The sequence below is a fragment of the Planctomonas sp. JC2975 genome, assembly GCF_012985205.1.
Lineage (GTDB): Bacteria > Actinomycetota > Actinomycetes > Actinomycetales > Microbacteriaceae > Humibacter.
Window position 1 is genome coordinate 917,993 of sequence record NZ_JABEKS010000001.1, and the last position, 56,124, is coordinate 974,116.

General features: G+C 67.2%; 56 protein-coding genes, 2 tRNA genes and 1 other RNA gene (2 of these 59 only partly in view). 24 read left to right on the forward strand and 35 right to left on the reverse strand.

Going from position 1 to position 56,124, the window contains the following annotated elements:
* Positions 1–1,406, reverse strand: the 5' portion of a protein-coding gene (locus HII28_RS04275; RefSeq protein WP_170024276.1) for an NAD(P)/FAD-dependent oxidoreductase. The gene continues 37 nt to the left of window position 1, outside the view; only the first 1,406 of its 1,443 coding nucleotides appear in the window; it begins with the start codon at positions 1,404–1,406; its stop codon lies beyond the left edge, outside the window.
* Between the two features lie 165 nt (positions 1,407–1,571).
* Entirely contained in the window at positions 1,572–1,979 is a 408-nt protein-coding gene (locus HII28_RS04280; protein WP_170024277.1) for a hypothetical protein, read from the reverse strand.
* A 378-nt stretch (positions 1,980–2,357) separates the two neighbouring features.
* Here HII28_RS04280 and HII28_RS04285 point away from each other — a divergent pair, with 378 nt between their 5' ends.
* Together HII28_RS04285 and HII28_RS04290 are read left to right on the forward strand one after the other, a co-directional pair.
* A complete protein-coding gene (locus HII28_RS04285) occupies positions 2,358–2,810 on the forward strand; it encodes a MarR family transcriptional regulator (protein WP_170024278.1) in 453 nt (150 codons plus the stop codon).
* Positions 2,810–3,874 carry an alpha/beta hydrolase gene (locus HII28_RS04290; protein ID WP_170024279.1) on the forward strand — a complete coding sequence of 355 codons (1,065 nt, stop codon included), beginning with the start codon at positions 2,810–2,812 and terminating at the stop codon, positions 3,872–3,874. Before HII28_RS04285 ends, HII28_RS04290 begins: the two co-directional genes overlap by 1 nt.
* A gap of 39 nt (positions 3,875–3,913) precedes the next feature.
* Here the strand turns inward: HII28_RS04290 and HII28_RS04295 are convergent, their stop codons facing one another.
* A complete protein-coding gene (locus HII28_RS04295; protein WP_170024280.1) occupies positions 3,914–4,183 on the reverse strand; it encodes a helix-turn-helix domain-containing protein in 270 nt (89 codons plus the stop codon).
* A gap of 149 nt (positions 4,184–4,332) precedes the next feature.
* On the opposite strand from HII28_RS04295, the gene HII28_RS04300 reads away from it, so the two are divergent.
* Positions 4,333–5,070, forward strand: a complete 738-nt coding sequence (locus tag HII28_RS04300) for an SDR family oxidoreductase (protein ID WP_170024281.1) — start codon at positions 4,333–4,335, stop codon at positions 5,068–5,070.
* A gap of 211 nt (positions 5,071–5,281) precedes the next feature.
* On the opposite strand, the gene HII28_RS04305 is transcribed toward HII28_RS04300, so the two are convergent.
* The 4 genes from HII28_RS04305 to ssrA all read right to left on the reverse strand — a co-directional run bounded on the left by HII28_RS04305 (position 5,282) and on the right by ssrA (position 8,962).
* Positions 5,282–6,232 carry a helix-turn-helix domain-containing protein gene (locus HII28_RS04305; protein WP_170024282.1) on the reverse strand — a complete coding sequence of 317 codons (951 nt, stop codon included), beginning with the start codon at positions 6,230–6,232 and terminating at the stop codon, positions 5,282–5,284.
* 10 nt (positions 6,233–6,242) lie between these two features.
* Positions 6,243–7,442 (reverse strand): MFS transporter, encoded by a 1,200-nt coding sequence (locus HII28_RS04310; protein ID WP_170024283.1) that lies wholly within the window; start codon positions 7,440–7,442, stop codon positions 6,243–6,245.
* Positions 7,439–8,236: a class I SAM-dependent methyltransferase gene (locus HII28_RS04315; protein WP_170024284.1), complete on the reverse strand. Its 798-nt coding sequence runs from the start codon at positions 8,234–8,236 to the stop codon at positions 7,439–7,441. The genes HII28_RS04310 and HII28_RS04315 overlap by 4 nt, the downstream gene beginning before the upstream one ends.
* Before the next feature lie 333 nt (positions 8,237–8,569).
* Positions 8,570–8,962, reverse strand: a transfer-messenger RNA (tmRNA) gene (gene ssrA / locus HII28_RS04320).
* Between the two features lie 193 nt (positions 8,963–9,155).
* Here ssrA and clpS point away from each other — a divergent pair.
* Positions 9,156–9,413 (forward strand): ATP-dependent Clp protease adapter ClpS, encoded by a 258-nt coding sequence (gene clpS, locus HII28_RS04325; RefSeq protein ID WP_240977503.1) that lies wholly within the window; start codon positions 9,156–9,158, stop codon positions 9,411–9,413.
* Entirely contained in the window at positions 9,410–9,949 is a 540-nt protein-coding gene (locus HII28_RS04330) for a DUF2017 family protein (RefSeq protein WP_170024286.1), read from the forward strand. Before clpS ends, HII28_RS04330 begins: the two co-directional genes overlap by 4 nt.
* Positions 9,950–9,963: 14 nt before the next feature.
* Here the strand turns inward: HII28_RS04330 and smpB are convergent, their stop codons facing one another.
* Entirely contained in the window at positions 9,964–10,440 is a 477-nt protein-coding gene (gene smpB, locus HII28_RS04335; protein ID WP_170024287.1) for an SsrA-binding protein SmpB, read from the reverse strand.
* A gap of 118 nt (positions 10,441–10,558) precedes the next feature.
* Here smpB and HII28_RS04340 point away from each other — a divergent pair, with 118 nt between their 5' ends.
* A complete protein-coding gene (locus HII28_RS04340; RefSeq protein ID WP_170024288.1) occupies positions 10,559–11,227 on the forward strand; it encodes an SIMPL domain-containing protein in 669 nt (222 codons plus the stop codon).
* A gap of 27 nt (positions 11,228–11,254) precedes the next feature.
* Here HII28_RS04340 and ftsX read toward each other — a convergent pair whose 3' ends face one another.
* The 3 genes from ftsX to prfB form a co-directional block, all read right to left on the reverse strand.
* Positions 11,255–12,169, reverse strand: coding sequence for a permease-like cell division protein FtsX (gene ftsX / locus HII28_RS04345; RefSeq protein ID WP_170024289.1), 915 nt, complete (start codon positions 12,167–12,169; stop codon positions 11,255–11,257).
* On the reverse strand, positions 12,166–13,581 hold the full coding sequence (gene ftsE / locus HII28_RS04350; RefSeq protein WP_170024290.1) for a cell division ATP-binding protein FtsE: 1,416 nt from the start codon (positions 13,579–13,581) through the stop codon (positions 12,166–12,168). The genes ftsX and ftsE overlap by 4 nt, the downstream gene beginning before the upstream one ends.
* 139 nt (positions 13,582–13,720) lie before the next feature.
* Entirely contained in the window at positions 13,721–14,830 is a 1,110-nt protein-coding gene (gene prfB / locus HII28_RS04355; RefSeq protein WP_170024291.1) for a peptide chain release factor 2, read from the reverse strand.
* An 84-nt stretch (positions 14,831–14,914) separates the two neighbouring features.
* Between prfB and HII28_RS04360 the strand changes: the two genes are divergently transcribed.
* On the forward strand, positions 14,915–16,195 hold the full coding sequence (locus HII28_RS04360; RefSeq protein ID WP_170024292.1) for an MFS transporter: 1,281 nt from the start codon (positions 14,915–14,917) through the stop codon (positions 16,193–16,195).
* Between the two features lie 119 nt (positions 16,196–16,314).
* Positions 16,315–17,667: a right-handed parallel beta-helix repeat-containing protein gene (locus HII28_RS04365; protein WP_170024293.1), complete on the forward strand. Its 1,353-nt coding sequence runs from the start codon at positions 16,315–16,317 to the stop codon at positions 17,665–17,667.
* Positions 17,668–17,767: 100 nt separating this feature from the next.
* Here the strand turns inward: HII28_RS04365 and HII28_RS04370 are convergent, their stop codons facing one another.
* From HII28_RS04370 to HII28_RS04400, 7 genes are all read right to left on the reverse strand, one after another.
* A complete protein-coding gene (locus HII28_RS04370) occupies positions 17,768–18,223 on the reverse strand; it encodes a pilus assembly protein TadG-related protein (protein ID WP_170024294.1) in 456 nt (151 codons plus the stop codon).
* Positions 18,220–18,690: a hypothetical protein gene (locus HII28_RS04375; RefSeq protein WP_170024295.1), complete on the reverse strand. Its 471-nt coding sequence runs from the start codon at positions 18,688–18,690 to the stop codon at positions 18,220–18,222. Before HII28_RS04375 ends, HII28_RS04370 begins: the two co-directional genes overlap by 4 nt.
* Positions 18,665–19,051, reverse strand: coding sequence for a TadE/TadG family type IV pilus assembly protein (locus HII28_RS04380; protein ID WP_170024296.1), 387 nt, complete (start codon positions 19,049–19,051; stop codon positions 18,665–18,667). The genes HII28_RS04375 and HII28_RS04380 overlap by 26 nt, the downstream gene beginning before the upstream one ends.
* A 1-nt stretch (position 19,052) precedes the next feature.
* A complete protein-coding gene (locus tag HII28_RS04385; protein ID WP_170023359.1) occupies positions 19,053–19,259 on the reverse strand; it encodes a hypothetical protein in 207 nt (68 codons plus the stop codon).
* A gap of 138 nt (positions 19,260–19,397) precedes the next feature.
* A complete protein-coding gene (locus tag HII28_RS04390) occupies positions 19,398–20,336 on the reverse strand; it encodes a type II secretion system F family protein (RefSeq protein WP_346769181.1) in 939 nt (312 codons plus the stop codon).
* Positions 20,324–21,187: a type II secretion system F family protein gene (locus HII28_RS04395; RefSeq protein ID WP_170024297.1), complete on the reverse strand. Its 864-nt coding sequence runs from the start codon at positions 21,185–21,187 to the stop codon at positions 20,324–20,326. Before HII28_RS04395 ends, HII28_RS04390 begins: the two co-directional genes overlap by 13 nt.
* Positions 21,184–22,407, reverse strand: a complete 1,224-nt coding sequence (locus tag HII28_RS04400; protein ID WP_170024298.1) for an ATPase, T2SS/T4P/T4SS family — start codon at positions 22,405–22,407, stop codon at positions 21,184–21,186. The genes HII28_RS04395 and HII28_RS04400 overlap by 4 nt, the downstream gene beginning before the upstream one ends.
* Positions 22,408–22,528: 121 nt before the next feature.
* On the opposite strand from HII28_RS04400, the gene HII28_RS04405 reads away from it, so the two are divergent.
* Positions 22,529–22,610: transfer RNA gene (locus HII28_RS04405), tRNA-Leu, on the forward strand.
* A 193-nt stretch (positions 22,611–22,803) separates the two neighbouring features.
* Positions 22,804–23,598 (forward strand): VTT domain-containing protein, encoded by a 795-nt coding sequence (locus HII28_RS04410; protein ID WP_170024299.1) that lies wholly within the window; start codon positions 22,804–22,806, stop codon positions 23,596–23,598.
* A 134-nt stretch (positions 23,599–23,732) separates the two neighbouring features.
* On the opposite strand, the gene HII28_RS04415 is transcribed toward HII28_RS04410, so the two are convergent.
* The 4 genes from HII28_RS04415 to murI form a co-directional block, all read right to left on the reverse strand.
* Positions 23,733–24,650 carry a cation diffusion facilitator family transporter gene (locus tag HII28_RS04415; protein WP_170024300.1) on the reverse strand — a complete coding sequence of 306 codons (918 nt, stop codon included), beginning with the start codon at positions 24,648–24,650 and terminating at the stop codon, positions 23,733–23,735.
* An 80-nt stretch (positions 24,651–24,730) separates the two neighbouring features.
* A complete protein-coding gene (gene rdgB / locus HII28_RS04420) occupies positions 24,731–25,351 on the reverse strand; it encodes an RdgB/HAM1 family non-canonical purine NTP pyrophosphatase (RefSeq protein ID WP_170024301.1) in 621 nt (206 codons plus the stop codon).
* Positions 25,348–26,103: a ribonuclease PH gene (gene rph / locus HII28_RS04425; RefSeq protein WP_346769182.1), complete on the reverse strand. Its 756-nt coding sequence runs from the start codon at positions 26,101–26,103 to the stop codon at positions 25,348–25,350. Before rph ends, rdgB begins: the two co-directional genes overlap by 4 nt.
* 102 nt (positions 26,104–26,205) lie before the next feature.
* Positions 26,206–27,036, reverse strand: a complete 831-nt coding sequence (gene murI / locus HII28_RS04430; protein ID WP_170025951.1) for a glutamate racemase — start codon at positions 27,034–27,036, stop codon at positions 26,206–26,208.
* Between the two features lie 62 nt (positions 27,037–27,098).
* Between murI and HII28_RS04435 the strand changes: the two genes are divergently transcribed.
* Positions 27,099–28,415 (forward strand): nicotinate phosphoribosyltransferase, encoded by a 1,317-nt coding sequence (locus HII28_RS04435; RefSeq protein ID WP_170024302.1) that lies wholly within the window; start codon positions 27,099–27,101, stop codon positions 28,413–28,415.
* A gap of 133 nt (positions 28,416–28,548) precedes the next feature.
* Here the strand turns inward: HII28_RS04435 and HII28_RS04440 are convergent, their stop codons facing one another.
* From HII28_RS04440 to HII28_RS04450, 3 genes are read right to left on the reverse strand one after another with little or no spacing between them, the layout of a single operon-like run.
* Positions 28,549–28,842 carry a DUF3039 domain-containing protein gene (locus HII28_RS04440; protein WP_170024303.1) on the reverse strand — a complete coding sequence of 98 codons (294 nt, stop codon included), beginning with the start codon at positions 28,840–28,842 and terminating at the stop codon, positions 28,549–28,551.
* 55 nt (positions 28,843–28,897) lie between these two features.
* The gene (locus HII28_RS04445; RefSeq protein WP_170024304.1) at positions 28,898–30,478 is read right to left on the reverse strand and encodes a hypothetical protein; all 1,581 of its coding nucleotides are present in this window, start codon (positions 30,476–30,478) and stop codon (positions 28,898–28,900) included.
* Entirely contained in the window at positions 30,454–31,377 is a 924-nt protein-coding gene (locus HII28_RS04450; protein WP_170025952.1) for an ABC transporter ATP-binding protein, read from the reverse strand. Before HII28_RS04450 ends, HII28_RS04445 begins: the two co-directional genes overlap by 25 nt.
* Before the next feature lie 1,420 nt (positions 31,378–32,797).
* On the opposite strand from HII28_RS04450, the gene HII28_RS04455 reads away from it, so the two are divergent.
* The 4 genes from HII28_RS04455 (at position 32,798) to HII28_RS04470 (ending at position 35,736) form a co-directional block, all read left to right on the forward strand.
* Positions 32,798–33,496, forward strand: a complete 699-nt coding sequence (locus HII28_RS04455; RefSeq protein WP_346769183.1) for a phosphocholine cytidylyltransferase family protein — start codon at positions 32,798–32,800, stop codon at positions 33,494–33,496.
* A gap of 121 nt (positions 33,497–33,617) precedes the next feature.
* Positions 33,618–34,430, forward strand: coding sequence for an ABC transporter permease (locus HII28_RS04460; RefSeq protein WP_346769184.1), 813 nt, complete (start codon positions 33,618–33,620; stop codon positions 34,428–34,430).
* Positions 34,430–35,182: an ABC transporter ATP-binding protein gene (locus tag HII28_RS04465; RefSeq protein ID WP_170024306.1), complete on the forward strand. Its 753-nt coding sequence runs from the start codon at positions 34,430–34,432 to the stop codon at positions 35,180–35,182. Before HII28_RS04460 ends, HII28_RS04465 begins: the two co-directional genes overlap by 1 nt.
* Before the next feature lie 248 nt (positions 35,183–35,430).
* Positions 35,431–35,736, forward strand: coding sequence for a hypothetical protein (locus tag HII28_RS04470; protein ID WP_170024307.1), 306 nt, complete (start codon positions 35,431–35,433; stop codon positions 35,734–35,736).
* 68 nt (positions 35,737–35,804) lie between these two features.
* On the opposite strand, the gene HII28_RS04475 is transcribed toward HII28_RS04470, so the two are convergent.
* Both HII28_RS04475 and HII28_RS04480 read right to left on the reverse strand, forming a co-directional pair.
* Complete coding sequence (locus HII28_RS04475; RefSeq protein WP_170024308.1) at positions 35,805–36,104, reverse strand: helix-turn-helix transcriptional regulator; 300 nt, start codon at positions 36,102–36,104, stop codon at positions 35,805–35,807.
* A gap of 94 nt (positions 36,105–36,198) precedes the next feature.
* Positions 36,199–36,801, reverse strand: a complete 603-nt coding sequence (locus tag HII28_RS04480; RefSeq protein ID WP_170024309.1) for a hypothetical protein — start codon at positions 36,799–36,801, stop codon at positions 36,199–36,201.
* Positions 36,802–36,897: 96 nt separating this feature from the next.
* Here HII28_RS04480 and HII28_RS04485 point away from each other — a divergent pair, with 96 nt between their 5' ends.
* Positions 36,898–37,695, forward strand: a complete 798-nt coding sequence (locus HII28_RS04485; RefSeq protein ID WP_170024310.1) for a hypothetical protein — start codon at positions 36,898–36,900, stop codon at positions 37,693–37,695.
* Positions 37,696–37,712: 17 nt separating this feature from the next.
* Here the strand turns inward: HII28_RS04485 and HII28_RS04490 are convergent, their stop codons facing one another.
* The 6 genes from HII28_RS04490 to HII28_RS04515 all read right to left on the reverse strand — a co-directional run bounded on the left by HII28_RS04490 (position 37,713) and on the right by HII28_RS04515 (position 44,944).
* The gene (locus tag HII28_RS04490) at positions 37,713–39,008 is read right to left on the reverse strand and encodes a CDP-glycerol glycerophosphotransferase family protein (RefSeq protein ID WP_170024311.1); all 1,296 of its coding nucleotides are present in this window, start codon (positions 39,006–39,008) and stop codon (positions 37,713–37,715) included.
* 122 nt (positions 39,009–39,130) lie between these two features.
* Positions 39,131–39,976, reverse strand: coding sequence for a glycosyltransferase (locus HII28_RS04495; protein ID WP_346769317.1), 846 nt, complete (start codon positions 39,974–39,976; stop codon positions 39,131–39,133).
* A 95-nt stretch (positions 39,977–40,071) separates the two neighbouring features.
* A complete protein-coding gene (locus HII28_RS04500) occupies positions 40,072–40,881 on the reverse strand; it encodes a CDP-alcohol phosphatidyltransferase family protein (protein WP_170024313.1) in 810 nt (269 codons plus the stop codon).
* Between the two features lies 1 nt (position 40,882).
* A complete protein-coding gene (locus HII28_RS04505) occupies positions 40,883–41,941 on the reverse strand; it encodes a glycosyltransferase family 2 protein (protein ID WP_170024314.1) in 1,059 nt (352 codons plus the stop codon).
* 247 nt (positions 41,942–42,188) lie between these two features.
* Entirely contained in the window at positions 42,189–43,997 is a 1,809-nt protein-coding gene (locus tag HII28_RS20440; protein WP_170024315.1) for a trypsin-like peptidase domain-containing protein, read from the reverse strand.
* 176 nt (positions 43,998–44,173) lie between these two features.
* Positions 44,174–44,944 carry a hypothetical protein gene (locus tag HII28_RS04515; protein WP_170024316.1) on the reverse strand — a complete coding sequence of 257 codons (771 nt, stop codon included), beginning with the start codon at positions 44,942–44,944 and terminating at the stop codon, positions 44,174–44,176.
* 396 nt (positions 44,945–45,340) lie between these two features.
* On the opposite strand from HII28_RS04515, the gene HII28_RS04520 reads away from it, so the two are divergent.
* Both HII28_RS04520 and HII28_RS04525 read left to right on the forward strand, forming a co-directional pair.
* Positions 45,341–45,541, forward strand: coding sequence for a hypothetical protein (locus HII28_RS04520; protein ID WP_170024317.1), 201 nt, complete (start codon positions 45,341–45,343; stop codon positions 45,539–45,541).
* 124 nt (positions 45,542–45,665) lie between these two features.
* Positions 45,666–46,865, forward strand: a complete 1,200-nt coding sequence (locus tag HII28_RS04525) for a pyridoxal phosphate-dependent aminotransferase (RefSeq protein ID WP_170024318.1) — start codon at positions 45,666–45,668, stop codon at positions 46,863–46,865.
* 103 nt (positions 46,866–46,968) lie between these two features.
* Here HII28_RS04525 and HII28_RS04530 read toward each other — a convergent pair whose 3' ends face one another.
* Positions 46,969–47,802 (reverse strand): carbon-nitrogen hydrolase family protein, encoded by an 834-nt coding sequence (locus tag HII28_RS04530; RefSeq protein ID WP_170024319.1) that lies wholly within the window; start codon positions 47,800–47,802, stop codon positions 46,969–46,971.
* A 151-nt stretch (positions 47,803–47,953) separates the two neighbouring features.
* Between HII28_RS04530 and HII28_RS04535 the strand changes: the two genes are divergently transcribed.
* Positions 47,954–48,027, forward strand: a tRNA-Met gene (locus HII28_RS04535).
* 515 nt (positions 48,028–48,542) lie between these two features.
* The gene (locus tag HII28_RS04540; RefSeq protein WP_170024320.1) at positions 48,543–50,549 is read left to right on the forward strand and encodes a polysaccharide lyase family protein; all 2,007 of its coding nucleotides are present in this window, start codon (positions 48,543–48,545) and stop codon (positions 50,547–50,549) included.
* A 317-nt stretch (positions 50,550–50,866) separates the two neighbouring features.
* Here the strand turns inward: HII28_RS04540 and HII28_RS04545 are convergent, their stop codons facing one another.
* A complete protein-coding gene (locus HII28_RS04545; RefSeq protein ID WP_170024321.1) occupies positions 50,867–51,658 on the reverse strand; it encodes a ZIP family metal transporter in 792 nt (263 codons plus the stop codon).
* 370 nt (positions 51,659–52,028) lie between these two features.
* On the opposite strand from HII28_RS04545, the gene HII28_RS20620 reads away from it, so the two are divergent.
* The 4 genes in view from HII28_RS20620 to HII28_RS04565 are tightly spaced (at most 6 nt apart) and all read left to right on the forward strand, a layout consistent with a single transcriptional unit that may run on beyond the window.
* Entirely contained in the window at positions 52,029–54,542 is a 2,514-nt protein-coding gene (locus HII28_RS20620) for a glycosyltransferase (RefSeq protein ID WP_346769185.1), read from the forward strand.
* 6 nt (positions 54,543–54,548) lie between these two features.
* On the forward strand, positions 54,549–54,788 hold the full coding sequence (locus HII28_RS04555) for a phosphatase PAP2 family protein (protein ID WP_170024322.1): 240 nt from the start codon (positions 54,549–54,551) through the stop codon (positions 54,786–54,788).
* Positions 54,772–55,458, forward strand: coding sequence for a response regulator transcription factor (locus tag HII28_RS04560; RefSeq protein WP_170024323.1), 687 nt, complete (start codon positions 54,772–54,774; stop codon positions 55,456–55,458). The genes HII28_RS04555 and HII28_RS04560 overlap by 17 nt, the downstream gene beginning before the upstream one ends.
* Positions 55,455–56,124 carry the 5' portion of a HAMP domain-containing sensor histidine kinase gene (locus HII28_RS04565; RefSeq protein ID WP_170024324.1) on the forward strand. It continues 329 nt past the right edge of the window, so only the first 670 of its 999 coding nucleotides appear in the window; it begins with the start codon at positions 55,455–55,457; its stop codon lies off the right edge, out of view. Before HII28_RS04560 ends, HII28_RS04565 begins: the two co-directional genes overlap by 4 nt.

Genomic DNA, 56,124 nt, shown 5'->3' on the forward strand with positions numbered 1-56,124 from the left:
CCGAACTCGTGCTGCAGCGCGCGCAGCGCGGCGTTCCACCCCGCGAGACCGTGCACCCCCGGTCCCGGCACGGTCGACGCCGAGCAGAGGTAGGTACCGCGCAGAGGCGTCTGCCAGGGATGCGGTCCGAACGTCGGCCGTGCTATCAGCTGTCCGAACGTGACCGCCCCCGATGCGATGTCTCCGGCCACGTCGTTCGGATTCCGTCGGTCGAGCTCGCGTGCGCTCTGTCCATTGCTCGCCACGATGGTGTCGCGGAATCCGGGAGCGAAGTGCTCGATCCGCTCGACGATCGCGTCCCGCGGATCCACGGCGGATCCGGCAGGCACGTGGGTGTACGCCCAGAGCACGTGACGACCGGGGGCGCGGTCCGGATCCAGCAGCGTCGGCTGGGCGGTCAGAACATACGGATCGTGCGCCCGGCTGCCTGCCGCCACAGCCGCCTCCGCACGCACCAGGGTGCGGCGCGGACCGCCGACGTGCACCGTCACCGCCCTGCGCAGCTCCTCGTTGGTCCACGGGACCGGCTCGGAGAGCACGAAGTCCGCCTTCGCGGCCGCGTTGCCGTAACGGAACCGGCGATAAGGCCCGGATGCCGTCACCCGATCGCCTGCGAGCTGCAGGAAGGCACGAGGGGTGACGTCCAAGATGGTCACCCGTGCGGGCGGCAGTTCGTCGAGACTTCGCACCCAGGTGCCGGTCTCGATGCGTCCGCCGTGCGCGACGAGGTCGTCGGCCATGGCCTTCGTGATCGCTCCGCTGCCGCCGCGTGGAATCGGCCAGCCTCCCGTGTGAGCGAACGCCGCAAGGGCGAGCCCGGCCGCTGCAGTGCCGAGTGCGGGCATCCGCTGGATCGTGTGCGCGAACACGCCGGTGAGCAACGCGGGAGCTGCCACATCGTCGAAGACGCCGTCCCACAGGCGCGTGCCGTGCCGGAGCGCACTCAGTCCGAAGCGGGCCAGCGTCAGCGGATGCCGCGGCATCCGCAAAAGGGACCTCCCGATGGTCTCCCCCAGCGCCATCCCGCCGTCCCGGACCAGCGGCGCGAACAACCTCCGCCAGGCGAGTCCGTCCGAGCCGAGCTCGACCGCCGTGCGCTCCAGGTCTCGGTAAGCGATCGCGGCGCGACCGCCGTCCAGCGGATGCCCGTAGGAGATCTCGGGAACCAGCAACTCGATGCGGCGCTCCAGCTCGAACCGGCGGAAGAACTCGCTGGCCAACGCCATCGGATGCACGGCGGAGCAGACATCGTGCACGACCCCGGGGAGGGTGAGGTCCGCTGACGAGCTGCCGCCGCCGATGTGGTCGGCGCCCTCGAGCACCGTGACCTCGAGGCCGGCCCTGGCGAGTGTGACGGCGGCCGCGAGCCCGTTCGGACCGGATCCGACCACGACTGCGTCCTGCACCGTACACCTCCCCTGGGTATCTGTACTGCGTCCAACGCGCGTCCGGCGATTGGCCGCGGGATGTCGACTTCCGTTCTAGTCGAACACGCGGCGTGCAGAAACGATGAGGGCCGCCCCGAAGGACGGCCTTCATCGCGTCCACGTCGGACTCGACAGTGTGCTGGTTTAGTTGGTGTCCATCTCGCGACCGTGCACGGTCAGGGCGAAGATCACGACGACGTCCAGACCCAGGACAGCCAAGGACAGCCACGGCTGCACGTCCATCAGTGTGATCTGCCCGACCGCGTTGATCGCCACCAGCACGATCGCGGTGATCCGCGCCCACTTGGCACCGGTGAGCAGCATGATGCCCACCAACACCAACAGCACACCAATGATCAGGTGCCACCACCCCCACCCGGCGACATCCACCGCGAAGATCCCCACCTTCCCAACGAAATACGCCGTATTCGGGCCGATGATCGCCTGCAAACCATGGAAGACATCAATCGCGCCGCCCACGATGAGCACAACAGCCGCGAACGTCCGCCAGCCCGCCCAACCCGATTTCCTTGTTGCCGTGTTCTCAGACATAAAAGGAACCCCTTCACTCAACGCGGGGCCGCAAGCAGGCTCCCCCGGACGCGCTCCGCTTCGAGGGTGCATCCCCAACAGCACCCTTCGAGCCACACACTAGCCACATGAAAGGTTCCTGAACACACCATCACAGCCAGTCGCCCCACAACCAGCCCCCTGCGGCGCAGACTCGCTGCCCGCAACCTCGTCGAGTCGACCGGTCTCGACATCGATGTTCTCGCCGACCTGCTCTGTGGCCCTCGCACCATTCGTGTCGGGAAGAGGTACGACTCGCGATCGATGGCTCCACCCGTCATCGCCATCACCCGAATGCCCGCCGCCGCGCCACAAAGTATCCGGGCATCTGATGTCCCAAGGCCCGATCGACGCTATCGGATGGCGACCATCTCTATTAAGATCTTAAGAGTGAATCACATCGCAATGTCACTGCATCGCCTGGTGCGGGAACTCGAGCGGGCAGGGGATCGCATCCTTCGCGACGAAGTCGGGCTCTCCTACTCGCGCACGCTGGTGCTGCTGGCCATCGACATCGAAGGGGCGATGAGTCAGCAGACCCTCGCGACCTGGCTCGGTTCGACCGCCCCAGCAGTCACGGGCTTGCTGCGTGAGCTCACGGCTGACGACCTGGTGAGCGTTCAGCAAGACGAGCGCAATCGACGTCGAAACACGATCACTCTGACTGCGGAGGGAGAACGAGTGATTCGAAGAGCCCGAGCGCGCCTCGACCAGCGTTTCCAGGAGTTGTTGCGCCTCGCCGATGTTGAGGAGGCTCCGCTGCAGGAAGCCCTTACGCGAATTGAGACCACGATGCGGAAGGCGAGCGCCTGATGGTCAACCCGATGATTGCGATGGCCAGGCGGCGGCTGGAACGCGCTCGCAACAGGCGCCTGCTGGAGATCGCCGGGCCGGGGACGATCCGCGAGGAGCGGTTCATGCCATTGGGCAGCATTCCGCAGTGGGTGACAATCCGTGGACATGATGTCGCCAACCCGCTTCTGCTCATCCTCCAAGGTGGTCCCGGCTCGTCCTACACGCCCTTCAATCCCTGGTTGGGGTCCTGGGAACGAGAGTTCACGGTCGTGCAATGGGATCAACGCGGCGCCGGGAAGACATTTCTGCGAACACGAACGGCGCCCGCACTTTCGCTGGAGCGACTGGTGGCCGACGGGATCGAACTCGCGGAGGCCCTTGCGGAGCGGTTCACGGGCCCGATCGTGCTGATGGGCAGCTCCGTTGGCAGCCTGCTCGGCGCCATCATGGCCAAACGCCGCCCTGAACTGTTCAGCTCCTACCTCGCCGCCAACGTGTTCACGAACGAGTCGGGAGACGAAGGGTACGGCCTCGTTATCGAGGCGGCGAAGCGACGTGGGAATCGGCGTGCGGTCAGAGACCTCAGCCGTTTGGGTCCGCACAGTCGACTGTGGTCGCCAGAGGAATCGCTCGCCTTCAGCAAGACCGCGATCACGTTGAGCGATGGCGTGCCCGACATGGTCTACGACCTCATGCTGCCGGCACTCATGTACAGTCCCGACTACTCCATGGGCGACATTCGGATACTCGAGAAGGGCATGACGCTCGCATTGCACGAGCTTCAACCCGAGTACAGGGACTACAGCTTCGACACACTCGGCTGGGAATACGAAATACCCGTCACCATCGTCCAAGGGGAGGGAGACCTGATCAGTCCCGTCGTGCTGGCCCGGCGCCACTTCGACCGCATAGTTGCCCCTCAAACGCGATTCGTGACGGTCCCGGGCGCCGGGCACCTCGTCGAATTCGCCGCACGCGACCAGTTTCTGACCGTCCTGAAAGGAACTACGTCGGGAGACCTGACCGACCTGCCGGGCAACCAGGTCGACGTCCCTCCTCGACAGCCACGTGGCGACCGGTGAGTGGCGGTCCGGCGCCCGATGACCGGAGCGGCTCTCGCGCTACTTTCGAGCTGCGAGCGCTTGGAGAAGGCCGGGGAAGTTCGCGTTGAGATCGTCCGGGCGCAGCGTGGTCCAGCGGCGGGTTCCGTGGTCTTCTTGGAAGATCACGCCTGCTGCACGGAGCACTTTGAAGTGGTGACTGAGCGTGGAGGCCGCCACGTCGACGCCGAAAGTCCCGCAGGCGCGACCGTCGGCCTCCTGGTAGAGAGTGCGGACGATCGCCAGTCGGGTCGGATCTGCGAGCGCGTGGAGCAGTGATCCGACACGCACTTTCGTGCCTCATCGAGTCGGGCCCGGTCATGGCGATGGTCAAGACTTGATCCTCTGCGCGGACACGCCGGGCGTCACAGCACCGCTCCCCTCCCGGTCATACCTGGCGGCGGCTGAGCGCCGCCGTGCACGACGACAAGGAGCATGAGATGAACGACACCCTCACAGGCAAGGTCGCGCTGGTCACCGGCGCATCATCCGGGATCGGCCGTGCGACCGCGCTCGCACTCGGTCGAGCGGGGGCAACAGTGATCGCCGGCGCCCGGCGGCGGGATGGTCTTGATGCCCTTGTCTCCGATGGACCGGGCGAGATCATCGCTGTGGAGCTGGATGTGACGAATCGTGATTCGGTCGCCCGGGCAGTCGCGGTCGCAGTGGATCGCTTCGGCCGCCTCGACGCGCTCGTCAACAACGCGGGGCTCATGTTGAGCGGGATGATCGATGGCGCCGACATCGACGAGTGGGTACGAATGGTCGAGACGAACCTGCTCGGCTCGATGTACGCGGTGCACGCAGCTCTCCCCTACCTCATCGAGTCGCACGGCACAGTTGTTCAGGTGTCGTCCACTGTTGCGCGGAACGCCTCCCCGGGGAACGGCGCCTATTCCGCCACGAAGTTCGGAATCGCCGCGTTCTCGGAGTCGCTGCGCCAAGAGGTGGCCGGTCGGGGCGTTCGGGTGGTCCAGGTTGCGCCCGGGTTCGTCGCGACGGAACTCACGACGCACATCACCGACCCGACCATGCGCGCCGCCGCCGGTGAGATCGCGAAGTCGTTCCGCACCCTCGATCCCGAGAACATCGCCGAGGCGGTGGTCTACGCGCTCAGCCAGCCCGCGCACGTTTCTGTGAACGAGATGCTGATCCGCCCGACGGAGCAGGCCCGCTGAGCCGACAGTCCTCGAGCTCCTCGACCTCTCCTACCCCAGTCCCCCGTGCTCGCCATTCAGTGGGGACACGGTGACCCCTGCGTCGGAGAACCCGCTGCCGGTCTGCGGTCGGACCACTGTCCGAGGGCTGCGGTCGGTCGCGCGCTTGCGGCCGGCTTGCGGACGCGCCGGTTCCGTACCACGGCCGGGTCCGGGCTCCGGAGGTGGCCGCCTATTCGTGGAAGGTGTTGCGGTAGATCGTCGGGGAGGTGCCGATGATTCTGCCGAAGTGTCGGCGGAGGTTGGTATCGGTGCCGAGACCGGTTGACTCGGCAATCTGGGTGACGGTGAGGTCGGTGCGCTCGAGGAGTTCTCGGGCGTGGTCGATGCGGGCTCGAAGGATCCATTGCATGGGAGTGATCCCCGTGTCGGCGGCGAATCGCCGAGAGAAGGTGCGGGCTGAGACGTTGGCCTGTTTCGCGAGGGCGGTGAGGGTGAGGTCGTCGCGAAGGTGTTCGAGCGCCCAGGATCGGGTGTTCGCGAAAGCGTCGCCGAGCGGCTCGGGGATGCTGTGCGGGAGGTATTGGGCCTGTCCGCCTGATCGGTAGGGGGCGCTGACGAGACGGCGGGCGACGTGGTTCGCGAGTCCGACGCCGTGGTCGCGGCGAATGAGGTGGAGGCACAGGTCGATGCCGCTGGCGGCGCCGGCACTGGTGAGGACCTGACCGGCGTCGACGAACAGGACGTTCTCGTCGACATCGATCTCGGGGTACCGGTCGCGCATGACCTCGGTGTAATGCCAATGCGTTGTTGCGCGTCGGCCATCGAGCAGACCCGCCGCCGCAAGGGTGAATGCTCCGGTCGAGATCGCCGCGATCCTGGTTCCGCGGTCGTATGCGGTCCGCAGGGCGTCGATGACACCTGGCGAGGTGCCGGTGTCGGCCGGGTTCCGGTAGCCGGGGACGAGGATCGTGTCGGCCCAGGTGAGAGCCTCGAGGCCGTGACTGACCGCATACGCCAGCCCGTTCCAGCCATCGACCGTTCCGGGGTGCTCGCCGCAGACGCGCACTTCGTATGGCATGCTCGGTCGTTTGGCGAAGACGTGAGCGGCTATGCCGACGTCGAGCGCTTTCGCACCGTCGAGGACGAGAACACCGACTCGGTGATCCGGTGAGGGTGTCATCTTGGAGACGCTACTGCGCATCGGCGCCGGCTGCGCGCACTCGTTGCGGAAGGAAAGTCACCGCGTAGCCGGCGAGGACGAGTAGCACGACGATCGCAGCCGCCGCGTAGACAGCCGCATACGGGTTCGGGAAGGCGACGAGAGCGGCGATGAGCAGGCCGGACAGCACGGCGCCGGCTCGACGTGTGTTGGTGAACAGGCCGGATGCCAGCCCTGGGCTCGGGAAGACGTCTTGGAACACCGTGAGTCCGACGCCCGCGACGGTCGCGAAGAACCACGCGTTCAACGGCTGAAGCGCCACGAGTTGCCACGGAGCCCGGGTGATCGTCGCCAACGAGTAGTAGGCAACGCCGGCGACGCAGGAGATCAGGATCAGGGTTCGAGCCGACACGTGGGTGTGCAGCCGGCCGATGAGAAGAAGGGCGGGGATCTCCAAGAGCGCCGCCGCGCCGAGCACGACGCCGGCCCACAGCATCGGGGCATGCAGCTGGCTGGTGACGAACAGGGCCGTCACAGTCACTGTGGCGATGTTGGTCACTTGGAGCAAGAGGAAAGCGACGACCACGCCCCACCGTCTCCAGCCGCGCAGTTGCTCGAGCAGAGGTGGAGGCGACACCCGCGACCCTGGTTCGCCCACCCTGCTTCGACGACTGCGGAGAAGCAGCACGGCCGTCGCGACGTTGACCAGGCCGATGCCGGCGAGCAGCCACAGCGCTGAGGCGTTCCCGAACACTCCCGTGCACGCGGTCGCCAGCACTGGACCGATCACCCAGGCGAAGGAGACGATCGCGCGGGTCCGAATCACCCGGGCGGGCGAAGCACCGTCGTGACGCAGCTGCGCGAAAAGGAGCGTTGAGCCGACGCCCGGCGGCCCGCCGAGGAGCACGAGGGCGACCAGCGCGACCGGCAAGGAGGTCGCCGCGGCAAGGACGATGACCATTGCGACACCGCACATGCCGCAGATCACCAGCGGGCGAAGGTAGTCGCCGGTCCGGTCGGCGATCGACGGGATCAGCAGGGACGCGATGAAGCCGCCGGTGTTGTACGCGCCGAGTGTCAACCCGACCTGTGCCGGGGTCGCATCATAGAGGGCAACCAGCATGAGAGCCAGCAGTGGATTCAGCACAGCGAACTGCAACGCCCAGAACCACGCGGCGGTAGGCCACAACGACCGCTCCATCACGGAAAGGCGCGCTGCGGTATCCGTCATGGGCGGCCAACGATCAACCGGAGCGACCCGTCGAAAGAGGGTTGGGTGCGCAGATGACCGTGCCGGGCATCCCACGCACCGCTGGTGAGATCCGCACTCAGAGCGCGCTGAAATCGTTCGCCGACCGTCGGGTCGAGAAAGCTCCAGGCCGAGTTCGCAAGTCGGGCGCCCGAGTCTAGGAGCGCCTCCGGTCTGCCGTAATACGCCTCGGAGAAACCGTCAGTGCAGTTCAACGGGATCGGCAACGCCTCAACCGTGACCACCCCGCCCAGGCCGGACCGGATATCAGCGATCTCGGGATACCGTCCTGCCTCGGTCGCAATGACCTCCGGTGCGTACTCGTTCAGCCACGAAGATCGCAACGCCGCTGGATCGCAGGTGAGGATCACCACCGGCCCGACGGTGACGCGTCTCGCCTCCCGCAGGCCCGCACGAAGGTCTCGCCACTGATGGACGGTGAACGACGCCAGGGCGGCGTCGAATGCATCGTCGGAAAACGGGAGATGCTCGGCCACAGCGTCGACGACAGGAGCTGAACCGATCGGGCGTTGTGCCCGCATCGCGGCACTGGGCTCGACCGCGGTGACGTCGAGGCCCATTGGCTCATAGGAACCGGCACCGGCACCGATGTTCACCAACGTCCGGGCGTCGCCCAGCGCATCCGCGATGGCCGCGTCGAAGGCGGGCTCTGGGCGCCGGTACCGGGCGTAGTCCACGCCGATGACTCCGTAGTCGGCATCCCCTGCGCTTCCATCCGCGCTCCGCAGATCTGTTCCGGTCTTCTCTCCAGGCATGTCACCACACTCGTATCAACCGTGGAACCACACCATTGGCGTGAACGCCAGCACCCGCACGGATCACGCCAACTCACCCCGGCGAACGTCCGATCGCACGAGGACCCGGTCGCGGGCTGTGCTCATCCTGGTCTGAGAAGGATGTGGGCAAAATGTGGTCCGGAACGCACTCGGGGCCCCGTCCGTTTCCAGATGAGGCCCCGAGATCCGCGTGATTCCGCGGATTTCAACAGTTCGCGACAACGGCCCGAATGGTGATCGGCGCTTGCGCGCCTCAACACTCAGGAGCTCAGTCCGAGAGCAAGCACGCTTGCTCTCTTCCTTCGCTCAATCGTGTGGAGATGGGGGGAATTGAACCCCCGTCCATCGCTGTGGTCATACGCCTTCTACGGGCGTATCCAATGAAGACGCTTTACTCGGTTCCGGAACTTGCCATTGGCAGCTGATCCGACGAACCCAGTCACGGTTTGAGTCCCTCTACGTCCCATGACGATACGTAGAAGCAATCTCTCTAGCTGACGCCAGGATCCGGGTAGAGAGCATTCCCGGGCTGACGGTCTCTTGAGTCGCTAAGAACGACTAGGCCGCGAGAGCGACCTGGGCCTTAGCGGAGACAGTGCTGTTGGAATTGGCACTTATATTTTGCAGAGGTCGTTAACGAGATAACCCTGCATCCTCGACCCGCTTCTCGTAATCTCGCAGACGATGTCGAAACCGATCATCCCCATGGGCGGGCTGTTGTCGCGCTGTTGAATTCTGAAGGAACGTCCGCTTCAAGTGGCGGCCTTACAGAGTACAACACAGACCGCCGTCATGTCATGCCCGGATGTGCGAACCTGGAAGGGTGGCATCCGTAACCAGCGATCCGGCGACGATCGAGCGCGCCGAAACGATCGGAAGCACCGAAGAGTCGCTCGACTTGACGCCCAGGCACAGCCTCGACACACCGTGGCGCGCGATCGTGTGGAACGACCCGGTGAATCTCATGTCGTACGTGGTCTACGTGTTCCGCAGCTACTTCGGCTTCAGTGAGGCGAAGGCTACTCGGCTCATGCTTCAGGTGCATCACGAGGGTCGCGCGATCGTCGCGACGGGAACGCGGGAGACGATGGAAGCGCACGTGCACGCCATGCACGGATTCGGTCTGTCCGCGAGCGTCGACAGGGCAGAGTCGTGACGCGCATCCGGCGCAACCGGGACGGACGGATCGCCGTGACGCTCTCCGCGGACGAGTTCATCGCGCTCACGCGCATGGAGGCGGATCTGCTCGGCACACTCGCCGACCGGCTCCGATCCATCGCCGACGGCGCCGTCGTGCCGTCTCCGCTGTTCCCGGATGCTTACCGCGACGACGACCACGCCAGCGCCGAATTCCACTCGCTCACCGACGTCGACCTCGTCACGGCGAAGAGCGACGGTGCGCGCGGTGTCATGGATGCGTTCACGGATGCCGAGCCGACCACATCCGGCTCGCTGCTGCGCGGTGAGCGGGCCGCACGCACAGCGACGTTCGACGACCAGGGCGTGCACGCACTGCTGCGCAACGTGACGGATCTGCGGCTCCTGCTCGCGGATCGCCTGGCCATCGAGCACGACGGCGACGAGGGCCTCGCGGGGCGAGAGCACGATCTGGAACGAGCGCTCTACTGGTGGCTCGGCGAGACGCAGGAGCGACTCGTGGCAGCACTCAGCATCGGCGCGTTCGGCCGATAGGGGTCTTCTCGGCGCTACTCGCCGAGATGGTTCTTGCTCGCCATGGCCCGGTCCGCCTCGCGCTTGTCCTGGCGCTCACGGAGCGCCTGGCGCTTGTCGTACTCGCGCTTGCCCTTGGCGACGCCGATCTCCACCTTGGCGCGACCGTCCGAGAAGTACAGCTGCAACGGGATCAGCGTGTAGCCGCCGTCCTTGATCTTATTCGCGATCTTCACGATCTGCTGCTTGTGCAGGAGCAGCTTGCGCTTGCGCCTGGGCGCGTGATTGTTCCACGTGCCGTCGAGGTACTCGGGGATGTACACGGCGTCGAGCCACGCCTCTCCCCCGTCGACGAACGCGTAGCCGTCGACGAGCGACGCACGCCCCTCGCGCAGCGACTTGACCTCGGTCCCGGTGAGCACGAGCCCCGCCTCATAGGTGTCCTCGATGAGGTAGTCGTGGCGGGCGCGGCGATTGGTCGCCACCACCTTCTGACCACGTTCCCTGGGCATGGTTCGCTCTCCTCGTCGCGCAATCGTCGCTGCCGCACCGCGCGGCAAGACGGGTGCTGCGCCCGACCGGACACAGCAGCCCACCAGCATAGCGCGTGGGGTGCGTAAGGTTCTCGTCATGGACGAGACGATCATCACCGTGCGCGGCCGGTTCGAGTCCCACCACCCGGCAGAGCACGCGACTGTGCGGATCGCCGTCGCGTTCGAAGGCTCGCCGCGCGAGTCGATCCTGCAGCGCACGACGCACCTGCACGCCGAGCTGACTCGCACGATCGAACCGTTGCACGACCCGGAGCACGGTCCCGTCACCTGGTGGGCGAGCGATCGTCCGCAGGTCTGGAGCGATCGGCCCTGGAATGCCGACGGGCGCCAGTTGCCGCTCGTGCATCACTCGGCGATCGACGTGCGCGTGACGTTCAGTGATTTCGTGCGGCTCGGCGAGTGGCTGGCTGAACTGTCCATTCGCGAGGGGATCACGGTCAGCGGCATCGATTGGACGTTGACCGACGAGAGCAGAAAGACGCTGGAAGCGGATGCCAGGGGCCACGCCGTCGAGGACGCCCGCATCACGGCATCCGACTACGCCGCAGCCCTCGGCCTGGCCAGTCTGCGGCCACTGGCCGTCGCGGATCCGGGGATGCTCGGCGACGGCGCACCCATCGGCGCCCGGGACTCGATGGAGTTCGTCAGGATGGCGGCACCCGCCGGCGCGGCCGACCCTGTGCTGTTCCGTCCGGAGGACATCACGGTGCGCAGCGAGGTGGACGCCCGCTTCGCGGCATCCTGACGCTCGACAAGCCGGCCGAGCCGACCGCTAGACCTTCAAATACCGGGTGATCGCCACGTTCGACGCCAGCGCCGCCAGCCCGATACCGACGATGACGAGGATCGGCGCGACGATCCAAGCGCTGTCGAGTCCGACGAACGACGTCAGCTGCATCTTCTGCGCCAGATATCCGCGCACAAAGAACTGCACTATGGCGAACACCGCGCCAACGGACAGCAACGAGCCGATCAGGGCCGCGAGCATCCCCTCCAAGACGAACGGAGTCTGGATGAACCCGTTCGACGCCCCGACGAGACGCATGATGCCCAGCTCGCGTCTTCGCGAGAACGCGGACAGCCGGATCGTGGTGGCGATCAGCAGGGCGGCCGCGACCAGCATCACAGCGGCGATGGCGATGGCCGTGAGGCTCGCGGCGTTGAGGATGCGGAAGATCTGGTCCAGGTAGCTGCGCTGATCCGTCACGGACTGCACTCCGGCGACGCCGCTGAGGCTCTGCGCGATCACGTCGGACTGCTGCTGGTCCTTCAGCTTGATCCAGAACGTCTGGTTCAGCAGCTCCGGTGTCACGTAATCGGCGACCGGGTTGCCCTTGAACTGCTTCTTGAAGTCCGCGTACGCCTGCTGGTGGTCCTCGAAGTAGAATTTGTCGATGAACGGGGCGAGCGCCGGCGACGCCAGCTTGGCCTTCACCGCGGCGATCTGCTCAGCAGACGCGTCCTGTCCCTGGCACGTCGAGGAGACGTCCGTCTCGGTGCACATGTAGACAGCCACCTGGGCCCTGTCGTACCAGTAGGTCTTCATCTGGCCGATCTGCATCTGCATGAGAATCGCCGTGCCCACGAACGTGAGCGAGATGAAGGTCACGAGAACGACCGAGATCACCATCGAGAGGTTGCGTCGCAGACCGCTTCCGGCTTCGGAGAGGACGAGTGCGAATCTCATGAAACGGGTCCCACATCCTGATTGGAATCGTCGTCGTGGTCGTGCTTACCCGGCGCACGCAGGCCGAGGCGCTCCGCCAGGGTCAGCTCAGCCACATCGCCCGAGTCGGCGCGGCGCACCGGTGCGGTCGGCGGGTTCGCGAAGTGTCCCTCGACGTCGACCACCGATCCTGCAGAAGCGGATTCCGCTCCCCTGGCCGCCACCGCTACCGGTTCGCGCTCCCCGGCATCGGTGTGCGTGTCTGAAGTGTCGGTGTGCAGCTCGGCCGCATCCGCTGAGCCGTTGAAGTGTCCCAGTTTCGAGGTCGTTGCCGCGGCATCCGCCGCAGCTCCACCTCTGGTGGGAACTGCGGCGGACGGAGTGGCACTGACCGGAGCAGCGGCGCGGGGAGCCGCGTCCGTGCGGATGGCACCGGTAAGGGCCCCGTTCGCCGTATCTGCGTCGTCCGCCATGGGCACGCTCGCCGCGGCGGCACGGGCCGGTACGGGCAGCGGCGTCTGCGACGGCTGCGTCTCGGGAACCGGAGCAGCGCTGTTCGCGGTGGGGATGGCATCCGCGGGTCTCGTCGAAGTGCGAGAGGACTTACCGCCGCGTCGCTTCTTCGGCTTCGCGACAGCCGCCGCCGGCACCGCCACGGGATGCGCCGGCACCTCTCCCTTCTCGGGGAGCCCGTAACCGGCAGGGATGTCCGACGTCTCCTCAGGGGAGCCCAGCACGGGGAGCGCGGCGGTGAATCCGTAACCGCCGTGCCGCTCGTCGCGGACCAGCTTGCCGTCCACGAGCTCGATGACACGCTTCTGCATCTGATCCACGAGCCCGGCCTCGTGCGTCGCCATCAGCACTGTCGTGCCCGCGGCGTTGATGCGTTCGAGGACGGCGGTGATGCCTGCGCTCGTTGCCGGATCGAGGTTGCCGGTCGGCTCATCCGCGAGCAAGATCTGCGGCTTGTTCACCACGGCGCGCGCGATGGCCACGCGCTGCTGCTCGCCACCGGAGAGTTCGTGCGGGAAGCGCCCGGCCTTCTCCTCGAGTCCGACCATCGCCAGAACGTCGGGCACGGCCTCGTGGATGAATCCCTTCGACTTGCCGATGACCTTCAGCGTGAAGGCGACGTTGTCGAAGACGGTCTTGTTCGTGAGCAGGCGGAAGTCCTGGAAGACCACGCCCACGTTACGGCGGAAATACGGGACCTTGCGGTTGGAGATGGTGTTGAGGTCTTGGCCGAGCACGTGCAATTTGCCGCGCGTCACCTTCTCCTCACGCAGGATCAACCGTAGAAAGGTCGACTTCCCCGATCCGGATGCGCCCACCACGAACACGAACTCTCCGCGGAGAATCTCGGTCGTGATGTCGTCGAGGGCCGGGCGGGGGGTTCCCTTGTAGCTCTTGCTGACGTGCTCGAATCGGATCATGACCCGCCCAGCCTAAACACACCCCCCACGGATGCAACCGAGCGACTCACCCCACCTGGAGTTCACCGGGTTGCAGTCCCGAGCAGCGAGACGCTGCTCGGCGCTGGCGTCGCGGCGAGGGCCAGAAATGGCCCTCGCTCTAAGCTCTAGCGCGCTGTTTGCGCCAGCGGATGCCGGCGGCGATGAAACCGTCGAGGTCGCCGTCGAAGACGGCCTGCGGGTTGTTCACCTCGTGCTCGGTGCGCAGGTCTTTCACCATCTGGTACGGAGCGAGCACGTAGGACCGCATCTGGTCGCCCCAGCTGGCCGTGATGTTGCCGGCGAGCTCCTTCTTCGCTGCGGCCTCCGCCTCGCGCTGCAGGAGCAGCAGGCGGGACTGCAGCACGCGCATGGCTGCCGCGCGGTTCTGGATCTGCGACTTCTCGTTCTGCATCGACACCACGATGCCGGTCGGAAGGTGTGTGATGCGCACGGCGGAGTCCGTCGTGTTGACGGACTGTCCGCCGGGGCCCGACGAGCGGAACACGTCGACACGGATGTCCGTCTCGGGGATGTCGATGGATTCCGTCTCCTCCATGAGCGGGATCACCTCGACGGCCGCGAACGACGTCTGCCGCTTGCCGGCTGAATTGAAGGGACTCATCCGAACGAGACGGTGGGTTCCTGCTTCGACGGAGAGCGTGCCGAACGCGTACGGCGCATCCACCTCGAACGTGGCCGACTTGATGCCGGCTTCTTCGGCGTAGCTCGTGTCCATGACCTGCACGGAGTGGCCGTGCTGCTCAGCCCACCGCAGGTACATGCGCAACAGCATCTCGGCGAAGTCGGCGGCATCCACTCCGCCTGCGCCGGCCCGGATCGTGACCACGGCCGGCCGCGCGTCGTACTCGCCGTCGAGCAGCGTCTGCACCTCGAGATCGCCGACGGTCTTCTGCAGCTCCTGCAGCTCGTTGCGGGCCTCTTCTGCAGACTCGTCGTCGCCCTCGGAGTTCGCCAACTCGACCAGTACCTCGAGGTCATCGATGCGCTGCTCGATGTTCGTCAGCTTGGCGAGCTCCGACTGACGGTGGCTGAGCGCGCTCGTCACCTTCTGCGCCTTCTCGGGGTCGTCCCAGAGGTCGGGCACGCCCGCCTCCTCGCTGAGGCGTTCGATGTCGGCGCGCAGACGCTCCACGTCCACGACGGCACGGATGTCGGCGAAAGTCGCGCGCACATCCGCGATCTGCGAGCTCAAGTCCAGTTCGATCATGACCGCACAAGCCTAGGCCGTGTTGGCCTGAGGCGGACGCCTCGGTCGGACCACTGTTGGTATACCACCTAGGCTGGAGAGGACATGAGCACGAGCGACGCGAACTTCAGCATCCGTGACATCGCGCTCGCCGCTTTCCTGCCGACGGCCCTCTTCTCGATCGGCGAGGGCGCCGTCATCCCGATCATCCCGGTGCTCGCGCACAACCTGGGCGCCGGGCTCGCCCTCGCCGGGTTCATCGGCGGCATGATCATGGTCGGCGAGATGGTGGGCGACATCCCGAGCGGCTGGATAGTGTCGAGGTTCGGCGAGCGCCGGTCGATGATCGGATCCGCACTGCTCTGCATCATCGGACTCGTCGTGTGCCTCCTCGCGCAGGGAGATGTGCTGCTCACCGTCGGCGTGTTCTTCATCGGGCTCGCCACCAGCGTGTTCGCCCTCGCACGGCACGCGTTCATGACCGGATACGTGCCGCTGCGGTATCGAGCCCGTGCGCTGTCGACCCTCGGCGGCGTGTTCCGCGGCGGATGGTTCGTCGGACCGTTCATCAGCGCCGGTGTGATCACCCTGTTCGGCAACGCCCACGCCGTGTTCTGGGTGCACATAGTGATGTGCGTGGCGGCCACTGTTGTGCTGATCGTGGTCCCAGACCCGACGGAGACGATCGCGCCGAGCAGCGCGGCGACGGTCGAGAAGGGGCCGGCGACGACGAAGCCGATCGCCGTTCCCGATGCCGGCCGCGTCGAAGCGAAGGAGCGCACCGAGGGCCTCTTCCGCACCATCTGGCTCAATCGCGAGGTGCTGCTGAGAATGGGCACCTGCGCCGCACTCATCTCCGCGCTCAGGTCTTCACGCACCGTGATCCTCCCGCTGGCCGCTGTCGCGATCGGGCTTCCCGCAACGAACACGGCCCTCATCATCGGCATAGCCGGCGCGGTCGACTTCGCCCTGTTCTACACGTCAGGGCAGATCATGGACCGGTTCGGTCGCCTCTGGTCCGCGCTCCCCTCCATGGTGGGGCTGAGCATCACGCACATCGCGCTCGCATTCGTCGTCGACCAGACCTGGTTCACCGTGGTCGCCATCGCGATGGCCGTGACGAACGGGGTGGGTAGCGGCATCCTGATGACCCTCGGCGCGGACCTCGCGCCGCGCAAGGATCCGGCGCCGTTCCTCGGCGCGTGGCGTTTCACGAACGATGCGGGACAAGCGGGAGCTCCGCTTCTCGTGTCGGGCATCACGGCGCTGTTCTCGCTGGGAGTGGCATCCGTCTCCATGGGCGTTCTCGGCCTCATCGGTGCCGGGATGCTGCTCCGTTTCGCCCCGCGCTACATCCCGAAGCGTCGCGTCGTCGTCGGCGACTGAGGACCCCTCCCCCACGCGCCCGTCCGCCGTCCTTCACCGTCGCGCCGGCACTCACCCGACCGTTGTCGAGCCGGGGTACGGAGAGGATGCTGGGATGAAGCGGGCCAGGAGGCTGACGGATGCGGACATGGCGGTCCGCGCACGGTTGCGCGGTCGGTGCGGCGAGCGGGACGATCGTCGCGCTCTCGCTGATCTTGGCGCCGATGACCGGTGCATTCGCTGCGTCGCCAGGCACGGTCACCGTGCATCCCGGCGATGACGTGAACGCTGCCATCGCGAGCGCGCGGCCCGGCGACACGGTCTCGCTCGGTCCCGGGTCGTATCAGGGCCCGATCCGCGTTGACAAGTCGCTCACGCTGGAGTCCCTCCAGGCGACGGTGAGCGCACCCCCACGGGGTGCGGCGGTGACGGTCTCGGCGGACAACGTCACGATCGACGCCGTCGGCACGACCTGCAACGGCGGGGCCGGCGACACGCTGGGAATCGACGTCACCGCCCAACATGCGCGCATCGTCGACTCCTCGGCGCTGCAGTGCGCCCGCGGCATTCTGCTGGACGGCGCGCAGGATGCCTACCTCCAGGGCAACGCCCTCCTCGGCGACGGCTCGGCCGATGGGCCGTCTGCCGGAGTGTGGGCGACGGGCGCCGACGGGCTCACCATGTTCGGCAACACTTTCCAGGACGACGACTCCGGAGTCGTGATCGAACACACGGCCGCACCGGTGCTGGATTCCAACTCGTTCGCTCAGGTCGGGACAGCGGTGACACTGCTCTCTTCGACGGACACCGTCATCACCGGCACCTCGGTGACCGGTCTTACGGGACCGGCCGTGCTGGTCAGCGGAACCAGAGGCGCGGAGATAGCACGACTCGGGACCCAGGACGGCAGAGGAGGATCCGGTCCTGCCGTCGAACTGAGTGCGACGGCAGGGCCCTCGTCCGTCGTCAACGTCGAGGATTCCGACCTCTCCCGCTTCGGAATCGGCGTGCAGATCGCATCCGGCGGCATCAGCGACGCCGTCACGGTGATCGGCACCTCGTTCGATGGCGTGGCGAAGGCCGCGATCGACGTCGCAGCGCAATCCGGTGGCACGGTCAACGCAACCATCGGCGACTACTTCGGTGGATGCGGACCACGCGCCCCCGATCACGGCTACGACGGAGGCGGCGCGCTCGTGACGGACCCGGACCGCGTCGTCTCGTACCAGGTGCCGAACTGTCGTTCGCCGTCTCCCGCCGGATCCAGCACTGCCGCGCCGACCGCGACCGCCTCCGCGGCGCCGAACCCTGGTCCGACCCACTCCGCGCAGCCGACGCCGGCAGCCGGATCAGCAGACAACGGCAACGGCGGTGGGCAAGGCATCCCCGCAGCGATCGGCTCTGCGCTGGTCACGGTCGGTGTCGCCGCACTCCTGGCGGCGTGCGCGGGCGGGGTGCTGTTCGCGATCCGGCGCAGCCGTAACGTGCATTGATCGCGGTCACCCGCCTACCTTCCGCCACGACCCAAGTCGGAAGGCGGCCCGTCGGGCACGAGAACCTTGTCGGACGCGAGGCCCTGATCGGACGAGATTCCTATCGGAACACGCTGCGAGCCGTCGAGGTGACGGCGATGCGGAGTCCGGCGGGCACCAGCACCGAGACGACGGGCGGATGCCACACGGCCGACAGACGCACCGTCGCGCTTCTGCCGTCCTCTGTCGAGGCCCGCTCGACGACGAGACCGTCGAATCCACGCGCGGCGGCGGAGCCCAGATAATCGTCCACCGCGTCGCTCACCTCCGTCGACCGGAGCGTCGGGCGCGGATGGCCGTCGACCACCGCCGCGTCACCGAGGTCGTAGGACTCGGCACCGGCGAGCGCCGCGCCATCCGCCACGGCGTAGAGCCGCTCACGCTCGAGATACAGCGATGTCGCCGCGCTCGCCAGCAGCACGACCGTCAGACAGAGGAACGCGAAGAAGATGATCAGCGGCATCGTCGACCCGCGCTCATCACGGAGTACGGCGACCGCCCGGGCTCGGAGGTTCATCGAGGGCTCCAGAGACGAGAGACCCGTTGCGTGCTCGCGCCCTGCACCGAGACGGCCGCGTCCCTGCGGAGGTCGAGGACGTCGGGAACGAGCGGGAGCGCTGCCCGCACGCGCACCGTGACCGTCACCGTTCCGAGGCGGGTCAGGCAGGCGTCGGGGCGGGGCGAGCACACGATGTCGACCCGGGCCTGGTCGGGAGTGAGGCCGAAGTCGGCGAGCGCGAACGCGACGGCGGAGGATGCGGATGCCGCGGCATCCGTCTCGTCTCCTGCCTGCACGTACACCCGTGCGGCCTGGCGTGCCGCGCCGGCCGCTGCCAGCTGTGCACCCTGGATGCTCGCAAGAGCGACCACGAGATACACGGTCGGCACGAGAAGCACGAGCCCCGCCGTGACGAACTCGAGCGAGGCCGATCCGCGCTCCGACAGGAACGCGGTGCGATCAGGGAACCACTTCGACCGGCGCATGCCCTGACACCTCCACAACACGGTCCGGCCCGAACAGGCCCGCCAGCGGGAGCGGCGCGCGCACGGTGACGATGACCGCGGGCACGCCGAGGTAGGAGCCGTACGCCGCCGTCACGTCGCTGGCGTATCCGTCGCCGACGGCCGTCCCGATCAGGGATCGCGTGCGCTCGCGCCCGTCCGCGAGCGTGTTGTCGGCGAGCGCGGCCACGTGCGCGCCCTCAGCCGCCGCGTCGATGAGCGTGTTGCGCACCAGGAGCGCCAGACCGAGCTGGAGCACGGCGAGGGTGAGCACGGTGAGCAGGGCGGCGACCATCGCGAACTCGGCGGGGGCCGACCCGCGCTCATCGTGCCAGCCGGTCATGTCAGAACGACGCCACACGATCGATGGCCTGCTGGAACACAGTGCTCAGCGCAGGTCCCGCCACGCCCCAGAGGATGATGACCAGACCCGCCGTCATGAGCGTGATCAAGACCCAGCCGGGCACATCGCCGCGATCGTCCATCGCCGCGGAGCGGATGTCGCCGCCTCCGCGCTGTCCGAGCAGGTGTTTCCATCGTGAATCCGTCATTGCCGCTCTCCTCATCTCTTTCACCCGGTCCTCGTCATCCGCGGCGCGCCGCCCTGTCGTGCGCACGCTTCCTCCGTGCGCACGACTTCGCCGTGCGGCGCGCCCCGCGGCCCGTCTCCAGTCGGTGCATCCATCCATTCAGAAGCCCGACTCCAGCACGACGAGCCCGGGGTAGACGGCGAAGAGCACGGTGACGGGCAAGATGGCGAACACCAACGGAACCAGCATTCCGATCTCCTTCTTGCCCGCCTGTTCGAGCAGATCGCGCTTGGCGGCCTCGCGCGCATCCGTCGCCTGTGCACGCAGTACCTCGACGACCGGTGAGCCGCGTTCGAGGGCGGATCCGATCGCATCCACGCACCGGGTGAACTGCGGCAGGCGGATGTCGGCGCTCACCCGGGTGAGCGCCGTCGCCAACGGCACGCCCATTCCGGTCTCCGCGACGACCCGTCCCAGTTCTCCGGCGAGTTCGCCGCACCCCACGCGCGCGATTCGCCGGAGAGCGTCGAGGATGCCTTCGCCAGCGCTCAGCGAGAGCGTCATGAGTTCCAGGACCGTCGGGAGTTCCTCCGCCATCCGTGCCAGACGCCGTCGGATGCTTCGCGTCAGGAGCTGATCCGGCACGAGGAATCCGAGGATCGCGAGCACGACGGGCATGGCGAGCGCCACAGCAGGCGAGGGCGGCTGCACTGCAGCTCCCAGCGCCGCGAGGCCGATTCCCGTCACGAGGCCGGCGAGCGCCCATGCGATCTGCCGGAGTCGGAACTCCTCGACGGTGAGCGGACTCGCCGACTGACGCAACCTCGACGCAACGGCATCCGTGCCGCCGAGGGTTCGCAGAGCGGCGCTGCGCAGCGCACCGACGAGCGGAGCGAAGACGGAGCCGATGACCGGCAACGGTTGCACGGTGCGTCGTTCGCTGTGGGCGCGCGCAGCCTCCGAGACGTCCGTAAGGTACGGCGCGACGCGGTCCGCGAGGCGCGGCCTGCTCATCCGCGGGAGCAGGGCGACGAGCGACCACAGGCCGAGCCCGAAGGCGACGCCGCACAACACGGCGAGAGCCGTCACCGGAACCACCGCCGCTCCTCTGGCAGCCGTCCGATGGACAGCATCATGCGGTACGCGACGAGTGTCACGACGAGGCCGCCCACGATGACGACCGCCCCGACCGGGCCGTTGTAGGCGAGCGCGGCCTCCGGACGCGTGGCGAGAAGGCCGAGCACCACCCACGGCGCCGCGACGCCCAGCCGCGCGGCGGCGACGGTCCAGGATTGTCGCGCCTCGATCTCCGCGCGCGCGGCAGCGTCCTCCCGAAGCGACGCAGCGAGAGATTTCAGCACCGACACGAGCTCCCCGCCGCCCACCTCACGCGCCATCTTCAGCGTCTCCATGATGCGGTCCGCGACCGGGTCGGCCAGAGCCGCCTTCAGCCGGTCGGCAGCAGGAGCGAATATGCCTGTGGAGCGGTAGTCCCGTTCGAACGCGGCGAATGCTGCACGCGTGGATTCCGGCGCCGTCCGTGCGAGTTCGGCGACGCCCTCGGGCAGCGCGAGTCCGGAGCGCACAGCGGAGACGAGGTGATCGACGACATCGGGCCACATCGTCCGATGGGCACGCGTCCGTTGGGCAGCGCGCCAGGAGACAAGACTCCACGGCAGCCATCCGCCCAGCGCGGCGAGGGCAACGGAGAGCACGAGCATACCGAAGACTGCTTGTGCAATGCAGAAGAAGACGACGGCGACGAGAGCGCAGATGAGGAGGAATCCTGCCGGCGTCAGTCGAGGCATCCCCGCCAGGATGAGTCTGCGCCGGAGCCGATCGTTCCTGCCGGCAGGCACGCTGCGCGGTCGCAGCGGCCAGAAGAACGGCGATACGGCAAGCAAGAGGCCGACTCCGAGCGCTCCGCCGAGCGCGATGCCGGCGATCATCGGGCCAGCACCAATGCCGGATCGAGCCCGGCAGCCTCGAACTTGGCCCGTTTGGCCGGATACCCACCCGTCGCCACGAGCTCGCCACCGCGCATCGCGAACACCGGACTCGCTTCGATGACGCCGCCCGTCACGGCGCCGGTGACGGCGAGGATCTCGGTGATCCGTCGGCTGCCGTCCCGTTCGAGCGCGCAGAACACCACGATGTCGACGCAGGTCGCGACGGTCGGCACGACGAATCCTGCGTCGATGTTCTTGCCGGCGAGCAGAGGGAGCGTCGAGAGCTTCGACAGGGCCTCGCGCGCACTGTTCGCATGGATCGAACACGCGCCCGGCAGTCCGGAGTTCAGCGCCAACAGCAGATCGAGACTCTCCGCCTCGCGCACCTCGCCCACGACGAGACGATCGGGACGCATCCGCAGCGCCTCCTTGATCAGACGGCGCAGAGTGATTTCGCCCGTCCCTTCCAAGCTGGGCTGTCTGCACTGCATCGCGACCACGTCCACGGCGGCGAGATCCAGTTCGAACGTCTCCTCAACGGTGACGATCCGCTCCCCCGGCCGTGCCGATGCGAGGAGCGCCCCGAGAAGCGTGGTCTTGCCGCTCTGGGTGGCGCCGGCCACCAGGATGTTCTGGTTCGCGAGGACGCACATCCGCAGGAACTCGGCAGCCTGGCGCGACAGCGACCCGAGCGCGACGAGGCGTCCGAGGTCGCGGATGCGACGCGAGAACTTGCGGATGTTCACCGCCCAGTGGGCGCGGGTCACGTCGGGGATCACCACGTGCAGCCGTGATCCATCGGGCAGCGAGGCGTCGACGAAGGGCGAGGAGACGTCGACCCGTCTGCCGGATGCCTGCAGCATCCGCTCGACGAGGTCGCGCACCTGATCGCCGGACAGCGCGAGGTCGACGAGCTCGGAGCGACCGTTCCTGGCCGCGAAGATCCGGTCGGGCGCGTTGATCCACAGTTCCTCAACGGCCGGATCATCCAGGTACGGCTGCAGCGGGCCGAGCCCCGTGAGCGAGGCGAGGACGTCTCGTTCTGCGCGCCGCTCGTCGGCGACGAGCGGCATCGATCCGCCGAGCGCGCGTTCGGTGTACCGGCGCACCTCGTCGTGCGTGTAGGCGGCCGCCCGCGATGCATCACCGGTGAGATCGACGCCGTCCCGCCGCACCCTGTCTCGCACGCGGTCGGCGATGAGGCGCACGGGATCGGTCATGGCGTCATGATGCAGGGAGCGCCGTGTTCCGCACCGAAGTTATCCACACCGCCCGAGTCCCTCTCCGGCACGGACCACCCCGCCGGCGCTCATGGCGACGACTATGCTGATTGCGCCCTCAGCGGGAGTGGTGAAACTGGCAGACACGCAGGATTTAGGTTCCTGTGCTTTCGAGCGTGGGGGTTCAAGTCCCCTCTCCCGCACTTCCTTATCCGGTTCTTACAGCCGCTCGTTCAGCCTTGGATCGTAGGGTTAACACCCGGGTTCGCGCGACGTCCGCTGGCTAGACTTCACTGCAAACGCGTCATCAACGCTGAACCACTGCACACACATTCCTCAGCATTCGCCGCCGACGACCGGCTGCCGCTTCAGGCGGGCGCCGACGACAGGAGAACCGTGTTCCACACCGCACTCATCCCCTGGCTCGACCCCAGCGTCATCATCAACTCCGTTGGCCCGTGGTCGCTGCTCGTCGTCTGCGGCATCATCTTCGCCGAGACCGGTCTGCTCGTCGGGTTCATCTTCCCCGGAGACACGCTGCTGGTGATCAGCGGCATCCTGACGGCGACCGACCTGGTCTTCGGCTTGCAGATCTGGTGGGTGTGCATTCTGATCGCCGTCGCTGCATTCCTGGGTGGTGAAGTCGGCTATCTGATCGGTCATAAGGCCGGCCCCGCCATCTTCGAACGCAAGGAGACCGGACTCTTCAGCATCGAGAACGTGAAACGCACGAACAAGTTCTTCGAGCGCTTCGGACCGGCGGCCGTCATCCTCGCCCGGTTCGTCCCCGTCGTGCGCACGTTCGCGCCGGTCGCTGCCGGTGTCGGCCACATGAGCTACCGCCGGTACTCGCTGTACAACGCGATCGGCGCCGTGCTCTGGGGCGCCGGCCTCACGTTCTTCGCCTACCTGATCGGCTTCATCACGCCGGTTGCGAACTTCGTCGAGAAGTACATCGACCTCATCCTGATCCTCGCGGTGCTGGTCACGGTCGTGCCAGCGCTGATCCACTACTTTCTCGGGCTCCGCAAGGCTCGTGTTCGTGCCAAGGCAGAGGCATCCGACGCGCAGCTGGCGGCGAACGACGCCGAAGAGGCGAAGGATGCCGCGGAGCGACTCGCGACCGAGCCCACCGTCTTCGGCGCCTCGCGGCACAGTGCGGACTCCGCCTCCTCGTCCGGCAGCGACTGACCCTGCCTTCGGCCGGCACCGGGCCGTCCGCGAACGCCCGCCACAGCTGCCTGCGGGTTGCGGGGCGCATCACGTGCGACTCGACCGCAACCGGACGCCGTTCCGTCGCCGGTGCCGTGACGTCGCCGGCTCCGCTACCTGTGCGTATCGCCCTCGTGCGCCGCGTGCTCGGCTGGCTCCAGCTGGAAGGTGGAGTGGGCGACGTCGAAATGGTGGTTCAGGCATCCGCCCAGTTCGTCGAGCAAGGCCCCGGTGCGCCCTCCGGCGAAGACGTCGGGCGAGACCACAATGTGCGCCGAGAACACCGGCGCCCCCGACGTGATCGCCCACACATGCACGTCGTGCACGTCCACCACGCCGGCCGTGCCGAGGATATGCCGGCGGATCTCCTTCACATCCGTCGACTCCGGCGCCGACTCGCTCAGCACACGCACCACATCGCGCAGCAGCGAGAAGGCCCTCGGCACGATGAGCACGGCTATCATGAGCGACGCGATCGCGTCGGCATAGGCGAAACCGGTGGTGAGAATGACGATCGCGGCCGCGATCGTCGCCAGCGAGCCGAGCGTGTCGCCCAGCACCTCGAGGTAGGCGCCGCGCATGTTGATGGATGCCTTCGCCCCGCCGCGCAGGATCAGCAGGCCGGCGACATTGCCGAACAGGCCCACAACGGCGACCACGAGCATCCAGCCGCCCTGAACCTCCGGATGTCCGCCCGTGAACCGGAACACGGCGCCGATGGCGACCGTCACTGCCACCCCGATCAGGATGAGTGAGTTGACCAGCGCCCCGAAGACTTCGACTCGCTGGAAGCCGAACGTCTGCCGGTCGGTCGCCGGACGCGCCGCAACCGTCGCCGCCGCCAGCGCCACCAGCAGGCCGACGATGTCGCTCACCAGGTGTCCGGCATCGGCGAGCAGTGCGAGGGATCCGCTGAGAACGGCGCCCGCGATCTCCAGGACGAAGACGCCGAGCACGATGCCGATCACGGCGAGCAGGCGTCTCCTGCTCGCTCCGTGGGCTCCGTGGTCGTGATCGTGGCTGTGGGACATGTCACCTCAACGGTAGGTCCGAGGACGCGCGACGCGCCATGCCAGGCGGGCGGTTCACGAGGGCCGCAATCCGCGAGCCGCTACTCGGAGATCAGCGTCTCCAGCACGGGGACCATGGCGCGGAACGCGCGTGCCCGGTGACTGTCGGCGTTCTTGACGTCTGGATCGAGCTCCGCCGCCGTCAGCGTGGAGCCGCTCGGCACGAACGCGGGGTCGTATCCGAATCCGTTGCTTCCGCGGGGTGCGCGCGCCAGCGATCCCGGCCACTCGCCCTGCACGGTGCGTTCATCCCCTGCGATCCCTGCCGTCGTAGGACGCACGAGTGCGATGGCGCACGTGTACCAGGCGCCACGATGCTCATCGGGCACGTCGCCGAGCTGTGCGAGGAGCAGTTCGAGGTTGCCGGCGTCGTCGCCGTGCCTGCCGCTCCATCGCGCGGAGAAAACGCCCGGTGCACCTCCGAGCACCTCGACACCGATGCCGGAGTCGTCGGCGAGAGCGACCAGACCCGTGTGCTCGGCAGCGGCCCTCGCCTTGATGAGCGCGTTCTCGGCGAAGGTGACACCGTCTTCCACCGGCTCGGGGCCGTCGTATTCGACGAGCTCCACCTGCGGCATCCGGTCGGCGATGATCGCCGCGAACTCCTCGAGCTTGTGGCGGTTGTGCGTGGCCAGCACCACGCGGACACGATCGTGCGTCATGAGGCGCTGGCGTCGACGTCCGGGCTGAGCGCCTTGGCCTGGAGGGCGGCGAGGTCGCGGCATCCGCCCTCCGCGAGGTCGAGCAGTGCGCCCAGTTCGCGGCGGTCGAACGGCGCGCCCTCGGCCGTGCCCTGCACTTCGACGAACAGACCGCGACCGGTCATGACGACGTTCATGTCGGTCTCGGCACGCACGTCCTCGACGTATGCCAGATCGAGCATGGGCTCCCCGTCGATGATGCCGACTGACACGGCCGACACGCTGTCGATGAGCGGCGTCGCCCGCTGGCCGATGAACTTGTGCTCCTTGCCCCAGCCGAGGGCGTCGGCCAGAGCGACATACGCACCGGTGATCGCGGCGGTGCGAGTGCCGCCGTCAGCCTGGAGCACGTCGCAGTCGAGCACGATCGTGTTCTCGCCGAGAGCCTTCATGTCGACGACTGCACGCAGGCTCCTGCCGATGAGTCGGCTGATCTCGTGGGTGCGGCCTCCGATGCGGCCCTTGACCGACTCCCGGTCGGTGCGCTCGTTGGTCGAGCGCGGGAGCATCGAGTACTCGGCCGTCACCCAGCCCTTGCCCTTGCCCGCCAGCCAGCGCGGAACTCCGTTCGTGAAGGATGCCGTGCACAGCACCCGCGTGCGACCGAACGAGATGAGGGCGCTCCCCTCCGCCTGCTCGCTCCACCCCCGCTCGATGGTGATCGGTCGCAGCTGGTCGGGTGTTCTGCCGTCGGCACGGATGATCTCGCTCACCGCTCCACCCTATCGAGCAGCAGACGGATCGCCTCGATGGTGAAGGTTCCACGCCGCCCGTGAGCGGTGCTCTCCGCGACGCACCCCTGACGATCGTGAGCTCTAGAGTCGGCGAAGCACGCTCAGGTCGATCGTGCCCGTGCGCACCACGTCCACGGCGGGCACGTCCGCACCGAGCATGCGATGCGCGAGGCGCCGGAATGCCTCGGTGTCGGCCCCGGTGGTCTCGTACCGGAGGCCGGGCTCGCTTGTCGCCGTCCGCTCGAGCCCCTGAGACACCAGCACGCGATACACGTCGTTGGCTGTCTCGACATCGCTCGACACCATCGACACGCCCTCCCCCATCACGTACGAGATAGCGCCCTTGAGGAACGGGTAATGCGTGCAGCCGAGCACGAGCGTGTCGACGCCGGCCTCCTGTAGCGGCCGGAGGTAGTCGGCGGCGACATCGAGCAGTTCTGGGCCGCTGGTCACCCCGCTCTCGACGAACTCGACGAAACGAGGACACGCCTGCGTGAACAGCTTCAGGTCGGGTGCCGCGGCGAAGGCATCCTCGTACGCGCGCGAATTGATCGTGCCGACCGTGCCGATCACGCCGACTCGGCCCGTTCGAGTCGTCGCGACGGCGGTGCGGACTGCCGGCTGGATCACCTCGACGACAGGTACGTCGTACCGCTCGCGCGCGTCGCGCAGCATGGCGGACGATGCCGTGTTGCACGCGATGACCAGCATCTTCACGCCCTGCTCCACGAGGAAGTCGAGGGCTTCCAGCGCCAGGCCGCGCACCTGCGCGATCGGCTTCGGGCCGTACGGGGAATTCGCGGTGTCGCCGACGTACAGGATGGACTCGTTCGGGAGCTGGTCTCGCACGGCTCTGGCCACCGTGAGGCCGCCAACCCCGGAGTCGAAGATACCGATCGGCGCGTCTGTCACGGTCATCCAGCCTACGGTGCGACCCCGGCGGTCATCATCGCTCACGCCGTAGGCTGATCTCCGTGACGCCACCACGCGAGCGCCCATCATCCGCGCTTCTCACGGACCGCTACGAGCTCACGATGCTCGACGCCGCGATGCTCTCGGGCACGCACGATCGCGAATGCGTCTTCGAGGTCTTCGCCCGCTCTCTGCCCGGCGGGCGCCGCTACGGCGTCGTCGCCGGCATCGGCCGGCTTCTCGAACTCATCGAGCGGTTCCGGTTCGGCGATGCCGAGCTGACGTGGCTGCGGGAGAACCGCGTGGTCCGCGACGAGACCCTGGACTGGCTGGCCGACTTCCGCTTCAACGGCACGATCCGCGGTTACCGGGAGGGCGAGCTGTACTTCCCCGGCTCCCCGGTGCTCGTCGTGGATGCACCGTTCGGCGAGGGCGTGCTGCTGGAGACCCTCGTCCTCAGCGTCCTGAACCACGACTCGGCCATCGCCGGTGCCGCCGCGCGCATGGTCTCTGCGGCGGCAGGACGCCCACTCGCCGAGATGGGATCGCGTCGCGCCCACGAGGAGGCGGCGATCGCCGCCGCTCGTTCCGCCTACATCGCCGGCTTCGGCGCCACCTCGAACCTGGAGGCGGGCCGCGCATGGGGCATCCCGACGATGGGCACGGCTGCTCACTCGTTCACGCTGCTGCATGACAGCGAAGAGGATGCCTTCCGCGCGCAGGTGCGCTCGCTCGGCCCCGGCACGACCCTCCTGGTCGACACGTACGACGTGCACAAGGCGATCGAGACGGCTGTGCGCGTCGCCGGCACGGGTCTCGGCGCCGTCCGGCTGGACTCCGGCGACCTGCCGGTGCTCGTCGGATCCGTGCGGGCTCAACTGGATTCTCTGGGCGCGACCAACACCAGGATCACCGTGACGAACGATCTCGACGAGTTCGCCATCGCCGCCCTGCGTGCCTCTCCCGTCGACTCGTACGGTGTAGGAACCTCGTTGGTGACCGGATCCGGCGCGCCGACCGCAGGCATGGTCTACAAGCTGGTCGCTCGAAAGGATGCCACTGGAACGTGGATCCCGGTCGCGAAGGCATCCGCGGGCAAAGCATCCATCGGCGGCACGAAGGTGCCGGTACGCGCAATCAACACTGTCGGAGTCGCCGTGGCGGAGGAGATCCACATCGTGCAGGGCCCTGGGACCGTTCCGTCCGGACGCGTACTGCACGTTCCGCTCATGACCGGCGGTGCCGCGATCGCGGCGCACCTCGGTGCCGCAGGGGTCGAAGCAGCCCGTCGGCACCACGCGATCGTGCGCGAGGAACTTCCGGAGTCGGCGTTCCGCCTCGGCCGCGGAGAGCCCGCCTTGCCGACCGAGTTCGTCTAGCGTCGAATCCGTTCACGGCTTCGCCGACACCGCCCGTCATTCGCCGGACGGCGTGCTCACCGTCGGGCGACCCGGCCGGGGGGTCGCCCGACGGGAGGCTGTCTCATCGGTTCAGGCGATGCGTTGGTTCACGCTATTCGTCGCTGAGGCCTTCGTAGATCTTCTTGCACTCGGGGCAGACCGGGAACTTCTGCGGGTCGCGATTCGGTGTCCACTTCTTGCCGCAGAGCGCGATCACCGGCTTGCCGGTGACGGCGGACTCCAGAATCTGCTCCTTGCGCACGTAGTGCGAGAAGCGCTCGTGATCCCCGGGTTCCATCTGCTCGTTCTGGAGCAGCTCCTCGAGCTCACGATCGAGCGTGGCGACACCGCCGCCATCGGGCGCGGCGCCCGGTCCGCCCGGTTCTGCGATGCTGTCGTCAACCATCCGTTCAGTGTAGCCGGGCGGTCCCGGCCGGTCACTGGCTATCGGCATCCGCGGATCAGGCGTTCCGCAGAGCGAACGCCATGAGCTCCGGCCCACGCCTGTTGAACGTCGCGGCTCCGAGCCAGACGCCCCCGGCGAAGACGATGACGCCGATCCCGAGCCCCGCCCACAGCGTCCTGTCGAACCATGCGGGATCCACCAGCACGCCCAGGACCATCATCGCGATCGGCACACCCGCGAACACCGCGGTCAGGAGCAGGCTGACGAACTGCGCGAACGCCGCCCCGCCACCCGTGTGCTGCGGATGCGCGAACGCGCTGTCCCCCGGCCGCGGCGCGGAATACGGCGCCAGGGCGGATGACACGCTGGAGAGTCCGAGCCCAGTGAGCACCAGGCACACGCTCACTCCGGTGATCGCCGGAAGGACGGCCCAGCTTCCATAGGCGAGCACGGTCAGCACGCTGCCGACGGCGACGACCGGGATGGCGAGCCCCACCACCGGTGCCAGGCGCCCGAGACGGTCTGCGAGTCCGCCCGTTCCGGAGGCGATGTGCAGCCAGACCGCCGTGCCGTCGTATGCGACGTCGTTGTGTCCCACCCAGCCGATGAACAGGCAGATGACCGGCAGCGGGATGAGCGCGACGTCATGCGGGGAGACCGCGCCCGAGATCAACAGCGCTGCCACCATGACGATCGGGAACAGCGGCACGAGCACGAGCTGCACCCAGTACCTCGAGTCGCGACCCCAGTAGGTGAGGCTGCGAGCGGCGATGGCGCCGACCGGTCGGGCTGGCATCCTGCCGAACCAGCCGAGGCCGACGTACGCCTTCGCCGTCACCAGCCGATCGGGGGTCACCATCATGTGCGCCGAGAGTCCCCACCAGATGAGTCCGATAACGGCGGCGGTGGCGATCGCAATCAGCAGCTTGGCCACGGCAGTCCCCCAGTGACCGGTCGCCGCATCGCCGCCGACGGCCCAGACGGCGCCGAGCGGGGTCCAGCTCACCCAGTCGGCCGCGCTGTGCAGGACGCGGAGGCCGTCTCGTCCCCAGTTCAACGTTGCGAGGAAGAACACGAGCGGCGAGAGCATGACGATCACGAGCACGGCGATGGTCGCGCTGAACTCGCGCGCCCGCCTCGTCGACAAGGCGAAGGAGGCGAGGGATGCCGTCAGCCGCGCAGCCAGCACCCACGTCGGCACCGCGACGATCGCGGCGAGCACCGCGAGCACCGCAGCGCCCGGGTGCGCCGACCACGTCACGACGGTGAACAGGGCGCACACCGCGAGCACCGCAGCAGGCAGGGACAGCAAGGATGCAGCGCCCAAGCCCATCGCCACCTGGCGCGGCTCGACGCCGAGGATGGCGTACGAGCGCGGGTCGAACGTGCCGTCGTGACGTCCGAAGAGCGGCACCACCAGGAAGCACAAGGCCACGAATCCGCCAGCGATCACCAGGATGTCGCGCACGAGCTCCGTGTCACTGGCTGTGCGGGCGGATGCCAGCACCCAGCACACGACGCCCGTCGCCGCGATCGTGTACAGAATCCCCACGACGAGACCGAACCCGTGCCATCCGCCGCGCCGGAATCCGCTGCCCAGCGATGCGAGCCTCAGTCCGAGAAACTGTGTAACCATTCGAGCCCTTCCACGGCCTTGCGACCGCCCGCGAGTTCGATGAAGTGGTCTTCGAGCGACTTCTCGCCGCGCACCTGATCGACGGGCCCGGCATCCAGCACGACTCCGCCGACGATGATGGCGACGCTGTCGCAGACGCGCTGCACGAGATCCATGCTGTGGCTGGACAGCAGCACCGTTCCGCCGGCATCCACGTATCGCTGCAGGATGCCGGTCACCGTCGCGGACGACACAGGATCGACCCCCTCGAACGGTTCGTCGAGCACCAGGAGCCGAGGCGAATGGATCATCGCCGCCGCCAGGGAGACCTTCTTCGTCATGCCTGCCGAGTAGTCGGCGACGAGGCGGCCCATGGCATCCTCGATGCCGAACGCGGCCGCGAGGTCTGCCGAGCGCTTGCGGGTCGTCGAGGCGTCGAGCCCCCGGAGCGTGCCGGCATAGAAGAGGAGTTGGGCACCGGTGAGCCGGTCGAAGGTGCGCAGGTGGTCCGGCAGCACGCCGATGGCACGTTTGGCATCGCGCGGACGCTTGCGGGCATCCACGCCGTTCACGATGACTGCGCCGGAATCCGGTCGAAGGAGGCCGGTGACGATCGACAGGGTCGTCGTCTTCCCCGCACCGTTCGGTCCGACGATGCCGTACAACGATCCGGCGCGCACGGTCAGGTGCACGCCGTCGACGGCAACCACGTCGCCGTAGCGCTTGTGCAGTCCGTTGACGGCCAACACGACGGGCGCGGCGGAGGTCGGTGCCGGTCTGGCAGCGGGGAATACCCGTGTCTCAGCTGCACGACGGGCCCTGGCAGGCGCCGGGGCGGAGTCCGTCTCGTCGTGCTCCGTGTCGGCTTCGCCCGATTCGCGCGTCAGCGTCGACCGGTCGACCGTCTCTTCCAGGAGCATCGTGTCGGCACCGGCGAGCGCGGCATCCCGCTCATCCGACTCGTAGACCTGCTCGATCACCCACTCGGGCACGTCGCCTCCCTCGATCGACGGCGGCTGCGTGAGCCTCGGCACTTCGCCGGGCGTCGCAGCCTCGGCCTCCCGCACCAGGTCGGCCAGTCGCTTCGACCCCTGATCGTCATCCGATGGCGCCTCGAGCGCCACGGCGGATGCCGCGAGCGCCGCCTTGCGGCGACGGCCGAAGAGCCTGATCCGCTGGCGGGATCCGGTGTTCTCGTCCACCCTGGACGCCGGTCCGGGCAGCGGATCCGTGTCGAGTCCCGACGTTTCGCTCAGGTCACCGGCGGTCAGTTCCGTCTTGCTCACATCCGCGTCCGTCCGACCTCGCGTGGACTCCTCAGAGCCCACGCCGGCTGATGCCGAAGCCGGTCCCGCTGTGGAGCCCGGCGCGAGTACGCCCTGAGCCGAAGCGACCGGCCGGGCGGATGTCTTGGCCCAGCCTGTCGGCGCCGCTGCGGACGCGGAGGTCACGCCATCCACTCCGCTCGCAACACCGCTCCTGATGCCGGCGCCGGACGTTCCGCCGACCACACCAGTGCCCTTCGACGCCCTGGCACGTGTCGTGCCGCCTGCGCCGCGGGCACCCGTCGCGGCCACGAGCGGTCCCGACTCGGCGGCTTCTGCATCGGCGACGACCGACGTGTTGGCCGCCGCGCCTGTGACTCGCACCCGACTGTGTCTACGAATGCCCGCCGTCGTGCCGCGCGGTCGAACCGTCGACTCGTCCGCGTCCGTCGTGACGCCGGTGCGCCCGCTCCCGCTCACCATCCGTGCCCCTTCGGCGACCGATTCCTGCGGGTCATCGTGCACGCGCCATACCCCCGTTACCGGTTCCCTCGAAGCACTCGAGTCACGTGACCGCGGCCCGACCCGCTTCACCTATGGCATCCAACGGAGACGGATGCTCACGCCTGCGAGAGCCGACGCGGCACCCTCCCCCATCGGAGCCATCGAATTCCTTACGCTAACTTACCAACCCGCATCGGCACACCCCTCTACTGGACGACACGTTCTGTGCCGTGATTCCCAGGTACGTTCTGTGCCGTGTTTGCCAGGTGGACACCCTTCGTGGTCACCTGTCCCGTCGGATAGACGCGCGGGTCGGGCGATACGAGACCCTAAGAGAGCTCCCATAAAACGATCACGAAACGGCAACGTCCCGCATTCGGGGTTCGTTCTCACCTAAAATCGAAGGCGGCACAACGCGGTGTCTTTGCACATACGCATCAGTGACGCTTCGGTGAACGGAGATCGTCGGCACAGGCAACGGAACCTGATCAGCCGTGGATCCAGTCATCCACAAGTCACACAGTTCAACCTCTGGAGGTCGACTATGCGCACGAATGACAGGAGACGTAACGTGACCAACGCACCCCAGGTCGTGATTCTCGCGGCCGGCATGGGTAGCCGCCTCGGACGCTCGCTGCCGAAGCCGCTGACGGAGCTCAGCGACGGCCGCACCATCATGCAGCAGCAGTTCGACAACATCCACGCGGCGTTCGGCACCAAGGTGAAGGTCACCATCGTCGTCGGCTACAAGCTCGAGCACATCGTCGAGGCGTTCCCCGACGCATCCTTCGTCTACAACGAGCAGTACGACCAGACGAACACGTCCAAGAGCCTCATGCGCGCCCTGAAGTCGAGCGGCAACGGTGGCGTGCTCTGGATGAACGGCGACGTGGTCTTCGATCCGGGCCTGCTGGTACGCGCTGCAGAGGCGATCGCACGCGACCAGTCCTTCGTCACGGTGAACACCGCGAAGGTCTCCGACGAGGAGGTCAAGTACACGACGGGCGCAGAGGGATACATCGAGAAGCTCTCCAAGACCGTCAAGGGCGGCCTCGGCGAAGCCGTCGGCATCAACTACGTGTCGAGTCGCGACAAGGCGGCGCTGCTCTACCACCTGCAGCGCGTCGATGACCAGGAGTACTTCGAGCGCGGCATCGAGCTGGCCATCCAGAACGACGGCATGCTCGTCGAGCCGGTCGACATCTCCGACCTCTACGCAGTCGAGATCGACTTCGCGGAAGACCTGGAGCGCGCGAACCTCTTCGTGTGAGACCAGCAACAGCGTGACGGATGCCGTCGGCCGGGTTCGGTCGGCGGCATCCGTGTCTCTGTGGTTGCGGTGACAGGTGCGAGGAGGCGGACGCTCAGCAGAGCGCCGGTACGATCTACGGGTGACCACCTACGCCGACGTGCGCCCGACCCAGCGCACACCGTTTGCGCGCTACCGTCACTCGCTCTGGTTGCTGACGAAGCGCGACCTTCATGTGCGGTACACGACGAATGTGCTCGGCTACGTGTGGTCGATCCTGGATCCGCTGCTCATGGCTGGCATCTACTACCTCGTGTTCGTCGTGGTGTTCAAACGTGGGAACACGCCGAGCGAGAGTCCATACATCGTGTTCCTTCTCGCGGGACTGCTGCCGTGGACCTGGTTCAACGGCGCTGTCTCGGACTTCACGCGCGCGTTCAGCCGCGAGGCGAAGCTGATCCGCTCGACGGCCATCCCGCGCACGATCTGGATCAATCGCATCGTGCTCAGCAAGGGGATCGAGTTCGCGCTCTCGCTGCCGGTGCTCGCGCTCTTCGTCATCTTCAGTGGCGCACACGTGCACTGGCAGATCGTCTTCTATCCGCTCGCGGTCCTCATCACGGCGGTGCTCCTTGTCGGAATCGGCTTGATCGTCGCGCCCTTGGTGGTGTTCTTCAAAGACCTCGAGCGCGCCGTGAAACTGCTGCTCCGACTCCTCTTCTATGCATCGGCGGTTCTGTATCCGGTGAACGACGTGCCGAAGGGGAGCCTGTTCCGCTACTTCATCGACGCGAACCCGCTCGTCGGGCTCTTCGGGATGTATCGCTCGGGCTTCTTCCCCGAGGACCTTCACTGGAGCCTGGTGATCATCTCTGCGCTGGGCAGCCTGATCTTCCTAGTCGTGGGATGGCTCGTCTATTCACGCACGATCCGCAGCGTGCTGAAGGAGATGTGATGACGGACACCCTGACGACGACCGCGATGATCGAGGTGAAGGATGTCGGCATCCGCTTCAAACGGAATCGCCAGTCCCGCCGCAGCTTCAAGGATCTGTTCTCCTCACGGCAGCGTCGCAGCAAGCCCGACGAGTTCTGGGCCCTTCGCAACGTCTCGTTCACGGTGACCGCCGGAGAGGCCATCGGCGTCGTCGGCCGCAACGGCCAGGGCAAGTCGACGTTGCTCAAGCTCGTCGCCGGCGTCATCCTCGCCGACGAGGGAACCGTCGACGTGAAGGCAGGGACGGCGCCTCTGATCGAGATCACCGGCGGATTCGTCGACGACCTCAGCGTGCGCGACAACGTGTACCTCACCGCCGGTCTGCACGGCATGTCCAGGCGTCAGATCGACGAGCGGTTCGACGACATCATCGGCTTCGCCGACATCGGCAATTTCCTCGACACCCCGTACAAGCACCTCTCCAGCGGCATGAAGGTGCGCATCGCGTTCTCCGTGATCACTCAGCTCGACGAGCCGATCCTCATCGTCGACGAGGTGCTGGCCGTCGGCGACAAGGGTTTCCGCGAGAAGTGCTACCGGCGCATCGAGGAAATGCTGGCGCAGGGCCGCACCTTGTTCTTCGTCTCGCACAACGAGAAGGACCTGCGCCGGTTCTGCAAGCGCGGACTCTACCTCGAGGGCGGGGTCCTCGCCCTCGACTCGGACATCTCCTCGGTGCTCGACCGCTACAACACCGAGTACGGGGTCTGATCGGCTGTTTCGGCGTTCGGATGAGCGAGACGCTGCGCCCGTCTTCTCCTGAGGCATCCGGTTTTCGCCGGATGTCCGCACGCTCTGCCGGTGATCTGAGCCCTGTCGCGGCGATTGCCCGCGAAACGCTGCCGGCGGCGGCCGATCGCGCCGGAACGGACGCGGATCTGTGCGTCCCCAGATCGCGCGGAACTCACGCTGTCCACCGTCCGGCCGAGGGCGTCGGATGCTTCGCCTACCGTTCCTGCATGACCACCACTCGACCCGGCGTCTCCGCTGCAAGCCAACCCATCGCCTACCCGGTGCCGTTCGTCTTCGACCGAAGCACACCACCGCGCTACCGTCTGCGGAATGCCAGTCTCGAGACGCTCACCGGCGTGCGATTCTCACTCCTCGGCGCAGGGAGTATGCCCGTGCAGGCGCCGATCACGCTCGGGCCGGGCGACACGGCCGAGATCCGCATCCACGGGCAGGACCTCGCGCGCTCGACGGTGCTGGTCGTGCGCTGGCACCGCGCGAACGGCGACGAATACCTGTGGCGCGCGAGCTTCTGACACCGGGCGAACCTCCACGCTGCGCTGGGAACGCGCAGGCTGGGCGTCGTGTCAGAAGTCGGAGCTGCTCAGCGCATCCGCTCGCGTTCGCGAATGAAGTCCTTCGCGGTGTACTGGCGGTGACGGCCGGGGAGATCCGCGATCGTCAGGCCACTGATCAGTTGCCCGGCGTCCGTGTCCAAAGCCGTCGCGATTCTGATGATCGTGCTGAGGCTGGGGTTGGCGCGACCACGTTCGATCTTGCCGTAGTTGGTCGGGTGCAAGTCGGCGAGGTGGGCCACCTGCTCCTGGCTGAGGTCGAGCGCGATGCGAATACCGCGCAGCCGCTCCCCGACCACGCCGGCGGCGTGAGAGAAGGGCTCGACCATGCCTTCTTGTCTATGGTCGGGACAGCGTTCGTATCCAGAGCGTTCGTGCCCTGTTGCCGGTTACGGCGCAGACGCCTCCTGTGTCGAATCGCGGCTATTCCGCGTCGCCACCCCTTGCCGCCGCGTACCGCTCGATGATGATCACCGCGGCGTCGTCCAGCGTGTCCGGGGCCAGGCCGAGCTCGCTGCGCACGCGGGCGCGGCCGATCAGCATGGATTCGTACTGCGACTCGGATCCGGAGACGTTGCCGCTGTCCATGGCACGGATCCCCATCGAGTACCAGCGTTGGGCGGGCTGCAGCTCGTCGACGAGTTCGAAGAATCCGGCGAGCACGAGGTACGTGCCGAGGTTGGCGGGGACATCCTTGCGGAGCGCCGTCGCCAGCTCGAGGGCGGAATCGGTCTGGCCATCCTGGTAGAGCGCTTGCACGATGAGCGCGCGCGGGTCGACGTACGTCGTCCCGCCGTCGTCGCGCGCCGCTTCGTACATGCGCAACGCGTTCGCATGATCTCCCGCGTAGCCGTAGTTCTCCCCCGCCTCCAGCAGGACCGTCGCACGCGGAAGGTCATCGGAGAGCGTGTATCTGTCGGGATCCATGGCCCAGGATCGCAACGTCTCCGCGACGGAGAAGTTGTCCCCGCTGCGAGCGCGCTCACGGACGGAATCGAAGTCGGCTGGGGTGATGAGGCGTGGCACCCGGCAAGCTTACGAGACCGTGGGCCGCCGCACATCGCCACTCGAGCCGGCGCGCATGCGCTCACCGGAATACGCCGAATCCGTAGACTCGTCGGCATGGCGCGCTCCAGCAAGGTCAGGCCGTTCGTCGGCGTCACGGGCACCAGCACGTCGCACGGCGTGGCCATCCCGAGCCGTATCAACCGCGGTGTCGATCGCTTCCTGTCCGTGCAGCGCCCGGTGGTGCTCGCACATCTGCGGAGCATCAGGACGCGTCATCCGAATGCCACGCCCGAGGAGGTCGGCTTCCTTGTGGGGCGTCGATACCTCATGGTGGTCACGGCGAGCGGAGCCGCAGTCGGCGCCACTGCGGTCATTCCGTCCGTCGGCACGGTCGCGACGCTCGCGCTCTCCGCCGTCGAAACTGCCGCCTTCCTCGAGGCCACAGCGCTCTTCGCCCAGTCCATCTCCGAACTGCATGGACTCCCCGTGACGGATCCGGAACGTGCCCGCGCGCTGGTGCTCGCTCTCATGCTGGGCAAGGAGGGGTCGACCCTCGTGCGCCAGTGGGGCCTGGAACTGACGGAATCCGAGGCGACGCGCGAGCTGTACTGGCGTCAGGTCGTCTCGGCGAGCATCCCACGAGTCGTCGTTGCGCCCCTCGTGCAGCGGCTTCAGACCGCCCTCGCGCGACAGGTCGCGACGAAGGGATCGGGCAGCATCCTGGCGAAGGCGCTGCCGTTCGGCGTGGGCGCTGTCGTCGGTGGCGCTGGGAACCGCATCACGGGGTCGCGTGTGGTGCACACGGCGAACATCGCCTTCGGTGCGCTTCCGGATGCCTTTCCCGACGCCCTGCTCGGGGCACGCTCCGACTCGGGCGCACCGTCCGGCTCCAGTGAGTCGTCCGCGAGCTGAGCCAGGGCCGTCGGGACCTACTCCGTGAGGACCGCGTCCGGGTCGTCGACCTCGTTGACGTCGCCACGCTCAAGCCCGACCTCGTCATCGGCGTGGATCGCGGCGGCACGATCCCATTCGTCCATCAGGTGCTGTACGGCGTCGTGGAAACGCCGGGTGGTCTCGCCGGGCGTGGTGTCGCCGAAGTAGCGCTCGACCCAGTACGTCAAACGGTCAGCGGCGGCATCGTCGTGCTGCAGGTCGTCGAGGATCGAGACGATGTCTGGCGCCTGGTCGGTCGTGAGCCACTCGCACGCGGACAGATAGCCTCCACGGTCGATCTCCGCCTCCTGACTCACTGGGCGCGTGATGAGCAGCGGCTTACCGGCGGCGAGGCGGTCGTAGACCATGGCCGAGATGTCGACGATCGCCATGTCGGCCGTCGAAAGCTGCCAACCCAACTCGGGACCGTCGTCATACACGTGATGGCCCGCCGGATCCGTCGCATTCGCCGCATTGAGCATCGCGATGATCCGCTCATTCGCTGCGCCGTAGTCCTCGTCCACCACTCCGGAGCGCGGGTGAGGGCGGTAGATGACCCGATGCCGTCCCGTGGCAAGGAGCCGCTCCACGAGCGCGACCCCATGGGATGCGACGGATCCATACGCGGCCGCAGCGCGGTCACCCTCCCACGTCGGCGCGTACAGCACGACCGTGCGGTCGTCCGGCGTGTAGGGAAGCGAACCCGAATAGTGATCGGCCTGCGGACGCCCGATCTTGATGGCTCGCTTATCGAAGTCGTAGTCCCAGAGCACCTTGCGCAGGCGCGAGATGGCGGCGTCCCCCGCCACGAACGCGTAGTCGTACGCCTTGAACTGGTTGGTGGTCATGTACATCTTGTCGGATTCGCCGTGGTTGATGAACACGTGCCAGCGGCGGCCGTACCGCATCATCTGGAAGTTGCGGGTGTTCTGGTTCACGTAGAAGACGACGCGGATGTCCTGCTCAGCGATCGTCTCCTCCAGGTCGACAACGGTTCGCACGTATGCGACGGGAAGTGGCGATTCGTCGAGCAAGGCGGCCGCGCCGACGGGCGACCGGGACAGGATGACGACGGGCCAGGTCTTGCTCAGATCGACCAGCGGCTTGTACCACTGGCGGATCTGGTACAGGTTGACCTTGCTATCGGCGAAGTACACCGCGATCTTGTATTTCGCGGGCTCCAGGAGCGCCGAGCGGTCGAGACGCTCGGCGAGCTCCGCGCGAGCGCGGCGCTGCGCGAAGGCGTTCCTGATCAACCGAACGCCCGCTCGGGCGTCATGCGCTAGTCCCATCCGACCAGAATATTGGAGGATTCTTAGCATCCGCTTCGCGCCGGCGCCACCAGTGGTTCACCTGGAAGCACCAGGGCTCACGCCCATGCCGATGGTCCGGATGGCGCCGGCGTCGGAACCCGTCAGATCACAGGCGGGCGACCGGCGAGCGTCATCCGCCACACGGTGCGCCAGCTCATCGGACGGCGCTCTCCGGGATCGTCGCGCCAGCCGGCGGCCCAGCCAGCGAACCACGGGCGCAGCGTGCCCGGGGAGCGTGCGCCACGCAGCAGCTGTACGCCAGTCCAGGTCGCGACGTACACCGGGATGAGGATCGCCGGAAGGTTGCGCCTGGCGACCCACACGCGGTTCCTGGCGTTGCGCCAGTAGAAGTCCGAGTGCCGTGTGGTCGGGACATTCGGATGCCGCGCCTCCAGGTCGCCCGCGTACCACGCGCGTCTCCCCTGATCCCAGACCCGCCACGCAAGCTCGATGCCCTCGTGGGCGTAGAAGAAGGGATCCGCCCATCCGCGGGCCGCCTCGAACACGGAGCGGGGCATGACGATCGCCCCCTCGAGGAGAGAGAAGACCGCGCTGGGGCGTGCCGGATCCCCCTTGCGCAGGCGCGGAACCCAGCGCCGCGGTGCAGGCGAGTCATCGATGGTGCGGACGCGCGGCTGCAGCACGCCCAGCGAAGGGTCTGTGCGGAAGCGGTCGATGGCATCCGCGAGAAAGGCGTCCGATTCGAGGTATTCGTCGTCGTCGAGGAAGAACAGGAACTCGCCGGCGACCTCGGGGACACCTGCGTTGCGTCCCGCCGGGATACCCATGTTCTCGGGCAGGCCGAGGCCCCTGACCCCCTCGGGCAGCCCTGTCGGGTCCCATCCGTTGCCGACGCAGACGATGTCGACGGCGACGCCGCGCTGCGCGGTGACGGATGCCAGCGCGCGCGCCAGCTCCGCCGGTCGCGTCCCCTGCGTCAAGACCACGACGCCGACGGTCGGCGCATCGGATCCGGCCGGTCCAGGCCCGCCCGATCCGGATCCCTCGAATCCGGATCCGCGCGTCTCACCGCCGAAGCCGCTCACGACCGCAGTCGCCTCGAGCTGATGATCGCGACGAAATGACCGATCAGCCCCAGGATCGCGAACGCCATGAGAACGACGAGGTAGACACGTTCCGTTGCCGGCGTTCCGGTGAACAAGGCGAGGACCGCGACGACGAACGTGACGAGCGTGAGTTCGACCGAGTGGAACATCCGGTGGAACGGGAAGAACTTGACCGCGCGTCTGGCCAGCGCAATGAGGCGGTGCTGCGGTGCGGCATCCGCCTCTTCGTTGCCAAGGCGCGGAAGCCCTGCATATGCGCGGGCGACGCGCGTGAGGTCGTTCAGCGCCTTGTTGAGCACCAGCACGAGCGCGAGCGCGAAGCCGAGCGTCGTCCACAGGTAGTCGGAGGGGGCATCGAACGGCCAGGACGCAGCGCGGAGTCCGAGGACGATCGCGATGAACGTCTCGGTCGTGTAGTGCCCGACGGCGTCGAGGAAGTGGCCGGCCGGCGACGAGCTGTGCCGCCAGCGGGCGACCTCGCCGTCGCAGCAGTCGAACAGCATCTGCACCTGGCCGAACACCACGGCGAGCGCGGCGCCGCCGATGCCCGGGATGAGCAGGGAGGCAGCGGCCAGCCATCCGGACAGGATCATGAACGCCGTCACGCCGTTCGCGCTGATGCGGGTCTTGAGCAGCGCCCACGTCAGATACGGCGAGATGCGGCGCAGGTAGAGGTGCGCCGTCCAGTGCTCGGCGTTGCGGCGCTGACGCACCTCCGGCGGCTGGGTCACCTCGCGCAGCTGAGCGATCGACTCTGGCCGGCGATACGAATCCGGAGCCGACACACTACCTCCCTGAACGACTGTGCAGATCGTGCGACAGCTCGAAGAATCCGCCGATGAATCCGACGCCCCAGCTCACGTGGATGGTCGGCACGACGACGATGAACCGCAGCATAGCGGCGAACCCGTCCCTGCTCGCGATCGCCGCTGCGGCGGCCACGACGAACAGCACGTAGAGGACGGGGACGGCGAATGCCAGTGCGAGCCACCCGATCGGCGCGCCGACGATCAGGCCTGCGAGCCCGACGAGACCCACGATGACGGACGCCGCAAGCAGCAGGACGAGCACGGGCGGGGCGAAGTATCTCGCGGAGTTCGCGGACGCGAACCGTCGCACGAGCTCGCCGCGCCACATCCCGGTGGCGAAGAACTGGTGCACGAGCGAGCGGATGCTCGACCGCGGCTGGTACGTCACCACGAGTCGCGGTGTGAACCAGACCGTTCCGCCTGCGGCGCGCAGGCGACGGTTGAGCTCCCAGTCCTGACCTCGACGGACACCCTCGTCGAAGAGTCCGACGGCTTCGAGGCGATCGCGACGGAAGGATCCGAGATACGCCGTCTGCGCCGGCCCTTCCTTGCCGCCGACGTGATGTTGCGTTCCGCCGAGACCGATGCGCGACTTGTAGGCGCGAGCGACCGCTTTCTCGAAGGGAGTGGTGCCGCGGGCATCCATCAGGCCGCCGACATTGTCGGCGCCGGTGCGCCGCAGCGTCTCCACGGCGATGCGCGTGTAGTCGGAGGGAAGCAACGAGTGGGCGTCGACGCGGATCACGACGGGATACGCGGATGCCCGGATCGCCTGGTTCAGACCCGCGGAGGTCGAAGCGGCGGGATTCGGCACGACGCGTACGTTCGGATGCTCACGAGCAAGCTCGGCGAGCACCACCTCCGTCCCGTCATTGCTGGGACCCACGGCCAGTGTGATGTCGTACGGACCCTCGTAGTCCTGCGCGAGGAGACGCTCGACGGCGGCTCGCACGTACGGTGCTTCATTGAGGACCGGCATCACGTACGACACGCCGGGGAGCGCACCCGTGGCGCCTGTACTGCTGGATTCGCCCATCACATCCGCTCGTCGAACCGGAGGCCAAGCCTATCAGCGCACCGAGCAGGGGATCGAAGCGGCAGGGAGCGAGGCAGGAGGGAGCGAAAACCGGCGCACTCCGAGACCCGACGTGCGCGGACATCGGATGCCGATCCGCTCCGCGTGTCATCCGCCCCGGGGCCGGCATGGCCATGGCGGAACGCACTCGACGGCCCGGAAGCATGTGCTCCGGGCCGTCGAGTTCGTTGCCGTGAAGGAGTTGCGGTCAGCTGGACAGCGTGCCCAGCGTCACGTCGCTCTGCTTGGTCTGGCCGTTGCGCTGGTACTCGATCGTGGCCTTGCTTCCGCCCGCCAGCGCCCGGACTTGAGCGGTGAGGTCGGTGGCGTTCGTGATCGGCTTGCCGTTGAAGTTGGTCACGATGTCGCCTGCCTGCAGACCGGCACCAGCCGCTGCACCGCCGGACGTCACGGACTTGATCAGCGCACCGACCGTCGTGGCGTTGGAGTCGGAGGTCGAGTCGGCGACCGTCGCACCGAGCAGACCGCTCGTCGCCTTGCCGTTCTTGATGATCTCGTCGCCGACGCGCTGCGCCACATTCGACGGGATGGCGAATCCGACGCCGATGCTGCCCGTCTGATCGGTGGAGGAGCTGGACGAGCCCGCACTCGCGATCGCGACGTTGATGCCCGTGACCTGACCCTTGGCATTGAGCAGCGGACCGCCCGAGTTGCCGGGGTTGATGGCGGCATCCGTCTGGATCACCGGGAGCGAGATGGTGCTCTGGGTCGACGACTGACCGCTGCTTCCGCCGTTCTGGTCGAAGTTCCAGAAGTTGAACGGGCTGTTGTCGCCATTCCCGCTGCCGTTGCCGTTGTCCTGCTGATCCTGCGAGGGCGCAGCGGACGAGGCGATCTGGATGCTCCTGTTCAGCGCGCTCACGATGCCGTCGGTGACGGTGCCGGAGAGACCGAGCGGGGCGCCGATCGCGATCGTCTGGTCGCCGACGTTGACCTTGTCCGAATCGGCGAACGTGGCGGGGGTGAGGCCGCTCACGTTCTGAATCTGGATCACGGCCAGGTCGAGCACCGGGTCGGTACCGACGACCTTCGCCTTGTAGATCTTGCCGTCATTGGTCGTCACGGTGATGCTGGCGCTGCCGGTCTCGCCGTCGAGGGTGACCACGTGCGTGTTGGTGAGGACGTATCCGTCGGAGCTGAGGACGACACCGGATCCGGTGCCTGCCTCCTGAGAGCCCGTCACGTTGATCGTGACGACGCTGGGGCTGACTTTGGACGCGACAGCCGTCACATCCGTCGCGGTCTGCGGATCGTTCACGGTCACGCTCGTGGCGCCGGTGGACGTCACCGCCTTCGAGTTGCCGGAGTTCGCAGCGTAGATGCCGACGACCCCTGCTCCGACGCCGCCGCCGAGCAGGCCGGCGAGCACGAACCCGGTGATGAGAAGGCCGGCGCGGTTGCCCTTGCCGTCCTTCTGCTTCGCAGGCTTCTGCGGCTGACCCGGTTGGCCGGGCGCATAAGGCGGCTGGCCGGCGTACGTCGGCTGACCGAAAGCGCCCTGCTGCGCGCCGTACTGATAGTTGCCCTGCTGCGCGTACTGCTGCCCGTAGTGGTAGCCGCCCTGCTGAGCTGCATAGGGGTTCTGAGCCCCCTGGCCCTGAGGGCCCTGGGCATCCGGCTGAGTCGGAATCGCCTGCGACGCCGCGGCTGCGGCGACTGCCTGCGGCGGCAGCGGCTCGGTGGGCTGCGTCTGGTTCGCGGCAGCGCCGGCCGCCGGCTGCTGGGCAGTGGGCTGCTCTGCTGTGGGCTGCTGGTCGGTCTGACCGTGCGTCGCAGCGGATGCCTCGCCCTGGTCTGCGGCAGAGTGAGCGTCGGCGGACTGGGTCGGGGCGGAAGTCTGGGTGTCGTGATCCCTGCGGATCGCGTCGAATTCGGCTCGCGGAAGTGTGGCGTCGTGCTCGTCGGTCCGAGGCGTGTCGGCAACCGAGTCCTGCGACCCCTGCTCCTGCGGGGTGGGCTCCGGCGTCTCCGCGGGGTCCTTCGGTGTGTCGGTCATGTGTCGTGCTCCTTCCAAGCACCTCAAGCATCCGCTTTCATGCTGGGCGTGGTTTATGGGCAATCTGTGAACGCTCTAGAACAATTCCATGAGTTACGGATGCCTGGTACGGTACGGCGGACCACCGAGGTTCCGGGTGGGCGTCGCATCCATCACTGGATCGGCCGCGATGCCGCTCAGCAGCCCGGACCCGTTGGGTCGGCCTGACAGGTGCCCTGGACCAAGACGGTTTTCGCGTCGCCCGCGACGACGGTGAATGTCGGCGCTGACAGGCTCAGGCTACCGGGCACGCCGCTCCACGGACCGTCGCCGAGGCGATACGTCGCGGTGTACGAGACGGTCAGTCTCACCGTGTAGCTGCCCGCGGTGCCGTAGACGTGACTCGTCGCCGTCGGCGAGAACTCCGGCACGCCAAGGTCTTTCCAGGTCGCTCCCCCGTCAGCACCTGCCGCACCGGCTCCGTCGCCGTAGTCCCACGCGAAGCGCACTGGCGTGAAACGCACGCTCGCCGGCTGTCCGAGCAGTACTCCGGATGCCACGTGCTCGGGAGCCTGCGATACGAAGTTGGCGTCCAGCCCGATGATCGCCCACCCGTTCGGCTCGCCGAACACGGTCGGCGCCTGCGGATAGAACGAGGCGAGATCGGACATCGAGACGCCGACCCCTGGGGCCGTCGGCGCAGGACCGCCAGGACTGGAGTGACCGAGCGGGCACAGATCGGGACGGTCGCACACGAGCGGACTCGGTTCGACGTACGGACCGGGATCGGCGTCGCCGATGCCCTCGTCCGTGCCGGACGACGTGGACTGGTGGTGGCCGCCGCTGCCGGTCGTCGCGCCCACGTCGACGTGGTCACCGGCGATGGTGCCGGTGGAGCAGCCGCCTGCGTATTGACCCCATCGATCGCATCCGTCATCCACATGTATCGCAACAGGAAGGAGGCTCATCAAAATTGAGACAACTACTCCGACTATTGCCTGCAAAAGTCTTCTCCGGTCCATAGGGTCCGGCTCGACACAAGCAACACTCGCGATCCGCCGGTGCTGGCGAAGTCGACTTGCCAAGGTGAGCGGGTTTTTCGATCGGCCGAAACGAGCGAGTTGCCAGCAGAGTCGACAACGTCAACGCCACTAACGTCATCGCAGACATAAATCTCGACCGGAACGGCCGCGGTTGGCCTGTAGAACGAAATCCGAGCTGAGTCGAATGTCGACTGCCCGGACGTGTGTGCGCCTCGATCCGCAAAATCGCCAGCATCGGCTTCAGCGTCGTGTAAGGCGCTGTTCACCGCGACCGCTTGATAGCTCCGTACATTCTGCCCGCCGTCGTGAAGGACCTCATCTGTGACTTTCAGGTACGCCGCATACGCATCCGTGGCGGCCTTCAGCGCCTCCTCGTCCGAGGAGAACAGCGGTGTGGCGGCCGCGGACGGCGACTTCGTGGGGGCCGATTGCCCAGGGCTGCAGGCGGCGAGCGCGAAGACGAGGAGCACGGCGGAGGCCGTGGCGAGCATCCGTCGGCGCACGAGCATGCGTCAAACGTAGGTCAAGCCGGATGATCACGTCGGAGTTGTCCACAGGCTCGAGTACCCCGCAGATCGCCTCTGCCCGCACCCACGCGGCGGACCTCGGCATTAGCGTGAAGCCATCGGAGCACGATGGAGGCGAGATGACGGAGTTGGTCCCCGGTCCCTGGCAGCGCGCGGCGCACGGCGCCGGACTTCTCAGCGACGACGGCGTCGTGAGGGCGACGATCTTCGCCGAGATGAGCGCACTCGCTGCCCGCACAGGAGCCATCAATCTCGGGCAGGGCTTTCCCGATGAGGACGGCCCCGCCGAAGTGCTCGATGCTGCGGTGCGGAGTATCCGGGACGGGGTGAATCAATATCCGCCCGGCATCGGCATGCCCGTGCTGCGCGAGGCCATCGCCGAGCACCAGCATCGCTTCTACGGGCTCACCGTCGATCCCGACCGTGAGGTCCTCGTCACGGCGGGCGCCACGGAAGCCCTCGCCGCCACCCTGCTGGCGCTCGTCAGCGACGGAGACGAGGTCGTCACCTTCGAACCGTTCTACGACGCGTACGGGGCGACCATTGCGCTGGCCGGCGGCGTCCATCGCACGGTCGCGCTCCGTGCGCCGGAGTTCCGGCCGGATCTCGACGAGCTGCGGGCCGCGGTGAGCGATCGCACCAGGGTGATCCTGGTGAACGATCCGCACAATCCGACTGGCGCGGTCTTCGATCGCGACGTGCTCGAGACGATCATCGAGCTGGCGCACGAGCACGACGCGATCATCGTGACCGACGAGGTGTACGAGCACCTCACATTCGACCGGCCGCACATCCCGATCGCGACCCTCCCCGGTGGCCGGGATCGCACGGTGACCATCTCGTCGGGCGGCAAGACTTTCAACGCCACGGGTTGGAAGATCGGCTGGGCCATCGCTCCCCCGCAGCTGATCACGGCGATCACAGCCGTGAAGCAGTTCCTCACGTATGTGAACGGCGCTCCGTTCCAGCCGGCGATCGCAGCCGGTCTGCGGATGCCCGATTCCTTCTTCTCCAATGCCGCCGCGACTCTCCGTGCCAAGCGCGACCTGCTCTCGTCGGGCCTCGAGCTGGCCGGCTTCGACGTGTACGCCTCACACGGCTCGTACTTCGTCGTCGCGGATGCCGCACCCCTCGGCTACTCCGATGCCGTGGCCTTCTGCCGCGAGCTCCCTTCGCTCGCTGGGGTCGTCGCGGTGCCGATCACGGCGTTCTGCGGGCCACTGCTGCGGGCGGAATCCGCCTCGCTCGTGCGCTTCGCGTTCTGCAAACGCGTCGACGTGCTCGAGCGCGCCGCGGCTCAGTTGGCACGTCTGAGGTGACCGCTTCGCCCGATCGCCGGACATGCGATCGGCTACGCACGTGGTCAGACCACCAACGTCATCGTCGTCATGCGCAGGACCGAGCACCGAACGGATTTCTCGCTCATGGCTTCGGGACCACGTCATATCTACGCAGCGCTAGAGCAGGATTCTGCTGACGCACGGCGGCGAGGCGTTCACGGTCCAACCACGCCAGCGCGATGCCGGTCCGCTCACCGGCATCCGCCATGACGACACCCATCGGATCGACGACGATGCTCGCTCCGACCCCGATCGGGGCGACGTGGTCTGCCGCTGCGACGAAGACCGTGTTCTCGATCGCCCTTGCGGTGATGAGCGTGCGCCAGTGGTGCTCCTTGAGGGGTCCGCGTACCCATTCACTCGGGACCACCACGAGATCTGCCCCGGCGTCGACGATCGTGCGCGTCACCTCGGGGAATCGGAGGTCGTAACACGTCTGGAGGCCGACGGAGAGACCGTCGACGGTGAACAGCTGAGGTGGATCGAGAGGACCCGGGACGACGACATCCGACTCACGCGAGCCGAACGCATCGTAGAGGTGCTGCTTGCGGTAGACGGCGCGGATGCCTGCTCGTGGAGCGACAGCGGCCAGCGTGTTGGAGAAGTGACCAGGGACATCCGTCAGCTCTGCGAAGCCCGCCACGATCGTGACGTCGAGCGCTTCGGACAGCTCGGCGACGGCTTTGGTGAACGGACCGTCGAGGGGTTCGGCATGATCCACGAAGCGCATGTCGACCGGATCGACGAAGTACGACGAATACTCCGGAAAGACGACCAGTCGGGCGCCGCGGGCGACGGACGTGGAGGCGAGCTCTGCCATCCGCTCCAGGTTCTCCTGAGCGTCGGAGCCAGGCGCGAATTGTGCGACCGCGACGGCGACCGTAGGAGACGCTGCTGCCTGGTCGATGCTCGTCATGCCGCTCAGCCTATGGCGAGGGCCACGGGGTGACGAAGGTCGGAGGACTCGGACACTGCAGGGTGACGTTCCCCGGACACGCCCGGGCGCTCGCCGACGTCACCTCGATTTCACCTCGCCGCGGACGCCATGCTAGGCTCACTAATCGTGCCGCGGGGTGGAGCAGCTCGGTAGCTCGCTGGGCTCATAACCCAGAGGTCGCAGGTTCAAATCCTGTCCCCGCAACAAAAGAACGGCTCCTGATCAGGGATTTCCTTGATCAGGAGCCGTTCGCTTTTTGCTACCCCGAAACGCCCGGAGAGGCTCGTTGCGGTGCTGGATCGGCCGCCCCGACCCGTGGCGAGCTCGACGAGAACGCGATGAGTTCCTTCCGAGCGCGGGCCCACTCTGGTCGCAACACGTGTGCCCACTCTCGTTGCAACACGCGCGCTCACTCGGGTAGCAACACCCGCGCCAGCTCTCGCCGCAACATCGCGCTCACTCTGGTCGCAACACGTGTGTCCACTCTCGTTGCTACGCCCGCGCTCACTCTCGGTGCACACGCGCACCCACTCTGACGATCACGAAGGTGCAGGTCCGGAGATCCAACGCGCACTCCAGCGGACGCCGGCGACACACCAACGACTCCGGTGCAAACGTTGACCCCCGCGCAGGGGTGGCCATAGTGTGCGAGGAAGCGCTTTCCGACATCCGCCGACAACGGGCAGCGCAGGCAACGAAGCCACAAGGAGGAGACACTCATGGCACTTCCCATCACGCGTCGCACAGCACTCGGGCTCATCGGCGGAGCAGCGGGTGCGGCGCTGCTGCCCACCCTTCCCGCCGGGGCGGGGGCCGCCCATGCGGACGTTCCGCTCGGCACCGGACCCGACGTCACAGTCGTCGACAACGGCAGCACCGTGACGCTCGGCAACGGAATCGTTCAGTTCGACGTGGTCAAGTCCACTGCGGAGATCAAGAACCTCCACCTGGTGGGCAGCACGCTCGGCAACGAGGATGTCAACCTGCTCGGCGGATCCGCCGGGCACGGGTACACGACGTTCAACTACAACAACGTGTCAGCAGCCGGATCCGCGAAGAACGCCGTCTACAGCGTGATTTCGCAGACGGCCGACCGGACCGAGATCTCGCTGCTCATCGACAATCCGGCCGTACTGCGGTTCTACCTGGACATCCGCATCGCGCTGGAGCGCGGAGCATCGGGACTGCACTCGTACTGGATCGTCAAGTACACCGACGACATGCCGGACGGACTCGACTTCGCGCAGCTGCGCTACGCGTTCTCCGCGGACACCCCCGACTTCCACTGGTTCGTCGTCGACGACGAGCGGGGCGTGCAGCAGCGGCCGCCGATCTCTGACCTGTCCCACTCCGTCACCCTGCAGGACACGACGTACGCACTGCCGGACGGATCCATCTGGTCGAAATACCAGAACGTCTCGAACCAGGAGGGCGACAACCACGTCTTCATGATCTCGAACGGCAGGGTCGGGCTGTCGCTGATCCAGGCCAGCAAGGAATCCTTCGGCGGCCCGACGCGTCAGGAACTCACCTGCCACGACTACTACGACGGGATGATCCTGCTCTGGCATCCGTTCACGTCGCACTACGGAGAGGCGGACCTCGCACCGGACCGCGGCTGGGAGAAGGTCTACGGGCCGTTCTTCCTGCACGTGGGCGAGGCATCCGCTGCCGACGAGGAGTCGACGGTCGCCGCGCTGTGGCGGGGCGCCAAGTCTGCTGCGGCGCAGCAGCGGGCGCAGTGGCCGTATGCCTGGATCGAGGACCCGGCGTATGCCGCCCACCAGCGATCCACGGTGAGCGGGAAGTTCACGGTGGCCGGCCTCGGAGCCGTGGACAACGGATGGGCCGTGCTCTACAAGGCGGAGCCGGACCGCGCCTACCAAGGCATCACGCTCGACGGATCCGACTGGCAGTATCTGGCGAAGGACTACATCTACTCGGCGAAGATCAGCGCTGGCGGGGTCTTCGAGATCCCGGCCGTGCGCCCAGGGACGTACACGCTGGCGGCGTTCACCAAGGGCGCGATGGGCGAATACCGGCGATCGAACATCACGGTCCCGGCATCCGGACACGTCGACATCGGCAACAACGTGTGGCATCCGGACCGCTTCGGGCCGACCCTGTGGCAGATCGGCACGGCCGATCGCTCGGCCGAGGAGTTCTACGTGCACGGAGGCAAGGACGGATTCCGTCGCACACTGACGTGGCTCGAGTATCCGTACGAGTTCCCGAACGATGTCGACTTCACGGTGGGCGTGGACGATCCGGCGACGAAGTGGAACTACTTCCATCCGATGCTGAAGACGCCAGGGACCCCCGCCCAGCTCGCGTGGCGCGGGACGACGGCCTCGACGGAGCTCACGGAGTGGAAAATCCGCTTCGATGCGCATCGCTATCAGAGGGGAACGGCCTACCTGGACATCGCCCTCTCCGGCGACGCCTTCGGCGGGCTGAACCTCGCGCTGAACGGCGCGCCGATCGGGACGATCGATCCCGCACCCGGCGCACCGGGCGACAACTCGTCGTACCGCCTCACGATCAGGGCGATGTATCGGCGGGTGCCCACTATCACGTTCCCGGCCACCCTCATCAAGGCCGGCGAGAATGTGCTCACCCTGACCACGGCGCACGCGCCGCAGGCGCCGACATCGGACAACTGGATGGCTCCCATCGGCGGTGTGATGTACGACACCATCCGGCTCCAGGTCAACGAAGGCGCGTGAGCGCGTAGCTCAGCCCGGTCACGGGAAACGCACCTCTGACGATGTGCCGTGAGGACCTCAAATATCCTCACGGCACATCGTCGAATCGCCGGGCCGGAGTCGCCGAGAAGCAGGCATCCTCGCTCCAAGGAGCGGGCACCGCCGCGGAGCAATGGGCAACCTCGCACGAAGGAACGGGCACCCTCGGGCGGGGAGATGGGCACCCTCAAGCGCAGAAACGGGCACCCTCGGGCGAAGAAACGGGCACCCTCGAGCGGAGGAACGGGCACCCTCGGGGGGAGGAACGGGCACCCTCGGGGGAAGGGATGGGACTGGCGCTAGGCGCCTGCGGCGGCGACCACGGCATCCGTCGCGAAACCGGCGATGAGGCCGGCGAAGATGCACCACGTCACGAGGACCTTGAGGTTCGCGCGTCTGGCGACCGCGAGCAACTCGATGATGACGTAGAGGATCGATCCGGCGGCCAGGCCGAGGAACGCGATCGAGAGCACGGCACTGGCGAAGAACTGCCCGACGACCGTTCCGACGAACGTAGGACCGCCGCCGATGACGCCGAGGAGCACCAGATAGGACCAGGACGGCCGGGTTCCGGTGAGCGGGGCGACGATGCCGAAGCCCTCCGTGGCGTTGTGCAGGCCGAATCCGATGATGAGCAGCACGGCGAACGCCAGCTGACCGGTCGCCGCCGCCGTGCCGATCGCGAGGCCCTCCGCGAAGTTGTGCAGGCCGATACCGACGGCGATGGTCATCGCGAGGCGCCGTGATGCCGCGGCAGGATCCGCTGTCCCCTCCGCCGATGCCGCTTCGATGCTGCGGCGCGAGCGTCGGTCGACGTAGACCAGACCGAGCAGCCCGATGCCGATGCAGCCGGCCATGAGCAACCCTTGCAGGATCGCCGGCCAGAGTTGATGCGAGGAGAGCGCCGCGTCGACCGGTTCCCACGCCTGGGAGAGCACGTCCCACAGCAGGAACAGCAGGATGCCGACAGCCACCGCATTGAGCGCGGTCTTCAGCCGCACGGCGTCGGCGCGCAACATGCCGAGCGGGAGGCCCAGGAAGATCGTCAGGCCGGCGACGGCGCCGAGAGCGGCGACACCCAGTGGGGACAATCGTGTCTCTTTCCGATGAGGGGACGGGAGGCGCGCGGAGCCGCTGCGAACGGACGCGCGAGACGAACCGGCGGTCGAGGCGGCAGCACGAGTCGACGAGCGAACTGCGCCAGCCGGAGCAAAGCTTAGCCTTACCTCATCCGGTGTCGTCCAGTGCGGGTTTCGCGATCACCGAAGGGTCGTAACGGCGCGGCCGTCGCGCGACGTACCGTATGAGCAGACGCGCTGCGAGGCATCCATTCGGTCCGGGGGGACGTGTGATCCTTAGTGGATTCTTGGCGCGGCTCGAACAGACTCTCGGGCCTAGGTCGTGTCCGATGATTGCCAGCAGTCATCGGACACTGCTACGAGCATCGCTCAGGAGTCGCCTGTGAAGTCACCCATCGCCCGCATCCGCCGACAAGCCAGAAAGGTGCGTCGTGCCGCGCAATACGACTGGCACGCGTTCTGGCGCAAGCAGCCCATCCGCCTCGGCACCGTCGTGTACGAGTCGTTCTCGGGCAACGGCGCGCTGTGCAATCCGGAGGCGATCTTCCGCGGGCTGGTGGCCGATCCGGAGTTCGCGGAGTTCGAGCACCTCTGGGTGATCGCGGATGCCCACTCCGCCCCCGAACTGCAGCGTGAGTTCGCCGGGGATTCGCGTGTGCACTTCCTTCGGTATCGGAGCCGGGCCTATTACCGAGCCCTGGCCACCAGCCAGTACCTGGTCAACAACGCGACGTTCCCGTCCGAGTTCAGCAAGCGAAGCGGACAGGTCTACCTCAACACGTGGCACGGAACACCGCTCAAGCACATGGGCTTCGACATGCCGGAGGGCGCGCTCGACTCCGCGAACACACTGCGCAACTTCCTCGCAGCGGACTACCTGCTCGCCGCCAACGACTTCATGGCCGAGGGCATGTACGAGAGCGCCTACCGGCTCGCCAACATCTACTCCGGTCGGATCATCACAGAGGGATACCCCAGGATCGACCGGCAGCGCCTGGATGCCGCAGCCATCGACCGGGCGCGGGCGGCGCTTCGCACTGCCGGCCTGGAGATGGAGGGCCGGGGAGTCGTGCTGTACGCGCCGACCTGGCACGGCGACTCGTTCAGCGATCCGGAAGACGACGTCGATCAGCTCATCGAGGACGTGCACAGCCTGCAAGCGGCGATCGGATCCGAGTACGCGGTGCTGCTGAAGACGCACCAGATCGTGCACGGCTTCGCGGCGTCGCGGCCGGAGCTGCGGCGCATCCTCGTTCCCAATTCACTGCCGACGAACGTGATCCTCGGCGTCTCGGACGGCCTGATCACGGACTACTCGTCGATCTTCTTCGACTACCTCGCCACTGGACGGCCGATCGTGTTCTACACGCCGGACGCCGGCGACTACTCCGAGACCAGGGGCACGTACTTCCCGCCCGAGGAGCTGCCCGGCCCTGTGGCCGAGAATGCCGCTTCCGCCGGACGCAGCATGGCGGGCCTGCTGAGCTGCGGCTGCCAGGCGGAACGCTACGCGGAGTGGCAGGAACGCTTCACCCCGTACGACGACGGCACAGCGACGCGTCGCGTGATCGACATCGTCTTCAAGGGCCTGACGGAGGGGCGCAATGTGCGCGCTGCCCGCCGCGACGGACGCAAACGTCTCCTCTTGTTCATCGGAGGCATGCGCTCGAACGGCATCACCACGGCGGCGATGAACCTCCTCGCCGGGATCGACCACGATCGCTACGACGTGACTGCGCTGATCCCGTACTCCCGACGAGGCTGGCACCGGGCCAACCAGGCGCTCATCCCGCCCGAGGTGCGTCAGATCTTCCGCATCGGCGGCATGAACGGCAGCAAGCTCGTGCACGCGCGTCGCAAGTGGGAGGAGCGGCGCGGAGACGTCGACCTGCACAACGACCCGCAGGGATACAAGTCGCTGTGGGACGACGAATGGGCCCGCGTCTTCGGGGGCGCGCGCTTCGACTGGGTGGCGGATTTCAGCGGCTACAGCCCGTTCTGGGCCACTCTGCTGCTGCACTCGCCGCAGGCCCCGCGAGCGATGTGGCTGCACAACGAGATGGCGGCGGACCGCAACCGGGAGGTGAACGGCAAACGGCGCATGCTGCGCAGCCTCGGCCGGGTGTTCGCCCTGTACGGGTCGTACGACGAGCTCGTGTCGGTATCCCCTCGGCTCACTGAGCTCAACAGCCGGGAGCTCGCCGAGTTCGCGCCCGCCGAGCGCTTCGTGACGGTGCGGAACCTGCCCAATGTGGACCGCGTGCTGGAGGGGATGCGTCAGCCGCTGACCGAGTTGGACGGGCATCCGCTCGATCCGGAGACCGAAGAGGTGCTGATGCCCGAGTGGGTGGACCGGCTCAACGAGCACCGCGGCAGCTGGTTCGTCACCGTCGGACGTCTGTCGCCGGAGAAGAATCACGCCCGATTGATCGAAGCGTTCGCTCAGGTGCACGCAAAGCGGCCGGACACCAGCTTGCTGATCGTCGGCACCGGTCCCCTCCGCGATGCGCTGCAGGATCAGATCGACGGCCTCGGTCTCCAGGATGCCGTGACGCTTACCGGTGCTTACCAGAACCCGTTCGCGATCATGGCCGCGGCCGACTGCTTCGTGCTGTCCAGCGTCTACGAGGGTCAGCCCATGGTGCTGCTCGAGGCTGCGGTCTGCCGGCTTCCGATCGTGTCGACTGCGTTCTCGTCCGTACACGATGCGCTGCCGTCCGGGTCCATCCACGTCGTCGGCCAGAGCGATGAGGCGCTCGCCGATGGCCTGCGCGCCTATCTGGACGGCGCCGTGCCGCCCAGCGCCCTTGACGCCGACGCGTACAGGGCCGAGGTGGCAAGGGAGTTCGCCGCTGTCGCGGATGCAGGGGCGGGTGTTGCACCTGGCACGAGGTGAGGCACGATGCGCGAGCTCCGGCATCGCATGCCGATCGCCCTTGCCGGAGCGGTACTCGTCGCTCTGGCTGCATGGTCGCGCGTGCATCCGGGGGTGCATTTCCCGACCGATGTCGCGGCATCCGTGCTTCTGACAGGCTCCGTGGCGTGCATCGTGATACCTCTGATCGTGAACGTCGCGCTACCGCAGTCGCGCAGCGCGAGACGAGCCCAGGCAGAAGGTGCGACAGATGACGGCGGCGACTAACGACAGCACGGAACCCCGCCAGTTCCTGCTCCTCGTCGAGGACGACCTCAAGCTGGGTCCACTCATGGCGAAGGTTCTGCAGGCATCGTTCGACGTCGAGCTGATCGCCGACGGCGGCAAGGCCTACGAACGCGCGCTCAGCGGCGACCACGACGTGCTCGTGGTCGATCGCCGACTGCCGACGCTCGACGGTCTCAGCATCGTGCGCAAGCTGCGGCAGGCGCGCGTGGTGACGCCCATCCTCATGCTCACGGCGCTCGGCACGACCGCCGACAAGGTCGACGGTCTCGACGCCGGCGCGAACGACTACCTCGTCAAGCCGTTCGAGTACGACGAGCTGCTCGCGCGCCTGAGGGCGCTCACCCGGCGCTTCGATCCGCAGGGCACAGGCCTCCCGGTCGGCGAGTGGACCTTCTTCCCCGACGACGCCTGCATCTACTCGCCGCACATCGGTCGCATCCTGCTGACGCCCCGCGAGTCGGCACTGCTGCGCCTGTTCGCCGAGAACCCGGAGCGCACGTACACGCGTGAGCAGATCCTCCGCACCGTCTTCAGCGCCGAAGACCAGCCGGGCACCGTCGACACGTACGTGCACTACCTGCGACGCAAGACCGACAAGGACGTCGTGCTCACCGTTCGACGCAAGGGCTACCGGCTGGGCCAACTATGAGAGCACGACGGGCCCGTGACCACGGAGCGGATGCCGCGGCCATCGCCCGCGCATCCCGTGCGGTCACGGCGCAGATCACCATCGCGGCGGCCGCGATCGTCGTGCTCGTGGTCGTGCTGTCCGTCGCCTTCATCTTCGACCAGTCGCAGCCCAGCGAGCTGCTGGAGAAGCCGGCACCAGGCGAGACGAAGATCTATGTCGACGCGGACGACATGCTCATCGCCCTCATCGTCGTCGGCATCATCGCCATCTTCCTCGCCGGACTGCTGAGCTGGGTGATCGCACGTCGCGCCGTTCGGCCCCTCGGCGAGGCGCTGCGGATGCAGCGGACCTTCGTCGCGGATGCCAGCCATGAGTTGCGCACGCCCGTCGCCGTGGTCGCCGCGCGGGTCGAATTGCTGCGGCAGGAGCTCGACGCCGGGGACGATCCGACCCAGAACCTCACCGAGCTGCGCCAGGACGTGAGCCTCCTCAGCGACGTGATCACGGATCTGCTGATCGCCGCCACTCCCCCTGCCGACGCGGAGAAGCGGACTCCGACGGACGTGGTCGCCATCGCCGAGTCCACCATCGCGGATCTGCAGGTGATCGCGACCGGCCGGAACGTCGCGGTACGCCTGGATGCCGCTCCCGGCATCACCACTCCGGTTCCGCCCACCACCCTGC

Coding starts and splice junctions, on each gene's coding strand:
- HII28_RS04360 (WP_170024292.1), top strand. CDS start 14,915: ATGAGCACGAGCGACGCGAACTTCAGCATCCGTGACATCGCGCTCGCC.
- HII28_RS04385 (WP_170023359.1), bottom strand. CDS start 19,259: ATGACGGATTCACGATGGAAACACCTGCTCGGACAGCGCGGAGGCGGC.
- HII28_RS04370 (WP_170024294.1), bottom strand. CDS start 18,223: ATGAACCTCCGAGCCCGGGCGGTCGCCGTACTCCGTGATGAGCGCGGG.
- HII28_RS04450 (WP_170025952.1), bottom strand. CDS start 31,377: ATGCTCCTGGAAGAGACGGTCGACCGGTCGACGCTGACGCGCGAATCG.
- HII28_RS04540 (WP_170024320.1), top strand. CDS start 48,543: ATGGCACTTCCCATCACGCGTCGCACAGCACTCGGGCTCATCGGCGGA.
- HII28_RS04400 (WP_170024298.1), bottom strand. CDS start 22,407: ATGACCGATCCCGTGCGCCTCATCGCCGACCGCGTGCGAGACAGGGTG.
- smpB (WP_170024287.1), bottom strand. CDS start 10,440: ATGCCCAGGGAACGTGGTCAGAAGGTGGTGGCGACCAATCGCCGCGCC.
- HII28_RS04555 (WP_170024322.1), top strand. CDS start 54,549: ATGCGCGAGCTCCGGCATCGCATGCCGATCGCCCTTGCCGGAGCGGTA.
- HII28_RS04315 (WP_170024284.1), bottom strand. CDS start 8,236: ATGCCTGGAGAGAAGACCGGAACAGATCTGCGGAGCGCGGATGGAAGC.
- prfB (WP_170024291.1), bottom strand. CDS start 14,830: ATGATCGAACTGGACTTGAGCTCGCAGATCGCGGATGTGCGCGCGACT.
- rdgB (WP_170024301.1), bottom strand. CDS start 25,351: ATGACGCACGATCGTGTCCGCGTGGTGCTGGCCACGCACAACCGCCAC.
- HII28_RS04465 (WP_170024306.1), top strand. CDS start 34,430: ATGACGGACACCCTGACGACGACCGCGATGATCGAGGTGAAGGATGTC.
- HII28_RS04365 (WP_170024293.1), top strand. CDS start 16,315: ATGCGGACATGGCGGTCCGCGCACGGTTGCGCGGTCGGTGCGGCGAGC.
- HII28_RS04290 (WP_170024279.1), top strand. CDS start 2,810: ATGGTCAACCCGATGATTGCGATGGCCAGGCGGCGGCTGGAACGCGCT.
- HII28_RS04475 (WP_170024308.1), bottom strand. CDS start 36,104: ATGGTCGAGCCCTTCTCTCACGCCGCCGGCGTGGTCGGGGAGCGGCTG.
- HII28_RS04415 (WP_170024300.1), bottom strand. CDS start 24,650: ATGTCCCACAGCCACGATCACGACCACGGAGCCCACGGAGCGAGCAGG.
- HII28_RS04340 (WP_170024288.1), top strand. CDS start 10,559: ATGGACGAGACGATCATCACCGTGCGCGGCCGGTTCGAGTCCCACCAC.
- HII28_RS04530 (WP_170024319.1), bottom strand. CDS start 47,802: ATGACGAGCATCGACCAGGCAGCAGCGTCTCCTACGGTCGCCGTCGCG.
- HII28_RS04440 (WP_170024303.1), bottom strand. CDS start 28,842: ATGGTTGACGACAGCATCGCAGAACCGGGCGGACCGGGCGCCGCGCCC.
- HII28_RS04470 (WP_170024307.1), top strand. CDS start 35,431: ATGACCACCACTCGACCCGGCGTCTCCGCTGCAAGCCAACCCATCGCC.
- HII28_RS04395 (WP_170024297.1), bottom strand. CDS start 21,187: ATGATCGCCGGCATCGCGCTCGGCGGAGCGCTCGGAGTCGGCCTCTTG.
- ftsX (WP_170024289.1), bottom strand. CDS start 12,169: ATGAGATTCGCACTCGTCCTCTCCGAAGCCGGAAGCGGTCTGCGACGC.
- HII28_RS04505 (WP_170024314.1), bottom strand. CDS start 41,941: ATGGGCGAATCCAGCAGTACAGGCGCCACGGGTGCGCTCCCCGGCGTG.
- HII28_RS04525 (WP_170024318.1), top strand. CDS start 45,666: ATGACGGAGTTGGTCCCCGGTCCCTGGCAGCGCGCGGCGCACGGCGCC.
- HII28_RS20440 (WP_170024315.1), bottom strand. CDS start 43,997: ATGACCGACACACCGAAGGACCCCGCGGAGACGCCGGAGCCCACCCCG.
- HII28_RS04285 (WP_170024278.1), top strand. CDS start 2,358: ATGGCGACCATCTCTATTAAGATCTTAAGAGTGAATCACATCGCAATG.
- HII28_RS04445 (WP_170024304.1), bottom strand. CDS start 30,478: ATGGTTACACAGTTTCTCGGACTGAGGCTCGCATCGCTGGGCAGCGGA.
- HII28_RS04560 (WP_170024323.1), top strand. CDS start 54,772: ATGACGGCGGCGACTAACGACAGCACGGAACCCCGCCAGTTCCTGCTC.
- HII28_RS04380 (WP_170024296.1), bottom strand. CDS start 19,051: ATGACCGGCTGGCACGATGAGCGCGGGTCGGCCCCCGCCGAGTTCGCG.
- HII28_RS04300 (WP_170024281.1), top strand. CDS start 4,333: ATGAACGACACCCTCACAGGCAAGGTCGCGCTGGTCACCGGCGCATCA.
- HII28_RS04490 (WP_170024311.1), bottom strand. CDS start 39,008: ATGGGACTAGCGCATGACGCCCGAGCGGGCGTTCGGTTGATCAGGAAC.
- HII28_RS04280 (WP_170024277.1), bottom strand. CDS start 1,979: ATGTCTGAGAACACGGCAACAAGGAAATCGGGTTGGGCGGGCTGGCGG.
- HII28_RS04375 (WP_170024295.1), bottom strand. CDS start 18,690: ATGCGCCGGTCGAAGTGGTTCCCTGATCGCACCGCGTTCCTGTCGGAG.
- HII28_RS04485 (WP_170024310.1), top strand. CDS start 36,898: ATGGCGCGCTCCAGCAAGGTCAGGCCGTTCGTCGGCGTCACGGGCACC.
- ftsE (WP_170024290.1), bottom strand. CDS start 13,581: ATGATCCGATTCGAGCACGTCAGCAAGAGCTACAAGGGAACCCCCCGC.
- HII28_RS04310 (WP_170024283.1), bottom strand. CDS start 7,442: ATGACGGATACCGCAGCGCGCCTTTCCGTGATGGAGCGGTCGTTGTGG.
- HII28_RS04305 (WP_170024282.1), bottom strand. CDS start 6,232: ATGACACCCTCACCGGATCACCGAGTCGGTGTTCTCGTCCTCGACGGT.
- HII28_RS04515 (WP_170024316.1), bottom strand. CDS start 44,944: ATGAGCCTCCTTCCTGTTGCGATACATGTGGATGACGGATGCGATCGA.